This window comes from Acidimicrobiales bacterium (genome assembly GCA_035316325.1).
GTDB lineage: Bacteria > Actinomycetota > Acidimicrobiia > Acidimicrobiales > VFJN01 > DASXTK01.
In genome coordinates this window covers 1-44602 of record DATHJB010000111.1, presented here as the reverse complement: position 1 = coordinate 44602, position 44602 = coordinate 1, and the positions used below count along the sequence as shown (strand labels likewise).

At 72.7% G+C, this 44602-nt stretch carries 54 protein-coding genes, 1 tRNA gene and 1 other RNA gene; 28 read left to right on the top strand and 28 right to left on the bottom strand.

What is annotated here, in order from left to right:
• On the top strand, positions 1 to 826 hold an 826-nt coding region (locus tag VK611_15155), incomplete at its 5' end, for a SigB/SigF/SigG family RNA polymerase sigma factor (protein ID HMG42671.1).
• 32 nt (positions 827 to 858) lie between these two features.
• Here VK611_15155 and VK611_15150 read toward each other — a convergent pair.
• Positions 859 to 1242, bottom strand: coding sequence for an ATP-binding protein (locus VK611_15150; GenBank protein ID HMG42670.1), 384 nt, complete (start codon positions 1240 to 1242; stop codon positions 859 to 861).
• Between the two features lie 155 nt (positions 1243 to 1397).
• Here VK611_15150 and VK611_15145 point away from each other — a divergent pair, with 155 nt between their 5' ends.
• From VK611_15145 to VK611_15120, 6 genes are all read left to right on the top strand, one after another.
• The gene (locus VK611_15145; GenBank protein HMG42669.1) at positions 1398 to 2312 is read left to right on the top strand and encodes an STAS domain-containing protein; all 915 of its coding nucleotides are present in this window, start codon (positions 1398 to 1400) and stop codon (positions 2310 to 2312) included.
• A gap of 22 nt (positions 2313 to 2334) precedes the next feature.
• Complete coding sequence (locus tag VK611_15140; GenBank protein ID HMG42668.1) at positions 2335 to 2694, top strand: STAS domain-containing protein; 360 nt, start codon at positions 2335 to 2337, stop codon at positions 2692 to 2694.
• Between the two features lie 4 nt (positions 2695 to 2698).
• Positions 2699 to 3118 carry an anti-sigma regulatory factor gene (locus VK611_15135; protein HMG42667.1) on the top strand — a complete coding sequence of 140 codons (420 nt, stop codon included), beginning with the start codon at positions 2699 to 2701 and terminating at the stop codon, positions 3116 to 3118.
• A gap of 25 nt (positions 3119 to 3143) precedes the next feature.
• Positions 3144 to 3761 (top strand): SpoIIE family protein phosphatase, encoded by a 618-nt coding sequence (locus tag VK611_15130; protein ID HMG42666.1) that lies wholly within the window; start codon positions 3144 to 3146, stop codon positions 3759 to 3761.
• Between the two features lie 7 nt (positions 3762 to 3768).
• Positions 3769 to 4785 carry a SpoIIE family protein phosphatase gene (locus VK611_15125; GenBank protein HMG42665.1) on the top strand — a complete coding sequence of 339 codons (1017 nt, stop codon included), beginning with the start codon at positions 3769 to 3771 and terminating at the stop codon, positions 4783 to 4785.
• Positions 4786 to 4857: 72 nt separating this feature from the next.
• Complete coding sequence (locus VK611_15120; protein ID HMG42664.1) at positions 4858 to 5160, top strand: hypothetical protein; 303 nt, start codon at positions 4858 to 4860, stop codon at positions 5158 to 5160.
• A gap of 25 nt (positions 5161 to 5185) precedes the next feature.
• Here VK611_15120 and VK611_15115 read toward each other — a convergent pair whose 3' ends face one another.
• Positions 5186 to 5401 (bottom strand): hypothetical protein, encoded by a 216-nt coding sequence (locus tag VK611_15115; protein HMG42663.1) that lies wholly within the window; start codon positions 5399 to 5401, stop codon positions 5186 to 5188.
• A gap of 101 nt (positions 5402 to 5502) precedes the next feature.
• On the opposite strand from VK611_15115, the gene VK611_15110 reads away from it, so the two are divergent.
• Both VK611_15110 and VK611_15105 read left to right on the top strand, forming a co-directional pair.
• Complete coding sequence (locus VK611_15110) at positions 5503 to 6219, top strand: MgtC/SapB family protein (protein HMG42662.1); 717 nt, start codon at positions 5503 to 5505, stop codon at positions 6217 to 6219.
• 47 nt (positions 6220 to 6266) lie between these two features.
• Positions 6267 to 6617 carry an STAS domain-containing protein gene (locus VK611_15105; protein HMG42661.1) on the top strand — a complete coding sequence of 117 codons (351 nt, stop codon included), beginning with the start codon at positions 6267 to 6269 and terminating at the stop codon, positions 6615 to 6617.
• 26 nt (positions 6618 to 6643) lie between these two features.
• Here VK611_15105 and VK611_15100 read toward each other — a convergent pair whose 3' ends face one another.
• Both VK611_15100 and VK611_15095 read right to left on the bottom strand, forming a co-directional pair.
• Positions 6644 to 7039, bottom strand: a complete 396-nt coding sequence (locus VK611_15100) for an ATP-binding protein (protein HMG42660.1) — start codon at positions 7037 to 7039, stop codon at positions 6644 to 6646.
• Between the two features lie 70 nt (positions 7040 to 7109).
• A complete protein-coding gene (locus VK611_15095; protein ID HMG42659.1) occupies positions 7110 to 7472 on the bottom strand; it encodes a hypothetical protein in 363 nt (120 codons plus the stop codon).
• A 48-nt stretch (positions 7473 to 7520) separates the two neighbouring features.
• On the opposite strand from VK611_15095, the gene VK611_15090 reads away from it, so the two are divergent.
• A complete protein-coding gene (locus tag VK611_15090) occupies positions 7521 to 8399 on the top strand; it encodes a sigma-70 family RNA polymerase sigma factor (GenBank protein HMG42658.1) in 879 nt (292 codons plus the stop codon).
• A gap of 63 nt (positions 8400 to 8462) precedes the next feature.
• Entirely contained in the window at positions 8463 to 8858 is a 396-nt protein-coding gene (locus VK611_15085; protein HMG42657.1) for a CBS domain-containing protein, read from the top strand.
• A gap of 8 nt (positions 8859 to 8866) precedes the next feature.
• Here the strand turns inward: VK611_15085 and VK611_15080 are convergent, their stop codons facing one another.
• The gene (locus VK611_15080) at positions 8867 to 9601 is read right to left on the bottom strand and encodes a VTT domain-containing protein (protein ID HMG42656.1); all 735 of its coding nucleotides are present in this window, start codon (positions 9599 to 9601) and stop codon (positions 8867 to 8869) included.
• A gap of 55 nt (positions 9602 to 9656) precedes the next feature.
• On the opposite strand from VK611_15080, the gene rpe reads away from it, so the two are divergent.
• On the top strand, positions 9657 to 10379 hold the full coding sequence (gene rpe / locus VK611_15075; GenBank protein ID HMG42655.1) for a ribulose-phosphate 3-epimerase: 723 nt from the start codon (positions 9657 to 9659) through the stop codon (positions 10377 to 10379).
• A complete protein-coding gene (locus VK611_15070) occupies positions 10376 to 10708 on the top strand; it encodes an antitoxin (protein ID HMG42654.1) in 333 nt (110 codons plus the stop codon). Before rpe ends, VK611_15070 begins: the two co-directional genes overlap by 4 nt.
• A 28-nt stretch (positions 10709 to 10736) precedes the next feature.
• On the opposite strand, the gene VK611_15065 is transcribed toward VK611_15070, so the two are convergent.
• The 4 genes from VK611_15065 to VK611_15050 are packed head-to-tail and all read right to left on the bottom strand — an operon-like array spanning position 10737 to position 13740.
• Positions 10737 to 11330, bottom strand: a complete 594-nt coding sequence (locus VK611_15065) for an ATP-dependent Clp protease proteolytic subunit (GenBank protein ID HMG42653.1) — start codon at positions 11328 to 11330, stop codon at positions 10737 to 10739.
• A gap of 38 nt (positions 11331 to 11368) precedes the next feature.
• Positions 11369 to 12655 carry a sigma-70 family RNA polymerase sigma factor gene (locus tag VK611_15060; GenBank protein HMG42652.1) on the bottom strand — a complete coding sequence of 429 codons (1287 nt, stop codon included), beginning with the start codon at positions 12653 to 12655 and terminating at the stop codon, positions 11369 to 11371.
• Positions 12652 to 13014 (bottom strand): YciI family protein, encoded by a 363-nt coding sequence (locus VK611_15055; GenBank protein ID HMG42651.1) that lies wholly within the window; start codon positions 13012 to 13014, stop codon positions 12652 to 12654. The genes VK611_15060 and VK611_15055 overlap by 4 nt, the downstream gene beginning before the upstream one ends.
• Positions 13015 to 13023: 9 nt before the next feature.
• Complete coding sequence (locus tag VK611_15050) at positions 13024 to 13740, bottom strand: dihydrofolate reductase family protein (protein ID HMG42650.1); 717 nt, start codon at positions 13738 to 13740, stop codon at positions 13024 to 13026.
• 144 nt (positions 13741 to 13884) lie between these two features.
• Between VK611_15050 and VK611_15045 the strand changes: the two genes are divergently transcribed.
• Both VK611_15045 and VK611_15040 read left to right on the top strand, forming a co-directional pair.
• Positions 13885 to 13958, top strand: a tRNA-Leu gene (locus tag VK611_15045).
• Between the two features lie 30 nt (positions 13959 to 13988).
• Positions 13989 to 15026, top strand: coding sequence for an alanine racemase (locus tag VK611_15040; GenBank protein ID HMG42649.1), 1038 nt, complete (start codon positions 13989 to 13991; stop codon positions 15024 to 15026).
• A gap of 12 nt (positions 15027 to 15038) precedes the next feature.
• On the opposite strand, the gene rdgB is transcribed toward VK611_15040, so the two are convergent.
• The 6 genes from rdgB to VK611_15010 all read right to left on the bottom strand — a co-directional run bounded on the left by rdgB (position 15039) and on the right by VK611_15010 (position 19023).
• Entirely contained in the window at positions 15039 to 15608 is a 570-nt protein-coding gene (gene rdgB / locus VK611_15035) for an RdgB/HAM1 family non-canonical purine NTP pyrophosphatase (GenBank protein ID HMG42648.1), read from the bottom strand.
• 19 nt (positions 15609 to 15627) lie between these two features.
• Positions 15628 to 16380, bottom strand: a complete 753-nt coding sequence (rph, locus tag VK611_15030) for a ribonuclease PH (protein HMG42647.1) — start codon at positions 16378 to 16380, stop codon at positions 15628 to 15630.
• 33 nt (positions 16381 to 16413) lie between these two features.
• On the bottom strand, positions 16414 to 16590 hold the full coding sequence (locus VK611_15025; protein HMG42646.1) for a hypothetical protein: 177 nt from the start codon (positions 16588 to 16590) through the stop codon (positions 16414 to 16416).
• A 177-nt stretch (positions 16591 to 16767) separates the two neighbouring features.
• Complete coding sequence (gene murI / locus VK611_15020) at positions 16768 to 17586, bottom strand: glutamate racemase (protein HMG42645.1); 819 nt, start codon at positions 17584 to 17586, stop codon at positions 16768 to 16770.
• Positions 17587 to 17601: 15 nt separating this feature from the next.
• On the bottom strand, positions 17602 to 18549 hold the full coding sequence (locus tag VK611_15015; protein ID HMG42644.1) for a pyridoxal-phosphate dependent enzyme: 948 nt from the start codon (positions 18547 to 18549) through the stop codon (positions 17602 to 17604).
• 66 nt (positions 18550 to 18615) lie between these two features.
• Positions 18616 to 19023 (bottom strand): M67 family metallopeptidase, encoded by a 408-nt coding sequence (locus tag VK611_15010; protein ID HMG42643.1) that lies wholly within the window; start codon positions 19021 to 19023, stop codon positions 18616 to 18618.
• 46 nt (positions 19024 to 19069) lie between these two features.
• Between VK611_15010 and smpB the strand changes: the two genes are divergently transcribed.
• The gene (gene smpB, locus VK611_15005) at positions 19070 to 19549 is read left to right on the top strand and encodes an SsrA-binding protein SmpB (GenBank protein ID HMG42642.1); all 480 of its coding nucleotides are present in this window, start codon (positions 19070 to 19072) and stop codon (positions 19547 to 19549) included.
• 9 nt (positions 19550 to 19558) lie between these two features.
• Here smpB and VK611_15000 read toward each other — a convergent pair whose 3' ends face one another.
• Genes VK611_15000 through bioA form a run of 3 tightly spaced genes read right to left on the bottom strand, consistent with a single transcriptional unit; the run spans position 19559 to position 22613 of the window.
• A complete protein-coding gene (locus tag VK611_15000) occupies positions 19559 to 20206 on the bottom strand; it encodes an AAA family ATPase (GenBank protein HMG42641.1) in 648 nt (215 codons plus the stop codon).
• Positions 20203 to 21321 carry an 8-amino-7-oxononanoate synthase gene (locus VK611_14995; protein HMG42640.1) on the bottom strand — a complete coding sequence of 373 codons (1119 nt, stop codon included), beginning with the start codon at positions 21319 to 21321 and terminating at the stop codon, positions 20203 to 20205. The genes VK611_15000 and VK611_14995 overlap by 4 nt, the downstream gene beginning before the upstream one ends.
• Positions 21318 to 22613: an adenosylmethionine--8-amino-7-oxononanoate transaminase gene (bioA, locus tag VK611_14990; protein HMG42639.1), complete on the bottom strand. Its 1296-nt coding sequence runs from the start codon at positions 22611 to 22613 to the stop codon at positions 21318 to 21320. The genes VK611_14995 and bioA overlap by 4 nt, the downstream gene beginning before the upstream one ends.
• 84 nt (positions 22614 to 22697) lie before the next feature.
• Between bioA and ssrA the strand changes: the two genes are divergently transcribed.
• Positions 22698 to 23087, top strand: a transfer-messenger RNA (tmRNA) gene (gene ssrA, locus VK611_14985).
• A 96-nt stretch (positions 23088 to 23183) separates the two neighbouring features.
• Here ssrA and VK611_14980 read toward each other — a convergent pair.
• Positions 23184 to 23624: a helix-turn-helix domain-containing protein gene (locus tag VK611_14980; GenBank protein ID HMG42638.1), complete on the bottom strand. Its 441-nt coding sequence runs from the start codon at positions 23622 to 23624 to the stop codon at positions 23184 to 23186.
• Positions 23625 to 23739: 115 nt separating this feature from the next.
• Here VK611_14980 and VK611_14975 point away from each other — a divergent pair, with 115 nt between their 5' ends.
• Positions 23740 to 24657: an NADP-dependent oxidoreductase gene (locus VK611_14975; protein ID HMG42637.1), complete on the top strand. Its 918-nt coding sequence runs from the start codon at positions 23740 to 23742 to the stop codon at positions 24655 to 24657.
• A 121-nt stretch (positions 24658 to 24778) separates the two neighbouring features.
• Here VK611_14975 and VK611_14970 read toward each other — a convergent pair whose 3' ends face one another.
• Positions 24779 to 25285 carry a hypothetical protein gene (locus tag VK611_14970; protein ID HMG42636.1) on the bottom strand — a complete coding sequence of 169 codons (507 nt, stop codon included), beginning with the start codon at positions 25283 to 25285 and terminating at the stop codon, positions 24779 to 24781.
• 57 nt (positions 25286 to 25342) lie between these two features.
• On the bottom strand, positions 25343 to 25921 hold the full coding sequence (locus VK611_14965; protein HMG42635.1) for a dihydrofolate reductase family protein: 579 nt from the start codon (positions 25919 to 25921) through the stop codon (positions 25343 to 25345).
• A 109-nt stretch (positions 25922 to 26030) separates the two neighbouring features.
• Between VK611_14965 and VK611_14960 the strand changes: the two genes are divergently transcribed.
• Both VK611_14960 and VK611_14955 read left to right on the top strand, forming a co-directional pair.
• Positions 26031 to 26933 carry a LysR family transcriptional regulator gene (locus VK611_14960; GenBank protein ID HMG42634.1) on the top strand — a complete coding sequence of 301 codons (903 nt, stop codon included), beginning with the start codon at positions 26031 to 26033 and terminating at the stop codon, positions 26931 to 26933.
• 135 nt (positions 26934 to 27068) lie between these two features.
• Positions 27069 to 27911, top strand: coding sequence for a hypothetical protein (locus VK611_14955; GenBank protein HMG42633.1), 843 nt, complete (start codon positions 27069 to 27071; stop codon positions 27909 to 27911).
• A gap of 120 nt (positions 27912 to 28031) precedes the next feature.
• Here VK611_14955 and VK611_14950 read toward each other — a convergent pair whose 3' ends face one another.
• Positions 28032 to 28655, bottom strand: a complete 624-nt coding sequence (locus tag VK611_14950; GenBank protein ID HMG42632.1) for a hypothetical protein — start codon at positions 28653 to 28655, stop codon at positions 28032 to 28034.
• A 233-nt stretch (positions 28656 to 28888) separates the two neighbouring features.
• Between VK611_14950 and VK611_14945 the strand changes: the two genes are divergently transcribed.
• On the top strand, positions 28889 to 29134 hold the full coding sequence (locus tag VK611_14945; protein HMG42631.1) for a TfoX/Sxy family protein: 246 nt from the start codon (positions 28889 to 28891) through the stop codon (positions 29132 to 29134).
• Between the two features lie 38 nt (positions 29135 to 29172).
• Here the strand turns inward: VK611_14945 and VK611_14940 are convergent, their stop codons facing one another.
• The 5 genes from VK611_14940 to VK611_14920 all read right to left on the bottom strand — a co-directional run bounded on the left by VK611_14940 (position 29173) and on the right by VK611_14920 (position 35175).
• Positions 29173 to 30195: an RNA polymerase subunit sigma-70 gene (locus tag VK611_14940; protein HMG42630.1), complete on the bottom strand. Its 1023-nt coding sequence runs from the start codon at positions 30193 to 30195 to the stop codon at positions 29173 to 29175.
• Between the two features lie 3 nt (positions 30196 to 30198).
• Positions 30199 to 30501 (bottom strand): hypothetical protein, encoded by a 303-nt coding sequence (locus VK611_14935; GenBank protein ID HMG42629.1) that lies wholly within the window; start codon positions 30499 to 30501, stop codon positions 30199 to 30201.
• A 102-nt stretch (positions 30502 to 30603) separates the two neighbouring features.
• The gene (locus VK611_14930) at positions 30604 to 31047 is read right to left on the bottom strand and encodes a hypothetical protein (GenBank protein HMG42628.1); all 444 of its coding nucleotides are present in this window, start codon (positions 31045 to 31047) and stop codon (positions 30604 to 30606) included.
• Positions 31044 to 34169 carry a hypothetical protein gene (locus tag VK611_14925; protein ID HMG42627.1) on the bottom strand — a complete coding sequence of 1042 codons (3126 nt, stop codon included), beginning with the start codon at positions 34167 to 34169 and terminating at the stop codon, positions 31044 to 31046. Before VK611_14925 ends, VK611_14930 begins: the two co-directional genes overlap by 4 nt.
• A gap of 403 nt (positions 34170 to 34572) precedes the next feature.
• On the bottom strand, positions 34573 to 35175 hold the full coding sequence (locus VK611_14920; GenBank protein ID HMG42626.1) for a TetR/AcrR family transcriptional regulator: 603 nt from the start codon (positions 35173 to 35175) through the stop codon (positions 34573 to 34575).
• Between the two features lie 146 nt (positions 35176 to 35321).
• Here VK611_14920 and VK611_14915 point away from each other — a divergent pair, with 146 nt between their 5' ends.
• Positions 35322 to 36959 carry a DHA2 family efflux MFS transporter permease subunit gene (locus VK611_14915; GenBank protein HMG42625.1) on the top strand — a complete coding sequence of 546 codons (1638 nt, stop codon included), beginning with the start codon at positions 35322 to 35324 and terminating at the stop codon, positions 36957 to 36959.
• Between the two features lie 72 nt (positions 36960 to 37031).
• On the opposite strand, the gene VK611_14910 is transcribed toward VK611_14915, so the two are convergent.
• Positions 37032 to 37844, bottom strand: coding sequence for an alpha/beta hydrolase (locus tag VK611_14910; protein ID HMG42624.1), 813 nt, complete (start codon positions 37842 to 37844; stop codon positions 37032 to 37034).
• Between the two features lie 90 nt (positions 37845 to 37934).
• Between VK611_14910 and VK611_14905 the strand changes: the two genes are divergently transcribed.
• From VK611_14905 to VK611_14880, 6 genes are all read left to right on the top strand, one after another.
• On the top strand, positions 37935 to 38909 hold the full coding sequence (locus tag VK611_14905) for an ABC transporter substrate-binding protein (GenBank protein HMG42623.1): 975 nt from the start codon (positions 37935 to 37937) through the stop codon (positions 38907 to 38909).
• 14 nt (positions 38910 to 38923) lie between these two features.
• Complete coding sequence (locus tag VK611_14900) at positions 38924 to 40078, top strand: SIP domain-containing protein (protein ID HMG42622.1); 1155 nt, start codon at positions 38924 to 38926, stop codon at positions 40076 to 40078.
• 42 nt (positions 40079 to 40120) lie between these two features.
• Positions 40121 to 40750 (top strand): helix-turn-helix domain-containing protein, encoded by a 630-nt coding sequence (locus VK611_14895; GenBank protein HMG42621.1) that lies wholly within the window; start codon positions 40121 to 40123, stop codon positions 40748 to 40750.
• A 16-nt stretch (positions 40751 to 40766) separates the two neighbouring features.
• Positions 40767 to 43376, top strand: a complete 2610-nt coding sequence (locus VK611_14890) for an AAA family ATPase (protein HMG42620.1) — start codon at positions 40767 to 40769, stop codon at positions 43374 to 43376.
• A 111-nt stretch (positions 43377 to 43487) separates the two neighbouring features.
• Entirely contained in the window at positions 43488 to 43769 is a 282-nt protein-coding gene (locus tag VK611_14885; GenBank protein ID HMG42619.1) for a DUF4242 domain-containing protein, read from the top strand.
• A complete protein-coding gene (locus VK611_14880; protein HMG42618.1) occupies positions 43769 to 44431 on the top strand; it encodes a hypothetical protein in 663 nt (220 codons plus the stop codon). Before VK611_14885 ends, VK611_14880 begins: the two co-directional genes overlap by 1 nt.
• Positions 44432 to 44602 lie beyond the last annotated feature (171 nt).

Sequence of the window (44602 nt, the reverse complement as noted above, 5' to 3'; positions counted from 1 at the left end):
TGACGTTAGCGGTAGACCGATCGGAGCAAAGGTGATTGACGTAACCGCACATCCCACTAGTACCGGCAGCACCACGCCGCGCACAGACCGCGACGAGCGCCGGACGCTGGACCCACGTTTCGCCGAGTACCGGAAGACCGGCGACCGCAAGCTGCGCAACGAGCTCATCGAAGACCACCGTTGGTTGGCCGTCCACTGCGCCCGGCGCTTCGCCCACAAGGGCGAGCCGCTCGACGATCTGGTGCAGGTGGCGATGCTCGGCGTGCTGAAGGCGATCGACCGGTTCGACCCGACGTACGGGGTGATGTTCACCACGTTCGGCGTGCCCACCATCCTCGGTGAGCTGCGCCGCCACTTCCGCGACAAGACGTGGACGCTCCACGTCCCCCGTCGCGCCAAGGAGCTGTACCAGGTGGTCAGCGGTGTCGTCGACGAGATGCACCAGACCCTGGGCCGCTCCCCCACCATCCCCGAGATCGCCGAGCGGGCCGGGGTCACCGTCGAGGACGCCCTCAACGCCCTCGAGGTGAGCGGCTGCTACCGCGGCGTGCCGCTGGCCCCGCCCAGCGACGACGACACCGCCGACGCCATCACGCTCGGCGGCAGCGACCCCGGCTACGCCGCGGCCGAGGCCAAGCTGACGGTCCGCACGCTGCTCGACGCCCTGCCCACCGAGCGGGAGCGCCTGATCATCAAGATGCGCTTCGTCGACGGTCTCACCCAGTCGCAGATCGCCGAGAAGATCGGCGTCAGCCAGGTGCAGATCTCGCGCCTGCTGCGGGCCTCGCTCGACAAGATGCGCCACAAGCTCGAATCCGAGCGCTAGTCCCGCACCCGAGCGAACCCCGAGCGAGACCCCTACACCTGGTGACGAGGGATCTCGGCCCAGACGCGTGTGCCGCCGTGGGAGGCGCGGGCGCTGCCCCACGCGGTGGCCACCGTCTGGACGATGGCGAGGCCGCGGCCGGAGAACAGCGCGCCCGTGACCGGCTCCAGCGGCATGGGAGCGTCGGGCGCGCCCTCGTCGACCACCTCGAGGCGCACGCAGCCCGGCAGGAGCTCCAGCCGCAGCTCCACCTGGCCGTCGCCGTGCAGCACGGCGTTGGTGAACAGCTCGCTGACCACCAGGAGCAGGTCGTCCATGGTGGCGCTGAGACCCCAGGAGCGCAGCGAGGAGCGCACGAGCGCCCTGGCGCGCGGGATCTGGTCGGAGCGTCCCGGGAACTGCTCGGCTACTTGCATCACTCCTCCGGCCCGCTATCCAACCACGTGCTCCGCGCCCGCCACTTGTCTTCCCGCTGTCGGTGCCCTGAACCAACCCGATCTGAACCGACGTGGCGCGCCGCCACCCGGAGAGAACGTAGAGTTCGCCGCTGGGTTCACCAGGAGGTGCACTGTTGACTGACCCATCCGAGTCGGCACGGGGCCGGAAAGCCACTGCGGCATCGGCGCCGGACGCGAGCCATCTGCTCCCAGAGCTGGTGGCCCACCTGCGCGAGAACCGCACCCAGCTGCGCGAGGAGTGGGCCCGGCGCATCACCGACGCCCGCCTCCTCACGGCGATGACCCCGGAGGAGCTGTTCTCCGAGGCCACCTCCGTGTACGACAACTACGTCGAGGTGCTGGAGACCGGCAGCGTGGAGGCCCTGCAGGACTACGCCCGCAGCCTGTCGGAGCGGATCATCCCCCGGGGCGTCGAGACCGAAGAGGTCCTCGGCATCGTGCTGCTGCTGCGCGACGTGCTCGCCCGGTCGCTGTTCAAGAAGTACCAGGGCGACTTCGACCTGCTGAACCGGGTGCTCGACGCCTACGAGCCGGCGGCCAACCGCATCGCCAACACGGTGGGCGTGTCGTTCGTGCAGGAGCGCGAGCGCATCATCCGCCAGCAGCAGGAGGCCATCCGCGAGCTGTCGACACCGGTGCTGCAGGTGCGCGAGCGCCTGGTGATCCTCCCGATCATCGGCATCCTCGACAACCAGCGGGCCCGCCAGCTCACCGAGCAGCTCCTCAAGGGCATCCGCACGCACCGCGCCAAGGTGGTCGTGATCGACATCACCGGCGTCCCGGAGATCGACTCCACGGTGGCGAACCACCTGGTGCAGACCGTCGAGGCGTCCCGCCTCATGGGCGCCAGCGTGATCATCACCGGCCTGTCGTCGGAGATCGCCCTCACGCTGGTGACGATCGGCGTCGACCTGTCGAAGATGAACGCCGTCGGCGACCTGCAGGGCGGCATCGAGCAGGCCGAGCGCCTGCTGGGTTACGAGGTCACGCAGACCGCTACGGGTGAGCGCGTCGGCGAGATCCGCTGAACGCCGGTCCCGAGGCAACGACATGTCACACGTCCCGGTCCTGCGCCAACGGGGATATCTGATCGCGACCATCCAGGCCACGATGTCCGACAGCGAGGCCGAGGACCTGCAGCACGACCTGATGGAGCAGGTCTCCCGCTACCGGGCCCGCGGGATCGTGGTCGACACCACCGCGCTCGACGTCCTCGACTCGTTCGCGGCCCGGACGCTGCGCACGATCGCCCACATGACCCGCCTCCGGGGTGCCCGGACGGTGCTGGTGGGGATCCAGCCCGAGGTCGCGTTCGCCATGGTGCAGCTGGGGATCACCCTCGAGGACGTCGACACCGCGCTCGACCTCGAAGAAGGTCTCATGCTGCTCGACGAGCTCATCACGGAGTAGCGACGTGGACGGCCGGCGCCCGACCGACGTGGCCCACATCTCGATCACCACCGACGCCGACATCGTGAAGGCGCGCCAGGTGGGACGCGAGATGGCAGCCACAGGGGGCTGCGGCGCCACGGACCTCACGATGGTCGCCACGGCCATCTCCGAGATCGCCCGCAACATGCTCACCCACGCCGGCCGCGGCGAGCTGCAGCTCGAGCTGGTCGACGACACCGGGCGGCGCTCGCTGCTCATCACCGCCCACGACGAGGGGCCCGGCATCGCCGACGTCAAACGGGCCCTGGAGGACGGGTTCACCACCGGCGACGGCCTCGGCCTGGGCCTGCCCGGCGCACGCCGCCTGATGGACGAGTTCACCATCATCACGAAGCCCCGACGTGGTACGACGGTGATCATGCGCAAGTGGTGCGGCGAGTGACGGGTCACGAGTAGCCGAGTCGTCGATGGCCGACAACCCGTTCCTCGACTGGGCCGTCGCCAGCCGGCCGATGGTCGGCCAGGCGCTGTCCGGCGACATCGCCACCGTCCTCGCCACCAGCACGCGGGCCGTGCTGGCCGTGATCGACGGCCTGGGCCACGGCCCCGAGGCGGCCGAGGCGGCCGAGCTCGCGATCAGGGTGATCGAGCAGAACCGGGCGGAGCCGGTCGAGGCGCTGCTGCTGCTGGCCCACGAGCGCCTCGCCGAGAGCCGGGGTGTCGCCGCCACCCTGGCGATCGTCGACGGCGAGACGGGCCGGATGGACTGGCTCGGGGTCGGCAACGTCAACGGCACCCTGCTGCGGGCCGACGAGATGGCCCGGCCCCGCAACCACGGCGTGTTCCTGTGCCGCGGCGTGCTGGGCTACCTCCTGCCCAACCTGCACGTGAGCGACCCGTTGCAGCTCGCACCGGGCGATGCGCTCGTGATCGCCACCGACGGCGTGCGGGGCGACCTCACCAGCCCGATCCGGCCCGAGGTCGCGGTCGACCGGCTGGCCGAGACGATCCTGGCCGACCAGGCCACCTACGAGGACGACGCGCTCGTGCTCGTCGCCCGCTACCGCGGCCGGAACGTGAGCTGACCCACCCATGCCCTACAGCCCCGCCAACCTCGCCGCCACGTACCGCGCCACCCTGGCCCGCTACGTCGAGGCCGGGGAGGAGAGCCAGCTCGCCGAGGCCTACCGGCTGGGCCGGGCCGCCTGCGCCAACGGCGCCACCATCCTCGAGCTGGTCGACGTCCACCGCGAGGCCGTGGCCGACCTGTTCGACACGGCGCCGGACGGGCCGGCGCAGAAGGCGATCGACGCCAGCTTCGGCTTCCTCGCCGAGGCGCTGTCGACCTTCGAGATGACCCAGCGCGGCTACTGGGAGGCCCACGAGGCCGTGCAGCGGGAGCGGGCGATCGCCCGGATGCTGCAGCGCGACCTGATGCCGACCGCGGCCCCGATCCCCGCCGGGCTCGACGTGGCCGTCCGCTACCTCCCGGGTGGCACCGACACCCACGCCGGCGGCGACTGGTACGACGTGCTCGACCTGCCCGACGACCGGGTGGGGCTGGTGGTGGGCGACGTGACCGGCCACGGGGTTGCCGCCGCGGCCACGATGGGCCAGCTGCGCATCGCCGTGCTGGCCTACGCCCTCGGCGGTCGCGAGCCCGCCGGCGTGATCGAGGACCTCGACGTGCTGGTGGAGCGGCTCGGTGCGGGCGACATCGCCACCATGGTCTACGTCACCGTCGACCCGGCGCGGCACGAGCTGGTGGTCACCAGCGCCGGGCATCCGCCGCCGGTGGTGATCGGCCCCGACGGCGCGTCGCACCTGGTCAACGGGGGTCACGGGCGGCTGCTGGGCGTCAGCCCGCCGCCCGAGGAGCGTCACCAGGTGGCGCTGCCGCTGCCGGTCGGGGGCCACGTGCTGATGTACACCGACGGCCTGGTGGAGCCGGCCGAGCGCTCGGGTGAGGACGGCCTGGCCCTGCTGGCCCGGGCCACCGAGGGCTTCACCGGCAGCGCCGAGGAGCTGTGCGACCACGTGCTCGCCGAGCTCGCCCCCGACGGCGCCCGTGACGACATCTGCATCCTCGCCGCCACCCTTCTCGGCTGACGTATCGCGCCGGCCGACGGTGGGGACGCTTCCATGGTGAGAGATCCCTTCGGTGTCTGGACGTCAGGCCGCTTGCAGGTGGTCTGTCAGATCATCCACGTGGAGCACCTGCGCAAGGGCACGGTGGTCGACCTCGTGACGCTCGAGCCGTGCGACCGCGGCCTGGAGCGGGTGCCGGCCGGCACGCCGCTGTCGCTGGGCTTCGGCGCCGAGCCGTCGACCGACGCCCAGCTGGAGCTCGAGGCGATCATGAGCCACTGGGAGGCGGGCGGCGCGCTGCTCGACCTGCAGGTCGAGGACGCCGACGACGGCCTGCGCTACCAGTTCTCGTGTGGTGACGAGCAGCTGATCCTGCTGGTCGACACGAACGCCTGACCAGCAGGACCAGACCACTGCGTTGCTAGCTGACGGCGGCCTTGCGGTTGGCGGCGGCCTTGCGGTTGTTCGTCTCGACCGCCTCGGCGTCGTCGGCCTCCTCGGTGACGTCCGGGCGACCGGCCCGGATCACCTTCACGTACACCCAGCCGGCCGCACCGGCGACCAGTGCCAGGAACAGGGGCTTGCGGCGACGCTTGCGGGGCTGCCCGTCGTCGTCGGCGTTCTTGCGGAATCCCATGGGGAACCTCCTTCGTCACGAGATGTCTTCCCGGTGACGGGACGGCGAACCCCCTTCGCAGGACACGCCCGAGGTTGCGACCTGCGACGACGGGGAAACCCATGTCCGTGACAACGCTTGCTGGGGCCGATCTCACCACGCTGAGCCTCGACGGCGACGCCCTCGTGCGCCTGCTGGCGGCGACGGTGCTGGGCGCGGCCGTCGGCATCGAGCGCGAGGCGGGCGACCAGCCGGCCGGCTTGCGCACCCACATCGCCGTGGCGTTGGGCGCGGCACTGTTCGGCGTCATCTCCACGCTCGGGTTCCTGGAGCTCGAAGGCCGGCGCTCCGGCACGAACGTCAACATCGACGTCACCCGCGTCGCGTCCAACGTCGCCGTGGGCATCGGCTTCCTCGGGGCGGGCGTGATCTTCCGCAGCGGCAACTCCATCCGCAACCTCACCACCGCCGCCAGCCTCTGGACCGTCGCCGCCATCGGCCTGGCCTGCGGCGTCGGCGACATCGGCACCGCCGCGGTCGCCACCGTCGTGCTGCTGGGGAGCCTGGTGCTGCTGCGGCCCCTGCGCGACACGATCCGCCGCCGCTGGTCCCGCACGTCGCTGACGGTGCGCGTCCACCTCGCCACCGGCGCCGACGCCACGGCGTTCCTGGCGCGGCTCGACGAGCTCTCCGAGGTGGAGCTCGACAAGGTGTTCCTGGAGAAGGAGGACGGGCACGTGGTGGTGGCGGCCACGCTCAGCGCCCGGCCCGACCAGGTGCGCCTCTGGATGACCCACGTGTCGACCTCGTCCGACGTCGACTCCCTGGTGCAGGTCTGAACGCCGGCCGCGCACCCTCCGAGGCCGGAAGTGCCAGACTGTCGGAGATGTCCCCGGGGAACGAGCCGACGACCGACCAGGTGCTGTTCGTGTCGAGCAGCCGCGACGGCAACCGCACCGTCGTGAAGCTGGTGGGCGAGCTCGACCTCCACGGCACCGACCGGCTCACCGCCGAGGTGCAGCAGGCGCTGTCGGATTCGGCGGAGATCGTCGAGATCGACGCCGAGAGCCTCACGTTCGCCGACTCGGCGGGCCTGCGGGCCGTGCTGCTCGCCCGGGCAGAGGCGATGCGCACCGGCGCCAAGTTCCGCCTGGTCAGCGTGTCGCCGTCGGTCGGGCGGGTCATCGAGATCGCCGGCCTGGCCGAAGAGCTGCTCCCGGCCCCCAGCGGCCAGTAGCCCGGTCGCTCGGGCGGCCTCGCCACCTAGCCGACGCCGCTGCCCCGCAGGCGGGTGGCGGCGGTGAACACCACCTCGCCGTCGTCGCGGGCGAACTCGTGCGACTCGGTGACCACGTCGAGGATCTGGTAGCTGAGCGCCAGCCGGTCGGCGTCGGGGCCGCCGATGCCCCGGTCGCGGGTGGTGCCCTCCACGCACAGCAGGGTGCCCCGGATCGTGAACGAGACCCGGATGGGGTTGCCGCCCCCGGCCTCGATCAGCGTGGCGCACACCTCGTCGACCACCACCCGGAAGTCCTCGACCTCCTCGAGCGGGAGGCCACAGGCCGTGGCCACCCCGCTGGCCAGGAGGCGGGCCAGGCGCATGAAGCGGCTGTCGCCCGGCAGCTCCAGCACGATGGGGCTCGGCAGTAGATCGTCCACACTCAGCTCCCTCGACGCGGGTTGGCTACCCGGCGATCCCGCGCCACACACGTCGCACTGCACGTCGGCCTCACGGGGAGAGCACCACCAGGGTCGCCGCTCCGGGCAATGACACCGTCGTCACGTCGTCGCCCAGCGGGTCGGGCAGCACCGACGACGCCGGCTTGCCGAGCGCCCCCTTGGCACCGGGCAGGTCGGCCTCGGCGCCCCGGCTCACCGCCAGGATGCACCCGTCGGCGTCGACCACCAGCGCCGGCGCGTCCACGAGCTCCAGCAACTCGTCCACCAACGTCTCCAGCCACTCCACCCGCTCGATGCGCTCGTCGAGCAGCCGCACCACCCGCTCGAGGTCGCCCGCCGCCCGATCCATCTCCTGCCGCGCCGCGTCGAGCAGCCCGGCATCGCTCGGGTCTTCCGTCCAGTCGTCAGCCATCGGCGCAAGAGGTATACCCGACATGACCTACGGGGAGATACATCGGAAATGGGAAGAAAGGCGTCGCGTCACCAGACGCAGTGCCGGCAAACGCTGGCTCGGCTGCGTGCTGCCAGCGACGCCGCGCTCGCGGCCGCCACCCTGCCGCGCGACCCCGTGCCCCACCGGCACCTCGCCGGCGCCGACGTCCGCCCCGCGGTCGAGCCGGAGCTGTGGACCGACCACGTCCGCTACGACCGGCGCCGCGACGAGGCGGCGCTGGCGACGCTCGTCGACCACTACCGGCCGCACGCCGAGTCGCAGGCCCGCCGCCACTACCGCCGGGGCGAGCCGCTGGAGGACCTCACCCAGATCGCCCTCGAGGCCATGCTGCTGGCGCTCAAGCGCTTCGACCCGGAGCGTCGGCTCCCGTTCCTGGCGTTCGCCCGCCCGACGATGACCGGCATGATCCGCCGGCACTTCCGCGACACCGGCTGGTCGATCCGGGTGCCGCGGCGGGTCCACGAGATGGCCAGCCCCATGCGCGAGGCCCGCGAGCTGCTCACCCACGACTTCGGGCGCGAGCCGTCGCACGCCGAGGTGGCCGACTTCATCGGCGCGGAGGAGAGCGAGGTGCTCGAGGTGCTCACCGCCGAGGGAGCCCGCTCGCCCAGCTCGCTCGACGCCGTCGACCCCGTCAGCCAGCTCCAGACCGAGCAGGTGGTGGGCAAGCCCGACGCCGGCTTCTCGTGGATAGAGAACCGCACCGCCCTCAGCCAGACCCTGGGCCTGCTCTCCGAGGACGACCGCGAACTGCTGCGCCTCTACTTCGTCGAGGAGCACACGCAGACCGAGATCGCCGAGCAGCTCGGTTGCAGCCAGATGCAGGTGTCGCGGCTGCTGGCCCGGGCCATCCGGCGGCTGCGCAAGCACATCGTCGGCGTCTGACCGGCGTTTGGGCGGCGGCTCCGGGGGAAGCCACCGAGCATGGCAGACACAGTGCGAGACGTGATGATGCCGAGCCCTCTGACGGTCGACGCCCGGACCACCATCGAGGCGGCGGCGCAGGTGATGCGCGAGCACGACATCGGCGACGTCCTGGTGACCGAGGACGGCGTGCTGCGGGGGATCCTGACCGACCGTGACATCGTCGTGCGGGCCGTCGCCGCCGGTCGTCACCCCGCGGCGACGTCCACCGGCGAGGTGTGCAGCGCCGCCATCCAGACAGTCGGCGCCGACGACCCCACCACCCAGGCGGCCGAGATCATGCGCCAGCACGCCCTGCGGCGGCTGCCGGTGATCGAGGACAGCCGGCTGGTCGGCATCGTGTCGATCGGCGACCTGGCGGTGGCCGACGACCCCAAGTCGCCGCTGGCCGACATCTCGGCGGCACCCCCGAACATCTGACCTGGACTTCAGTCGACGTGGCCGTCGGGGCGCACGGCCTCGCGGGCCATGTCGTCGAGGTCCGGGTCGAGCAGGTCGTGGGCGATGTCGAGCCCTACGTGCTTGCGCTCCTTGCGGGCCTTCCACAGCTCCAGCGCGATCGGCAGCACCGAGATGGCCACCACGGCGAGGATGGCGATCTCGAGGTTGGCCTCCACGAAGTCGATCTGGCCGAGGAAGAAGCCGAGCAGCGTCACGCCGACCGCCCACAGCAGGCCGCCGATCACGTTGAACGTGACGAACGTGCGGTACTTCATCTTCGACACGCCGGCGATCACCGGCGTGAACGTGCGGACGATCGGCACGAAGCGGGCCAGCACGATGGTCTTGGCGCCGTGCTTGTCGAAGAACGCCTGGGCCTTCGCCACGTTCTCCTGCTTGAAGAACCGGGAGTCGGGCCGCTTGAACAGCGCGGGGCCCACCCGGTTGCCGAACACGTAGCCCACCTGGTCGCCGGCCACCGCAGCCAGGAAGCAGCCGAGCAGCAGCCACCCCAGCGGGAGGTGCAGCGCCTCGTCGACGCTCGACGGCCCGGAGGCGAAGAACCCGGCGGTGAACAGCAGCGAGTCGCCGGGCAGGAAGAAGCCGATCAGCAACCCCGACTCGGCGAAGATGATCGCGAAGATCAGCACCAGGCCGCCCTTGTCGACCAGGTTTTCGGGGTCGAGAAAGCCACCCCCGACGGCGAGCAGTGCACTGAGCATCCGTGCGACAGTAGTGGCCCCGATCGGTGGGTGCTGCGCCCGTAGGATGAAAGCCGTGGTCCCCTCTGCCCGCCCCGGTACGAACCGTCCGATCGAGATCGTCCCCTCGGTCCTGCCCGCCGACTTCGCCCGACTCGGCGACGAGGTGACGGCCCTGGAGAAGGCGGGTGTCGACCGCATCCAGTGGGACGTGATGGACGGGCGCTTCGTCCCCAACCTCACCTTCGGCCCCGACGTGATCGCGGCGTGCCGGCCCCATGCATCGGTCCCGTTCGAGGCGCACCTCATGGTCGAAGACCCCGACCTGCTGCTGCCCCGCTACGTCGAGGCCGGCTGCTCGCTGCTGATCGTCCACGCCGAGTCGACCCGCCACCTGCACCGCACGCTGGGGCGGGTGGGCGAGCTCGGCGCCGCGGCCGCGGTCGCCATCAACCCGGCCACTCCCCCCTCGGCCGTGGCCCACGTGCTGGACCTCTGCGCGATGGTGCTGGTGATGACGGTTAACCCTGGCTTCGGCGGGCAGGCCTACATCGCGACGATGGAACCAAAGATCAGCGCCGTACGCCGGCTCGTGCTCGACGGCGGCTTCGACTGCGACGTCGAGGTCGACGGCGGCATCGGACCCAAGACGGTGTCCGGCGCGGCCGCCGCCGGAGCGAACGTGCTGGTGGCCGGCTCGTCGCTGTTCCGCGACACCGCCGGCCTCGAGCACGCCGTCGGCGAGCTGCGCTCGCTGGGCACCTCGGCGGCGCGACCCCCAGAAGGAGAACCTGCATGACCACCGAAGACGACAAGCCGACGATCATCGACAAGGCGAAGGACCTCGCGATCGACATCAAGGACAAGGTCGCGGGTTTCGTCGGCGACAACGAGGAGAAGATCCACGGCGCCGTCGACAAGACCGGCGAGTTCATCGACGAGAAGGTCACCAAGGGCCGCTTCACCGAGAAGATCGACAAGGCCCAGGAAGCCACCAAGAGCGCGGTCCACAAGATCGCCGACAGCGGCGGCTCCGACGCCGATGGCGATGCGGACGCCCCGACCGCCGAGGCAGCGCCGGCCGACGAGGCCGAGGCCGCTCCTCCGCCCGCCGAGCCCGCGCCGTGACCTGAGGGAGGTGCGGTAGGCGCTCGGCCTACCGCATCTCTCCACGCTTCACGATGACGTGGTCGATGATGCCGTAGTCCTTCGCCTGCTCGGCGGTGAACCAGCGGTCACGCTCGGAGTCCTCGGACACCTGGTCGACCGTCTGGCCCGTGTGGAAGGCGATGCGCTCGGCCATCAGCTGCTTGACGTACATGAGCTGCTCGGCCTGGATGGCGATGTCGGCCGCCTGGCCCCGGATGCCGCCGGAGGGCTGGTGCATCATGATGCGGGCGTGCGGCAGGGCGTAGCGCTTGTCGGGTGCGCCGGCGCACAGCAGGAACTGGCCCATCGAGGCGCCGAGGCCCATGCACACGGTGGCCACGTCGGGCTCGATGAACTGCATGGTGTCGTAGATGGCCATGCCGGCGGTCACCGAGCCGCCAGGGCTGTTGATGTAGAGCCACAGGTCCTGGTCCGGATCCTCGCCGGCGAGGTGGAGCAGCTGGGCGCAGATGACGTTGGCGATGTCGTCGTCGACCTCGGTACCCAGGAAGATGATCCGCTCCCGCAACAGGCGGTTGAAGATCTCGTGCGTCGGGCTGACGATCGAGGTGGACTGTGCCGTCGGGAGGATCGGATGCATCGAGGTCACGGCGGAAGGGTACCTGCGCCCGGCGGCCCTCAGGTCCACTTCCGACCATCCACCACACACGAACACATGCACCCCTCCTCACCTTTCTGTGGGCCCGATCGATCGCCGAGGCCGAGGTGTGTGGCGCGGGACACGAGGTGGCGGTGTTCCGGGATGCTGGTGGTGAGGCGGGCGGCGTGGCGGTACGCGGCGCGGGCGGCGTCGAGGTCGCCTTGCATCTCCAGGAGGTGGGCACGGACCGAGGCCACGTGGTGGGAGTCGACGTCGACGGTGGCGACGAGGTCGAGACCTGCCTCGGGGCCTTGCACCATGGCGATCGCCACGGCCCGGTTGAGCGTGACCATCGGGCTGGGCGCCACGCGCTCCAGCAGACCGTAGAGCGCCAGGATCTGGGGCCAGTCGGTGTCCTCGGCCCGGGGCGCCTCGTCGTGCACCGCGGCGATCGCCGCCTGCAGTTGGTAGGGCCCGACCGGCTTGCTGGCCAGCGACCCGGTGACCAGCGCGACGCCCTCGGCGACGGCGTCGTGATCCCACGATCCCCGGTCCTGCTCGGCCAGCGGCACGAGGGCGCCGTCGGCGTCGGTGCGGGCCGGCCGGCGGGCGTCGGTCAGGAGCATGAGTGCCAGGAGGCCGGCCACTTCGCCGTCGTCGGGCACCAGGCGGAGCAGGGCCCGGGCCAGGCGGATCGCCTCGGCGGTCAGGTCGGGGCGCAGCAGGTCGGGCCCGGAGGTCGCGGTGTAGCCCTCGTTGAACAGGAGGTAGAGCACCTGGAGGACGACCTGCAGGCGCTCGGTCCGGTCGGGCTCGGGCGGCAGGCGGAACGTGGCGCCGGCCGCCTTGATGCGCTGCTTGGCGCGGCTGATCCGCTGGGCCATCGTTGCCTCCGGCACCAGGAACGCCCGGGCGATCTCGGCGGTCGTGAGCCCCGCCACCGCCCGCAACGTCAGCGCCAGCTGCGACGGCGCCGACAGCGACGGGTGACAGCACAGGAACAGCAGCGTGAGTGTGTCGTCGCCCGATGGCCCAGCCGGCGTGGCGGGCTCGACCGCGCCCTGCTCCTCACGGCGGCGGCGGGACTCCTCGGAGCGGAGGTGGTCGGTGAGGCGGCGGCGGGCGACCGTGAGGAGCCAGGCCTTGGGGCTGCGGGGGCGACCCTCGACGGGCCACTGGGTGGACGCGGCCAGGAGTGCCTCCTGGACCGCATCCTCGCAGGCGTCGAAGTGGCCGTAACGGCGGACCAGGGAACCCAGCACCTCCGGGACCAGCCGCCGGACCTCCGACCAGCCGTCGGCGGTGGAGTGGGGGGCTGGGCTCACATGTCCGGGTTCGCTTCGTGCATGAGGGGGCGGACCTCGATGCCCCAGTAGCGGGACGACGGGTTCTGGGCCGCGATCTCCAGGGCCCGGTCGAGGCTCTCGCAGTCGACGATCGTGAAGCTGCCCAGGTACTCCTTGGCCTCGGCGTACGGCCCGTCGGTCACGGCCACGACACCCTCGTCGACCCGCACCATCTTGGCGGTGAGCTGGTCGCCGACCCCGTAGGCGCCGACCAGCTCACCCGACTCGAACAGCTCCTGGTTGAGGGCATCGGTCCGGCGGACGATCTCGGCGAACTCCTCGGGCGGCACCGCCTCCCAGTTCTCCTCGTTGCCGTAGATCAGCAGCATGTACTTCATCGGGAAACCCTACGCACCCTGGCCGGAGCCGGTGAAGCGGTCGTCGTCCAGCACCAGCCGGGTGCGGGCGCCCACGCTGTAGCGGATGTGGGTGACCTCGGGGTCAGACACCACCCGCGTCGGGGTCAGCTCGATGCCCTGGTCGTCGGCCAGATCGACGCTGGGGTCGAACAGGCGCTGGCCGTCGCCGAGCACCACCGGCGCGATGTGCAGCTCCAGCTGCTCCAGCAGCCCCAACCGCAGCACCTGGCGCACCAGGGTGCCGCCGCCGGCGACGGCCACATCCTTGCCGACCGCCGCCGCGGCCTTCCGGGCCAACCCCACGGCCTCCTCGACGCCGCCGGTCACGAACGTGAACGACGTCCCGCCCTCCCGCTGCAGCACCTCACGGGGCCGGTGGGTCACGACGAAGACCGGCGCCCGGAACGGCGGGTTGGGGCCCCACGGGACCTCGCCGGCGTCGAACATGCGCCGGCCCATCACGTAGGCCCCGGCGGCGGCGAACGTCTCCTCGATGATCTCGGAGTTGACCGAGCGCTCGCCCCCGGCGTAGCCCTGCCGCTCCCGCCAACCCATGGCGTTGACGGCCCAGCGGGTCACCCGGAAGAACCCGGGCGCCTCGGGCCCCTGCGTCCAGCCGGTCATGTCCTTGGGATCCCGGTTGTCGACGGGCCCGGTGTAGTACCCGTCGAGGGAGATCGACATCTGTGCGGTCACCTGTGTCATGCCCGGTAGTCGGAACCGGCGCCGGGTTCTCGACGCCCTGGATCACATCAACGGTGAGCACATGGGTGACCGCCTCGACAACCTACGTATCCTGTGCCCCAATTGCCATGCGCTGACCCCGACTTGGTGCAGGCGAAACGTGAAGCCGGCGTGTCCCAATCGGTAGAGGAAACAGACTTAGAATCTGTTCAGTGCGGGTTCGAATCCCGCCGCCGGCACCGCGGTCTGGGCCGTTAAGGTCGCTGGGCGTGAAGCTTGCCGACATCCAGACGCCGGCGTTGGTGGTCGACCAAGGGGCGTTCGCGCACAACGTCGCCACCATGGCGGCCGCCCATCCCCGGCGGCAGTTGCGGCCCCACGTGAAGGCGTTCAAGTCGACGGCGCTGGCCCGGGAGCTCCACGAGGCCGGGCACGACACGTTCTGCTGCGCCACCGTCCGGGAGATCGAGGGCATGGCCGCCGCCGGGCTGGGGGCCGACCTGCTGCTGGCCAACGAGGTGCTCGACTGCACCCGCCTGGGGGCGCTGGTCGCCGCCGAGGCCGCCCGGGTGACGGTGGCGGTCGACTCGCCCGAGACCGTCGACGCCGCCGTGAGGGGCGGGGTCCGGGAGGTGCTGGTCGACGTGTCGGTCGGCATGCCCCGCTGCGGCTGCAACCCGGACGAGGCCGGTGCGCTGGCCGACCTGGCCCGGTCCCGCGGGCTCGAGGTCCGGGGCGTCATGGGCTACGAGGGGCACCTGATGCGGGAGCCCGGGGAGACCAAGGCCACGCAGGTCGAGGCGGCCATGAAGCTGCTGCTGGCGGCGGCCGAGGCGGTCGGCGGCGACGTGGTCTCCGGCGGCGGCACCGGCACGTACGACTGCAACCCCTGGGTCACCGAGGTCCAGGCCGGCTCCTACTGCCTGATGGACACGGAGTACATCCCGCACGCGCCCGCCTTCCGCCACGCCCTCTACCTGTGGGCCACGGTCATCTCCGTGAACCAGAACGGCTGGGCGGTGCTCGACGCCGGGCTCAAGTCGCACTCCATGGACCACGGCGACCCCACGGTGGTCGACGCCGGCGACGTCTGGTTCGTGTCCGACGAGCACATCACGTTCGGCATGCGGCGCGAGCACCCGGTGCGGGTCGGCGACCGGGTGGCGGTCCTGCCCGCCCACGTCGACCCGACCGTCGCCCTCCACGAGCGCATCTACGTCGCCGACCTGGCCGACACGGGCGCCCCGACCCCCACGCCCGACGCGCCCATCACCGCGGTGTGGCCCGTCGACCTCCGCAACTGGTAGCCCGGCGGGCGCTCAGGAGAGGTACGGCAGGAGGGCTCGGACGGCCCGGGCCCGGTGGCTCAACGAGTGCTTCTCGGCCGCCGTCATCTCGGCGAACGTGCGGCCGTCGCCCTCGACGGGCTGGACGATCGGGTCGTAGCCGAAGCCGCCCGTGCCCCGGGGCACCTGGGTGATCACGCCCTCGACCGTGCCCCGCACCACCACCTCACGCCCGTCCGGCCACACGGCCGCGGCGGCGCACACGTAGCGGCAGCCCCGCTCCCGGGCCGGCACCAGCTTCAGCTCCCGCAGCACCCGGGGGATCCAGTCGCTCTCGTAGGTCCAGCGGGCCGAGTGGATGCCCGGCCCCCCACCCAGGGCGTCGATCTCGATGCCCGAGTCGTCGCCCACCGCCAGGTCGCCGGTGGCCACGGCGACCGCCCGGGCCTTCAGGAGGGCGTTCTCCTCGAACGTCGTGCCGGTCTCCTCGACCTCGGGGTCGTGGGGCTCCACCACCCAGCCGTCGAGGATGGCCGCGACCTCCTCCACCTTGTGGGCGTTGCCCGTCGCCAGGACGAGCACCCGCTTCCCACCCCCACGCACGGCCCGGCGCCCGACCCGCTCAGCGCGTCGGCACCGGGGGGCGGAACGGGGGCGGTACCGACACCATGTCGCGCTGCAGCTCGATCAGCTCGGTGATGCCCTTCTCCGCCAGCGCCAGCATCTGGTCGAGCTCGTCGCGGCTGAACGCCATGCGCTCGGCGGTGCCCTGCAGCTCGACGAAGCGGCCCTCGGAGGTCATCACCACGTTCATGTCGACGTCGGCCGCGCTGTCCTCCACGTAGGCGAGGTCGAGCAGGGGCAGGCCGTCGACGATGCCCACGGAGATGGCGCCGCAGAAGGCCGCCGCCAGCGGGTGGGCACCGATGGCCCCGTGGTCGACCAGCCGGGCCAGGGCGTCGTGCAACGCCAGGTAGCCGCCACAGATCGACGCCGTGCGGGTGCCGCCGTCGGCCTGGAGCACGTCGCAGTCGACGGTCACCTGCCGCTCGCCCAGCACGGACATGTCGCACACCGAGCGCAGCGCCCGGCCGATCAGCCGCTGGATCTCCTGGGAGCGACCCGACGGCCGCCCGTCCTTGATCTCCCGGCGCACCCGCTCGGACGACGATCCCGGCAGCATCGAGTACTCGGCGGTCACCCAGCCGTTGCCCCGGCCCTTCATCCAGCGGGGGACGTCGGGGTCGATCGAGGCGGTGCACAGCACCTTGGTCTGACCGAAGCTGACCAGGCATGACCCGGCCGCCATCTCGGTGAAGTCTCGTTCGAAGGTGACGGGCCGCAGCTCGTCGGGCGCTCGTCCGTCGGCTCGCATCGTCCTGCGACGCTAACAGGCCTACCCGACCGGCTAGATCGAGTAAGTGGTGTTGGTGGTAGCGATGTCGATCGGGCCCGGGAACTCGGCCGCGGCGTCGGCCTTCTGGGCCGCCGGGTCGAGGCCGGGCGTGATGTGGGTCAGCAGGAGTCGTCGCACCCGGGCGCCCTCGGCCAGCGTCCCCGCCTGGCGGCCCGACAGGTGCTGCACGCGGCCCTCGTGCGACCACGGCGTCGACGTCGGCGATGGCGACGTGGCGCTGGAGGTTGGCCAGCGTCCCCGACCCGAGATCGACGACCACCGTCGCCTCGTCGCTGCGCACCAGGTACCCGCTGCAGGCATCCCCCGGCCCGGGATAGCTCCCGGCACACCCGAGGACGGTGACGCTCAGGCCCACGGCACGGGCTCGGCCTGGGCCAGCTCCGGACCGAGGAGGCGTCGGCCCAGCTCGTCGAACCAGTCGACGTCGCCCGACGAGAGCCAGCGGTGGCGGGGCGGACGGTCGCCGCCGGCTGCCGCGCCGACCACCTCGGAGTCCAGCAGCCGGCGCACCTCGAAGGCGGTCTCGTCGGCCGACGACACCAGCACCACGTCACGGCCCATCACGTCGCCGATCGTGCGGGCCAGGAACGGGTAGTGCGTGCAGCCCAGCAGCAGGGTGTCGACCTTGGCCTCCTGCAGCGGGGCCAGCAGCCGCTCCGCCAGCACGTGCACCTGGTCGCTGGCCAGCTCGCCCTTCTCCACGAACTCGACGAAGCCGGGGCAGGCCGCGCACGTCAGCTCCACCGGGACCTCCAGCGCCTCGACGGCCCGCTGGTAGGCGCCCGACGACATCGTCCCCACGGTGCCGATCACCCCCACCCGTCCGCTGCGGGTGGCGGCGACCAGCGAGCGGGCGCCGGGCTCGATCACACCGACCACCGGCACGGGCGTGGCCGCCTGCAGGTCCTCCAGGGCGGCGGCGCTGGCCGTGTTGCACGCCACGACCACCAGCTTCACGTCGTGGTCGGCGACGAGGTGGTCGGTGATCTGGTGGGCGAAGTGCCGCACCTCCTCGAGCGGGCGGGGGCCGTAGGGGTAGCGGCCGGTGTCGCCCACGTAGACCAGCCGCTCGTCGGGCAGCAGGTCGATCACCGCCCGGGCCACCGTCAGCCCCCCGAACCCGGAATCGAACATGCCGATCGGCCGTTCGTCGGTCGTCGGCAAGACCTCCATCCCCGGCTAGAAGACGATGAGGCGTTCGGCGAGGGCGGTGACCTCGTCGATGTCGGCGGTCCAGGCGCCGGTGGAGAGGTACTTCCAGCCGCCGTCGGCGAGCACCACCACGACCACGCCCGCGTCGATCTCCGACGCCACCTTGGCCGCACCGGCCAGCGCCGCACCGCCCGAGATGCCCGAGAACACGCCCACCTCGGTGAGACGGCGGGTCCACTCGATCGACTCGCGGGGCCGCACGATGCGCTTGCGGTCGAGCAGGTCGGGGCCGCCCCACTTCTCGTAGACGGGCGGGATGTAGCCCTCGTCGAGGTTGCGCAGGCCCTCCACCCGCTCCCCCAGCGGCGGCTCGATGGCCACCACCTTGATGTCGGGGTTCTGCTCCTTGAGGAACCGCCCGACGCCCATCAGCGTGCCGCTGGTGCCCAGGCCGGCGACGAAGTGGGTGACCTCGGGGCAGTCATTCCAGATCTCGGGGCCGGTGCCCTCGTAGTGGGCCCGGGGGTTGGCCTCGTTGGCGTACTGGTAGAGGAACGTCCACTCGGGGTGCTCGTCGGCCAGCGCCTGGGCCCGGCGGACGGCACCGTTCGACCCCTCGGCCCCGGGCGTCACCAGGATCTCGGCGCCCCACACCTCGAGGGCCTGCCGGCGCTCGATCGACACGTTCTCGGGCATCACGATCTTGATCGGGTAGCCCCGCATCCCGGCGATCATCGCCAGGGCGATGCCGGTGTTGCCCGACGACGGCTCGATGATCGTCTTGCCCGGCCGCAGCGCGCCGTCGGCCTCGGCCGCCTGGATCATCGCCCAGGCGATGCGGTCCTTGATCGACCCGGCGGGGTTCTGGCCCTCCAGCTTGGCGACGATGCGCACGGCCGGGTTGGGGCTGAGCGCGCTGACGTCGACCATGGGCGTGTTGCCGATGAGGTCGAGTATCGAGGGCAGGACAGGCATGTGACGGCCGGGGTCGGAGACCGGGCAATTCCCGATCGATCCTGTCAGGAATCCTAACAGCCGCCGCTACCCCGCTCCGAGCGCCACCGGCTCCTCGGAGATCGACTCGTCCACGATGCGGTACGACCGGAGGACCGGCGCCTCCCGCTTCAGCGACACGATCACGTAGTGCCACGCCGGGTCGGGGGCCTGGGCGACGTCGGTGGACGACGGGTAGGCCTCGGTGTGCGTGTGGCTGTGCATCACGCCGAGGAGCTCGAGGCCTCGGGCCTCCGCATCCCGGTCCGCCGCCAGGTGGTCCTTGGGGTCGACGGTGTAGACCCGGCTCGACGCTGCGGCGTTGCGGCACGGGTAGAACACCCGCACCAACCCCGACCCCGGGTCGCCGGCGAACAGCCCGCATGCCTCGTCGGGCAGCCCGTCGTAGGCGTGGCCCACCATCTGCAGCCACACCTCGTTCGACAACGTCAGCACCGGCCGGAGACTAGCGGCGGCCGCCTGTAGGCTCGTCGGTTCCGCTATGCCACGACCCGACGGGACGAAGTTGGTGGCCTCCAACCGGAGGGCTCGCCGGAACTACGAGGTGCTCGAGACCGTCGAGGCCGGCATGGTGCTGCGCGGGAGCGAGGTGAAGTCGCTGCGGCTCGGCCACGTCCAGATCAGCGACGCCTTCGCCCGCTTCGACGGCGGCGAGGTGTGGCTCGAGTCGCTGCACATCGCCCCCTACGAGAACTCCCAGATGCACAGCGGCCACGAGGCCGAGCGGGCCCGCAAGCTGCTGCTGCATCGCGACGAGATCGCCCGGCTGCGCTCCAAGGTCGACGAGCAGCGCCTGTCGCTGGTGCCGCTGTCGATCTACTTCAAGGACGGCAAGGTGAAGATCGACCTGGCGCTCGCCCGGGGCCGGAAGACCTACGACAAGCGCCACGTCATCGCCGAGCGCGACGCCGCCCGCGATGCCGACCGGGCCGTCGCCCACGCCCGCCGCGGCGGTCGCTGATCACCCGAGTCAGCCCCAGCCGAGGAGCGTGGGGAGGATCTGTTCGGCGGAGATGACGACGTCGAACTGGTCGCGGTCGACGAGCCACGCCCGGTTGCGGCGGTGGACGTCGTCGAGGGGGTCGTAGCGGTTGAGCACGACCGTCACCGGCCAGCCGTCGAGGACACCGGCCGCCAGGCGCACGGCGCTGATGGTGCCGAGCCCGGCGTCGGCCACCAGCACCACCAGGTCGGGTTCGAGGTGGTCGGCGAGCGTGACGGCGTCCCCGTCGTCGGCGAGCGGCGACAGCACCCCGCCGGCCGCCTCCACCAGGCCCACGGCCGCATCCGACGGCCACACGGTCTCACCCACCAGGTCCGCCACCGTGAACCGCGGCCGCCCCAGCGCCTCGGCCGCCATGGGCGGGGCCATCGCCACCGGGTACCAGCGGTGGGGGGCGCACACCGCCTCGGGGGTCTCGTCGGTGGCCCGGGCGAGCAGCACGGCGTCGCTGGTGGTCGGGTCGTCGTCGGGGTCGTACGACATCACGGGCTTGCGGGCCGCCACCACCAGGTCCCGGTCCCGCAGCGCCACCGCCAGCCGGCACGCCACCCAGGTCTTGCCCACCTCGGTGCCGGTCCCGGTGACGAGCACCACCCGTTCGGGCCGGGAGCTCATGCCGGGGCCAGGGCCGCGAGGGCCGCGGCGAGGCGGTCGACCTGGTCGGCGGTGTGGGCGGCGGACAGGGCGACCCGCAGGCGGGACGTCCCCGGCGGCACGGTCGGCGGGCGGATCGCCGGCACCAGCAGGCCCTGGCGCTCCAGCTGGGCCGACGCGGCCACCGCCGTCGCCTCGTCACCCAGCACCACGGGCACGATCGGCGACGGGTGCCCGGGCCGCAGCCGGTCGACGTGGCCCCGCAGTCGGGCCCGCAGCGCATCCCCCTCCGCCGAGCGGACGACCCCGACGGCGGCCAGCGCCGCAGCCATGTCGGCGGGTGACGACGCCGTGGTGAAGATGAACGACCGGGCGACGTTGCGGAGCAGGTCGACGTAGTCCCTCGGCCCGGCGACGAAGCCGCCCAGCGAACCGAGCGTCTTCGACAGCGTCCCCACCCGGAGGACCCGGCCGTCGGCCTGGGCCGACGTGGGCAGCTCGGGGCCGAGGACGGCGTGGGCCTCGTCGAGCACCAGCAGGGCGTCGTGGGCGGCGGCGAGGTCGACCAGCGTGGCGAGGTCGACGACGTCGCCGTCCATCGAGAAGACGGTGTCGGTCGCCACCAGGGCGGGGCCGGCGCAGTCGGCGAGCAGCTTGGCGAGGTGGTCGACGTCGGCGTGGCGGTAGACCTCGACGGTCGCCCGGGCCAGCCGGCTGCCGTCGATGATCGACGCGTGGTTCAGCTCGTCGGACAGCACGGTCACGTCGGCGCCGCCGAAGGCCGTGAGCACGCCGAGGTTGGCGGCGAACCCGGTCGGGAACAGCACGGCGTCCTCGGTGCCCTTCCAGTCGGCGAGCGCCGCCTCCAGCTCGTCGTGCACCGGACGGGAGCCGACCACCAGCCGGGCCGCCCCGGTGCCCGCGCCCCAGCGGTCGAGCGCGGCGTGGGCCGCGGCGATCACGGCCGGGTGGTGCGACAACCCGAGGTAGTCGTTGCTGGCGAAGGCGACGACGGGCGTCCCGTCCACCTGCCCGGACACCGCGTCGGTCGCGTCGAGCGTGCGGGGCCGGCGCCACCGCCCGGCGTCACGGATGCCGTCGAGCCGGTCCCCCACCCGGCGGTCCCAGTCGCTCACGGCTCGCACACCTCGTGGATCGCCTCCACCAGGGTCGACACGATCCGCTCCAGCTCGGCGTCGGTGATCGTCAGAGGGGGCATCAGCACGACGACGTCGCCCAGCGGCCGCAGCAGGACCCCCCGCCCCACGGCCGCGGCGCACACCCGGCGCCCCCAGCGCAGACCGTCGGACGGGGGCGCCAGCTCGACGCCCACCATGAGGCCCCGCTGCCGCACCTCGCGCACGGCCGGCAGTCCCGCGACCTCGGCGCCCAGCAGCCGGTCCAGGGTGGCCGACCGGCTGACGACGTTCGCCAGCACGTCCTTCTCGTCGATCAGCTGCAGGTGCCGCAGGGCGACCGCCGCCGCCAGGGCGTTCCCGCTGAACGAGTGCCCGTGGTAGAAGGTGCGCTCCGACAGGTCGGGGCCGAGGAACGCCTGGTAGACCCGCTCGCTGGCCACGGTCACCGACATCGGCAGGTAGCCGCCGGTGAGGCCCTTGCCGAGGACCAGCAGGTCGGGTCGTAGGTCGCACTGGTCGCTCGCGAACAGGGTGCCGGTGCGACCGAACCCCACCGCCACCTCGTCAGCCACGAGCAGCACGTCGTGCCGGCGGCAGGCGTCGACCAGCGGGCGGTAGGCCTCGGGGTCGGTCACCAGCATCCCGGCGGCCCCCTGCACCAACGGCTCCAGCACCACCGCCGCGAGCGACGGACCGTGCTCGTCGACCAGGGCGGCGGCCGCCGTCGCCCAGCCCGGGTCGTCGTAGCCGGGAGCCCGCACGACCGGGAAGCGCAGCGGATCGAACAGGTCGGTGCCGAAGCCGCCGGCGCCGACCGACAGCGACCCGACCGTGTCGCCGTGGTAGGCGTTGCCCAGGGTGAGGTAGCGGGTCCGGCCCTCGACGCCGAGGTTGGCCCAGTACTGGAAGGCGATCTTGAGGGCCTGCTCCACGGCCGCGGCTCCGTCGGAGGCGAACAGGAAGTGGGGCCCGTCGACCGGCACGACCGCGGCCAGCGCCTCCGCCAGCTCGATCGTGGCGCGGTTGCCGTTGCCGAGCAGCGTCGAGTGGGCGACCCGGTCGAGCTGGGCGCGGAGGGCGTCGTCCAGCTCGGGGACGTTGTGGCCCAGCGTCGTGACCCACAGCGACGAGATGGCGTCGAGGTAGCGGCGACCGTCGACGTCGATCAGCTCGTGGCCGTCGGCGGCCTCGACCACGATCGGCTGGTTGTCGAGGTAGCACGACATCTGGGTGAACCCGTGCCACACGACCGCGGCATCACGCTCGGCCCAACTCGTGTGGTCGGCCATGGCGCCGCAGCCTAAAGGAGCCGGGGGCGGGGGACGGGTGCCGGTAGAGTGGTCGACGCTCATTGACATCGTCAGACACAACACGGGGCTGATCGGTTTCGACGTCGAGACCGGAAGTCGGATCGTGCGACCGGAGTTGCGCAGACTCCCAAAACGGCGCAAAAAACACATCTGCCAACGCAGATTACGCTGTCGCTGCCTAGTTCCTAGGTAGTACGAGAGCACCAGCGACCAGTGATGGCACGCGGGGCCTGATCACCGCAGCCCGGCAACAGAAGCGGTGGTTGACGGCGGGAAAGACCGCTGACGGCGTGAAAGACCGCTGACCTCAGGCAAAGACCTGGCGGCGGCCTCCTAGCGAGGCCTACTGACCCGGCGGTGCGGCAGCCGTAGAGCCGCAAAACCTCGGGAATGGTCGTATCGCGGACGCCAACCGCTCGACGGACGGGGGTTCGATTCCCCCCAGCTCCACTCTTGTGATCTCTCGAGAGATCCTGGACAGACCGAACCCTCAGGGTTCGGTCTGTTGTGGTTTTTGGGGTTGGTACTGACGAATCGTTGGGCTGCCGCTCAGGCGATGTGGGTGTCGTACGTATCGCGGTTGGCGAGGACCTGGTCCATGTGTGCTTCGGCCCACTGCTTGATGTCGCGCATCACGTGGTGGAGCGACAGACCGAGGTCGGTCAGCTCGTAGGTGACCGTGACCGGCACCGTCGGTGTCACGGTGCGGGTGAGCAGGCCGTCTCGTTCGAGGGAGCGCAGTGTCTGGGTGAGCATCTTCTGGCTGACTCCGGCCAGTCGGCGTGACAGCTCGGAGTAGCGCATCGACCGTGGCTCGTCGACGGCATCGCCGTTTGGGTGTGGGCCGTCGCTGCCGAGCGCGGCCAGGATCAGCGCGACCCACTTGTCGGAGATCCTGTCGAGCAGTTGGCGGCTGGGGCAGCCCGCCAGGAACGCGTCGTAGTTCACCTTCGCCTGAGCCCGCTGCTCGGCCGCCGACGTCGTTGGCATCGAACGCTCCTCCCTACCTCATGGTGGCTTACGCACTCTGAGGTGCCTTCTTCCCCTCAGAGAGTAACAGATCCATAGTGGAGTCGTACACAACGCACCCACGAAGGAGCGAACCATGAGCACCATCACTTTCCGTACCGCCGTCGTCCACAACCCGGATGGCCCCGACTCGATCGAGATCATCGACGTTCCCGTCGTCGAGCCGGGGCCGGGCGAGGTCCGCGTGGAGATCGCCGCCGCGGCCGTGAACCCCGTCGACCTCGGCGTCGTGAGCGGCCGCTTCCACGAGATGGGGTTGGTCGACCAGCCCCATCACACCGGCCTGGGTTGGGACTTCGCCGGCACCGTCGCCGCCGCTGGCCCGGGTGTGGCCCTGGCGGTCGGCACCCGGGTCGCCGGCGTGGTGGACGGCTTCGACCGCGACTTCGGCACCTACGCCGAGCAGCTCGTCGTGCCGGTCGCCAACCTGGCTGTCGTGCCCGACGGGCTGGACCTGGTCGCGGCCTCGACGGTGCCGCTCAACGCCCTGGCCGCGGCCCAGATCGTCGACCTGCTCGGCGACGCACCCCCCGACGCCGACCGGCTGCTCGTGACGGGGGCCGCCGGCGCGGTCGGCGGCTACGTCGCCGCACTTGCCCAGGATCGCGGCTGGCAGGTGACCGGTCTGGCTCGAGCCGACGACGAGGAGTTCGTCCGCGGCCTCGGCGTCGACTTCACCATCCACGCCGAACCGGGTTGGGATGCCGTCGCGGATGGCGGAGTGCTGCAGGAGCGGGGCCTCGCCCTGGTCCGCGACGGCGGCGACTTCGTCGGTGTCCAGCCGGCCGCCAAGCCGGCTCCCGAGCGCGGGATCACCGTCGACGTCGTCGTCGCGATCCCCGACGGGGCTCGACTGGGCGACCTGCTCGAGCGCGTCGCGTCCGGCGAGCTGCCGGCCAGAGTGCACGCGGTCGTGCCGCTGGACCAGGTCGCCGACGCCCACCGAGCAGTGGCCAAGGGCGGGGTGCGCGGTCGCTACGTACTCACGCCCTGACCATCGAGGTGGTCGAGGACGTCCACCGCGGTGTGGGGCCACCGGTGTGACTCTTTCGGTGTGTGCCGCCAAGCTCGCACTGAAGGACGAGCACCGATGGCCTTTCCCCCGGCCTGACCGGTCAGCTGAGGGGCGTGAAGGCGCTGCTCGCCGGGTCGAACCACGCGGGACCCGCCCACGGGGTGAGGGCCCCGTCGGACGGGGCGAGGTGCAGGCCGAAGTGGGGCGCGGGATGGCTGTCGTCGCCGTGCACCTGCGTGACCGTGCACGCGTACGTGCCGGGGGTCACGTCGAGCTCGAGGTCGGCCAGGTGCGGCTCGGGCAGCGTCACGTCGGCGAACTGCGCGGCCATCGTCAGCGTCTCGTAGTTGACGAGGCAGAGCCGCCCCTGCCGGGAGGTGATCGGCCCGGTGGCGGACCGGGCACCGGCGAGGGTGCCGTCCAGCGCCACCGTCCACGAGCCGCCGTCCGCCGACGTCGCCCACAGCAGCAGCGCTCGTCGAGCCGTCTGAGCGGCGAAGCGCGCGAAGAGCGACTCGTAGGTCCAGTCCTCGGCGACGAAGCCCTCGTACGCATCCGGGTCGACGATCCCCAGGAACCCGGAGTCGTCGTCCACTGTGAACTCCATCCCGCCGACGCTAGCCAGACCGCCTGCCGCGCCCCCGGACGCGGCGGGAGGACGCCGTTATCGGAGGGTGGGGCGGTAGACGAGCTCCTGGGTGTGGCCGTCGAGCGTCCGGCTCTCGAGCAGCTCGAGGTCGAAGTCGGCCGCGCCCCCGAGGATCGGGCTGGTCCCGGTCCGTCCGGAGATGACGGGGAAGACCGTCACCTGCAGGCGGTCGACCAGGCCGGCGGCCATCAGTGCCCAGTTCAGCGTCAGGCTGGCTTGCGAGCGCAGCGGCACGTCCGACTCCTTCTTGAGCCGGGCGACGATGTCCACGGCGTCACCGCTCACGATGGTTGCGTCCGGCCAGCCAAGGGTGTCCTGCAACGTGGAGGACACCACCGTCGCCGGCATGCGCATCGTCCGGATGTTCCATTCGTCGAGCGTGTTGGGATCGATGCCCGAGGACATGATCTGCGCGTTCTCCCGGAAGGTGGTGGCGCCGAAGACCATCCGCTGCTCGGTGTCGAACAGGGCGGCACGGTGCTCGAGCAGCTCGGGGCCCTGCTTGCCCCAGTAGCCGCCCCAGTCACCGCCCTCGGCGTAGGAGCCGTATCCGTCGAGGGTGGAGAAGACGTCCCAGGTGTAAACAGCGCTCATGTCAGGTCCTTCTCACTTGGCAGTCATGGCCGGGTCTTGGCAGCCGGTGGAGGCTCGTACGCCGACCAGCCTGCGGCATCGACAGCGATGATTCCAATGCACTGTTGTCATGAGACTGATCGTGATTCACGATTGCCGGATGGACCTCCAGCAGCTGAAGTACGTCGTCGCCGTGGCCGAGCTCGGCAACTTCACCCGCGCGGCGGAACGGTGCTTCGTCGTGCAGTCGGCGTTGAGCCACCAGATCGCGAAGCTCGAGCAGGAGTTGGGTGCCCGGCTGTTCCACCGCACGAGTAGGTCGGTGGCGTTGACGCCGGCGGGCGCGGCGCTGCTTCCGGCCGCCCGCGAGTGCCTGAGGGCTGCGGAGCGGGCGCGGGCGGAGGTCTACGCGGCGACCGGAGAGATCCGTGGTCGACTCGCCGTCGGGATGATTCCGACGGCAGCGGCCGTCGACGTACCCGCAGCGTTGCGAACGTTTCATCAGGAACACTCGCAGGTTCGGATCAGTCTCCTGACAGGTGGGAGCGACGCCCTCGCCGACCAGGTCCGCGACGGGGCCCTTGACGTCGCGTTCCTGGGTCTTGCCGAGGGCGTCGAGATCCCCAACCTCAACAGCCGGCCGCTCGCCCGCGATCCACTGGCCGCACTGCTGGCACCCGACCACCGGCTCTCCGCCCGCAAGCGCATCCGGTTGGAGACGATCGCCGACGAGGAGTTCGTCGATTTCCCCGCCGGGACAACCGGTCGGATACAGGCCGACCGCGCGTTCCTCGCCGCCGGTCTGGAGCGCAAGGTCGCCTTCGAGATCACGGACCCCCTCGTCATGGCGCGGCTCGTGACCGAGGGTCTCTGCGTCGCCCTCCTCGCCTCCACCTATGCGGTGCAGCTACCAGGAGTGACCGTCATGCCAGTGGTGAACACCTCGCACCGAATCGAGCACCTGATCTGGAGCCGACTGGGGCCGACGCCAGCAGCAGAGGCCTTCATGGACCGCTTGAGGCCGTGCTCATAGGTGCCTGAGTGCTCAGGCTGCGTGCCTACGCCCGACGGCCGACCACGCCAGGGCCTCCTCTACCCCCGGAGGCGTACGCGACGTCGGTCCTGGTGGCGGACGACCCGCGGGCGACTCGTCCGTACCGTCGACGTCATGAGCACCTCACCCCCTGTCACCGGCCCAACCCCACTGGCATCGGCATCCGCAACCCCGACGACGGCGCGGCACCTGGCCGTGGCCCCGGGGGCGGGTACGGCGGTCCACGCCGAGGGTCCCCCGACCCTCGCACCGGCCCAACTTCGGGTCGAGCAGCAACGCACGCTGGCGGCGCCGCAGACCCGCCAGCGACTGATGCTGCGCATGATGTTCGCCTCGATCGACGTCCTCTACGGGCGCCGCCTGTCGATCGAGAAGTTCCTCGTGCTCGAGCACCTGGCACAGGTGCCCTACCGGTCGTGGGAGCGTGTGGCCCAACGCCGCATCGCCCGCACCCGGGGCCGCTCGGTGCTGGCCCGCCGCATCCGGCAGCGGGTCGCCGAGGCCCGGGCCCAGCACGACAACGAGCAGTGGCACATGCTGGTGATGGAGGAGCTGATCGCCCGGGAGGGCCGCCCGCTCCGGCGGGTGCGTCACCGCCTGCTGCCCCGGCTCATGGCCCTGCCCTGGCAGGCCACGACCTGGGCCCTCCACCTGGTCCGCCCTCTGTGGAGCTACCAGCTCAACGCCGCCTTCGAGGCCCATGCCGAGCGCTCCTACATGCGCTTCGTCGCCGAGCACCCGGAGACCGAGCACCAGGCCTTCGCCGGCCCCCTGGCCGACCGGTGGAGCGTGCCGGTGACCGTGGCCGACGTGCTCCGCCAGATCGGTCACGACGAGCGCATCCACCGGCTCGACAGCAAGGAGGCGGCCGCCGAGGAAGGCGTGGCCTCGGAGCCCGAGTCGGGCGAGGTGGGCGAGGTGGGCCAGGTCACCGAAAGGATGCAGACCGCTGCCTAGCCCCTCCCGCTCCCCTCCCCTTCAGCCGGCTGGCCACTCCCCGGGCCAGCCGGCCGGGTCGCGCCTCGGCACCGGCACCTCACGGAAGGCCAGCTACCCGAGGCGGTCACCGTCATCGACTCAGCGCTCGTCGCCACCGGTGAGCGCGGTGGCGCCGGCGACATCGGTCTCGAAGCACGCCCAGGAGCCGTCGGCCAGGCGCACCTTCACCCACCTGGGCCCGTGACGGAAGGTTGGCATCATCCGAGGCTTCCAGGACTCGATCGCCTGCAGCAGGTGGCGTGGGGCCTCGAAGGGCCACTCCAGCACGGCGTCCTGCGGGCGGTCCGGCAGAGGCGGTCGCCGCACGCTCCTGGCGAGCTCCTTCGCCCCTGAGCTCACGATCTTCCCGAATCCGCGCACGGCACCGCGCACCGAGCGGTCCTGCTTGGCCCGTGCCAGCTCCTGATCGAACACGGATTCCGCTTCGTTCTGCACGTCCCGCAGACGGAGCACGGCGACCCGATGCGGTGTGAAGGTGAGCCAGGTGTGGTCGTGCCGAGCAGCCTGGTAGAGGCCTACGGCGGCGCACTCAGGGTGATCACCGCGCACGGCCGCGAAGATGCCCCCATCGTTGAACTCGCTGGTGAAGGCATCGACGACCCCTTCGGTGGCGCGCACGGCGAACGAGTCCAGCGGATGACCGTCGGCGTCGAGCCCACGCACGCGATAGCGCCCCGCATCGACCTGCTTCACCGCCGCCATGGCCTGGACGACGTCGCCCCGCAGCCACTCGGCCTCGGCCCGTCGACAGAGCAACTCTCGCACGGCATCGTCGTCAGCGGCACCGTTCACCTCGGGCTCACCCACCCGGTGAGCCCGAGGTGCCGAGGTCCCAGGCGGGAGTCAGCCGATGAAGGCGGTGCGGAGATCCTGGCCAGTGCATCGGCTGCGACCTTAGGACGGGAGCTGCGAGCGGCGGGCAGATCAGCGGGCACATGGCGGTGGCAGCGAGCGGTCAAGGCGGGCTCCTGGTCCGGGCCGACCCGGCGCAGTCCGAGGAGCTGGTGGCGACGACCGACGCCCGGCCGATGGAGATGCGGGGCCGCGAGATGCGTGGATGGCTGCGGGTCGACGCCGACCACGTCCGCACCGACGACCAGCTCGGCAGCTGGGTGGACACGGGAGCGACCTACGCCCGCTCGCTCCCGGCGAAGCCCACGAAGAGGCGCACGGAGCACTAGTCGAGACTCAGGCCTGGCCGATCGTTGCGTTGCTAGCGTCATCGGGTTGCGAGTGCGGGAGGGAGGCGGAAGCGGGCCAGTAGGTCGGCGTCGAGGAAGGCTGTGATCGCGGTGATCCGGTCGCCGGCCACGTCGATCACGTCGATCGAGTGGCCGACGTAGCGGCCGTGGCTCGGGTTCCAGCGGTAGCTGCCGAAGGCGAGCTGGCCGCTGGCGGCGGCCGGGACGAGGCGCCAGTCCTCGGTGAGCGGCCCGATCTGCAGGAAGGCGGCGATGTCGGCGTGCCCCTGGTACCAGTTGGCGCCCGGCGGCATCGAGAACGTGGCGTCGTCGGCCAGCAGCGCCAGGATGGCGGCGGGATCGCCGCGCTCCCAGGCGTCGACGTAGGCGTCCACGAGCCGGCGCACACCGGCGTCGCCCAGCTGCCGCAGGCTGACCTGCTGGCTCCGGGCGGGTCGTCGAGCCTCGATCGAGGTGCGGGCCCGCTGGAGGGCGCTGGTGACCGAGGCCACCGTGGTCGCCGACGCCGCCGCGGTCTCCGGTGCCGAGAAGCCCAGCACGTCCCGCATGATCAGCGCGGCCCGCTGGTTGGGTGGCAGGAGCAGCACCGCGGCGGTGAAGGCCAGCTCGACGCTCTCGCGCCGCTCGTAGCGGGCCGCGGGCGCCTCCCGGCCGGCGCCGAGCTCGTCCGGGTAGGGCTCGACCCACACCGACTCGACCGGGCCATGGTGGACGGGCAGGGCCAGCCGGGGCTGCCGCTCGATGACGGCCAGGCAGGCGTTGTGGGCGATCGTGTGAAGCCAGGTCCGCAGCGAGCTGCGGCCGGCGAACCGGGGCAGGCCCCGCCAGGCCCGCAGCAGCGTCTCCAGCAGCGCGTCGTCGGCGTCGTGGACCGAACCGAGCATCCGGTAGCAGTGGGCGTGGAGCTCCCGGCGGCGGGGCTCGATCAAGCGGGTGTAGGCGCGCTCGTCGCCGTCCTGGGCGGCGAGGAGCAGCGCCTGCTCGGTGGTGGGGGCGGTAGCGGCGGCGGTGACGCTGGTGGCGGTGGCGACGGTCATCATCAGTTAGGACGTTTCCGGGCCGCGGGACTCATCGGTGGTCGCCGGGCGCGTGGCGCGGCAACGCCAGAGCCGCAGCCAGGTCATGTTGTTGGCGCCGGCGGCCTTGCCCACATCGTCGCCGCCCACCGAGCCGACGATCGCCGTCTGCGACACGGGCAGCGCCGCCGAGCACCCGATGCCGGACACGACCAGCGGGACCACCATCACGACATACGACAGGTCAGGTGCGGCGATCACCGCCAGCCAGACCAGCCAGACCAGCCCGACGGCCTGCAGCCCCAGGCCGGACTGCAGGTACTGGGCCATGAAGAACACCGTGCTGTAGAGCGATGCCGACAGCAGGAAGCCGGCGCCGGCCCCGGCCGTCCAACGCCACCATGAACGACCCGACCGACGCCAGCCCCGGCGTCAGCGGGCGACCGGCGCCAAGCGGCGGGCGACGGCGGGCGAGGCTGCGGCGGCGGTGAGCAGAGCGCCTGCGAGTGCCAGCCAGGGGGCCGGGCCGGCGGCGCCGGAGCGGGCGTCGGCGGCGACGGACGCGGCGACCAGCAGGGCTCCGAGCAGCACGGCCACGGCCACCGGAGTCGGGGCGATCGCGGGACGGGCCAGCCCGACGGCGACACCGCTCGTCGTCACGACCAGCCCCACCCACAGCAGCGCCGGCGGGGTGGTGACGGCGAGCGGGCCGACGGGTCCCGGGGCGAGCATCCAGTACAGGAGCGTCGACGTGGCGATGGCGACGGCACCCAGGCCCGCGAGCCAGGTCCACGCCGGGGCGGCCGACCGGTCGCGCTCCCGCTCGGCGAGCGCCGCCTCCAGCGCCACCAGCGACGACGGGTTCCGACCGGTCATGTCCCCACCTCCACGAGGAACGGTCGGCCGTCGGCGTCGGTGGCCACGACCCGGCCGTCGAGCACGGCCAGGTCGACGTCGTCCAGGCGCGGATCCTGCGCCACCGGGGCGAACGTGCCGTCGAGGCCGATGCGGACGAGCAGCCCGTCCTGGGCGACGAGAACGCCGCCCCCGGCCGGGTCGGCCACCATGTCGCCGACGACGGGGATCTCGTCGGGCGGTGTCGCCGCCGCCAGGTGCACCGGCAGGGGCCTCGCCGACTCGGCGGCGACCTCGTCCGGGTCGCTGCCGGCGACGGGCTCGAACCCGTCGCCGACCAGCCGGCGGACCTCGCCGCCGTCCACGCTCACGACCTCGCCGGTGGCGGTGACGGCCAGCGACTGCTCGGGGCCCGTGTCGGCGAGCACCGGCGCGTCCGCCGCGGCGTCGTACACCACCTCCACCCGCCCGCCGACGATCCGGCGGAGCCGGTGGTCGCCCACCGTGCCGATGCCGCGGTCGGTCTGCCGGGGCCGGGTGTCGTGCGCGTCGACGACGTACGGCACGTCGCCGGCGCCGTAGGTGGCGATGTGGATCGGGAACGCACCCGTCCCCACGGGGAGCGACGGGCCCCGGTCGATCCCGCCGTCCACCCGCAGGTGCACGGCCACGGCGTCGACCTCGTCGTCCTCGTCCTCGTCGGCGTCGCCGGCGCCGTCCTGGCTCTCCAGCCACCACGCGCCGCCCGCGCCGTCGGGACCGAGGGCGAGCACCTCACCCGGAACCTCGGCCACCACCTGCTCGCCACCGCCGACCGGCAGCCGGACGATCTCGGTGGCGGCGCCCGACGACCGGGCCAGCAGCCGGGTGCCGGCGGTGTCGACCAGCACGGCATCCGGTTCGGGAGAGGGTGATCCGCCGACGGCTGTCAGGCGGGCGGGCGGCGCCACGGTGGGCACCTCCGGGTAGCAGTCGTCGGGCGGCGGGGGCAGCGGAGTGGTCGCCACGTCCGGGTCGTCGAGCTGCAGCAGGCGGCCGCCGTGGTCGACCACCAGCACATCACCGTCGGCGGGGTCCACGGCGATGAAGCGGATGCCGGGCACAGGGTGGTCGACCACCCGCACCTCGCCGTCCGCCGTGATCCGGGCCAGCCGGTGCGCGCCGCCGACGGGGTCGGCCGGCACCGGCAGCGCCACCCACAGGCCACCGCCGGCCGCGGGCTCCGCGGTCCACAGCGGCACGACGGACGAGTCGGGCAGGACGCCGTCGGTGGCGACGTAGCCCCGCCGCCCCACCTCGACGCCGCCGTCGTAGCGACCCTCGTTCTCGGCCGCGAGCGCCAGGCGACCCGAGCCCACGAAGTTCGCCGGGGCGTCCCCGTTGAAGCCGCAGGCCCCGTCGACGGCGCCACCGAACACCGACCGGGTCGAGCCGTCGGCGGCCAACGCCAGGATCCGGTCCTCGAGCACGGCGAAGGCCTCCCCCTCGCCCTGACCCGGCACCACCTCGAGCGTGCCGGCCGGCAGCTCGGGCCCGTCGGCGAGGGCGTCGACCGGCTGACCCGACCGGTCGCCCCGCCGGCGGAGGACCTCGTCCACGTCGGTCACGTGGACCGGGCCGGGAGCGGTCGGCTCCTCCCCCAGCTGCGGCCGGTAGGGCAGGGTGACGATCCACGTGGCGCCGTCGGAGCCGAGGACCGGGAGGTCGCCGGGCCCGGCCGGCAGCGGCACGGCGGTCGCCGGGGAGCCCACCGGCCAGAGGTGGGCCAGGTCGCCGCGCGCCCGGAACAGGACGGTGCCGTCGGCGAACCCCACGGGGACGCTGTCCTCCGGCACCGACCCGGGGCCCACGGCGCGGACCTCCATCCGGCCGTCGTCCACGGTCCACAACACCGGCCGCCGGTCGCCGTCGGCGCCGGCGCCGGCCCAGGCGACCACCCCGGGCTGCCCGTCGACCCACACCGGGTAGCCGTCCTGCGCCCCGAAGCCGGACATGGACATGTCCGACTCGGCGCCGGCCAGCACCTGGTACGGCCCGTCGGTCACCGCAGCAGGGACCTCACGCTCGTCGACCGGCCAGACGGCGAGCAGGCCCGGCGCCGCGACCAGCAGCGAGCCGGCCCGGGCGGGGCCCGTCGAGCCCGACCACCACACCGCGACCGCCAGCGCGGCCGCGGCCGCTCCGAGGGCCACGACGGCGGCGGCGACGCTCGTCGATCCCGCCGCCTCGTCGCTCGCCCACGCCGCCGCACCGCTCGCCGCGACCACCACGCCGGCCAGGGCCACCACCGGAGCCGCCCGGCGGCCGCCCGGCCACACCACCGCACCGACCGCGGTGAGAACGACGGCGCCCACGACCCACGACCGGGCGGCACCGAGTATGTCGACCCCCGAGCGCACGGTCACGGCGACCTCCCCTTCGTCCAGCAGGTCCCGGTAGGGCCCGGTCACGTCGAACGCCGAGCGCCACCACGGGCCGGTGAGCGCCAGCGCGCCCGCGCCGGCGCACAGGAGCGCGCCGACCACCCACGCACCCCGGCGGTCGGGGGCCCCGACCACCGCCAGCACCTCCGCCGCGACGCGCTCGACCACCTCGTCCTCGACGCTCTCGCCCGTGTCGTCGGCCAACCGCTTGCGGGCCGCGCGCAGCACCCTGTCGGTGCGCGCCCGGGCCGCCCGGGCCGTCTCGTCGAGCGACAGGGCCGCCGACACCAGGGCCACGCACCCCACCACGGCGGCGACCCGCCCCGGCACCAGCAGCGCCAGGGCCCGGCCGTCGGCCTCCCGCACCAGCAACGACCCGACGGCCGTCACCCCCGCCGCGATCCCGACGACCGGCGGGGTGGCCGGCGAAGCCCGGCCCACCCCCAACTGCACGACCACCGCCACCAGCGCGACCGCCGCCCCGACCACGAACAGGCCCGGCCGCCCGGCCTGGGCCAGCACCACCGGCTGGTCACCGAAGCCCGAGCCCCACGGCAACGCCACCGCCGCCAGCAACAGGCCCACCCCGGCCACCGCCAGCCGCTCGGGCCACCCCCACGGCGGCGCGAGCGCCTCGACCCGGTCCAACGCGGCCCGCAGGCGCTCCTCGGCCTCCGGCGCCTGCGCCGTCCGATCTCCTCCACCCGGCGGTGAGCTCACGACGAGAGCGTCTAGCACACTCCGTGGCAATCCGGTCGCGCCCACGCCAGACCGTCGAGGTCCCCCGGGGTGGGGTCCCCCGACAGGTGGTTGCGACGCGGGGGTTGGACCCGATGTGCCCACCCGGCCCCTCGTGGTTCCGTCAGTGGTGGAGCGGACGACCGGGGAGCTGACGATGATGAGCCGAGCCCTTGCCCTTGCCAACACCCTGCGGGCCAGGCGGACCGATCGGCTGTGCGTCGCCTCGGGGTGGGAGCTGCGACACGGGTGCACGGACGGCCGGGGCCATGGGGTCTGCCCGGCGTGTGCCCGGCTGGTGCGGATGCGCTCCGGCGGCCGGGACGGACGTCGGGGGCCCGGCCGGGGAGCCTGGGTCGTCGACGCTCACCGAGCCGCCTGAACCTCAGCCCGAACTGCTCGACCCGGGTCGGTGGCTGGCGAGGAAGAGGTCGACGATGCGGTCCGCGACGTCGTCGCCGAAGTCGCGGAAGTCACACGTGATGAGGACCAGGGGCGCGACGAGCTGGAGCAGGGCGTCCTCCAGCGTGACGTCGGGAGCGAGCCGGCCCTCGGCGACGCCCCGCTGCAGCAGGTCCTCCAGCTGGACCGCCTGCTCCTCGTCGCTCCTCGACCGGAGCTGGTCGAGCGCGGGCTGCCCCTGGGCCTTGGCGAGCAGGAGGGCAGGGAAGGCGCGACGGAGGCGGTCCTCGCGGGCCTGCGTGCAGTTGGCGCGCATCAGCACGCGCAGCGCGGGCTCGAACGCCATGTCGGTCGGCGGCACGGGCCTACTGCCCACGACCTCGCCGATCACGTCGACCACGAGGTCGTCCCGTGAGCTCCAGTGCCGGTAGATGGTGGTCTTGGCGACGCCGGAGCGATGGACGACGGCTTCGACCGTGACCGCGTTCGGGCCGCCCTCCACGAGCAGCTCCACCCCGGCCTCGAGCACGGCAGCGCGCGATCGGGCGACGCGTTGGTCGCCTGCCTGCGGCGCGGTTTGTGACATGGATCACCACCCTTCCTGGTTGACCATTATCGATACGCTACTGTAGCGTACTGGTCGGTTGAGGGACCGTCTGGTGTCGGTAATCCCACCGCTGACACCTCGCCGTCGACTCCCATCTTCCCCTCGTCCCCCGAACGGAGCCGATCATGTCCACTGTCACCGCGGCGCGCCACGCCGACGCGTCGACCATCACCGATCCGAGGCGCCGCCGGCTGGTGATGGCCGCCGTCTGCGCCGCCCTGGTGGCGGTGGTGGCCGGGGTCTCGGGCCTCAACGTCGCCCAGCAGGCGATCGCCCTCGACCTCGGGGCGTCGCAGAGCCAGATCCTGTGGGCCATCAACGGCTACACCGTGGCGCTCGCCGCGCTGCTGATGCCGGTGGGTGCCATCGGCGACCGCTGGGGCCGCAAGCCGGTGCTGCTCGGTGGCCTCGGCGTGTTCGCCCTCGGCAACGTGGTGGCGGCCCTGGCCAACAACCCCGAGCTGCTGATCTCCGGCCGGGTCATCGCCGGTGCCGGAGCGGCCATGGTGATGCCGGTCACGCTCTCGGTCATCACCGCCTCGTTCCCCGAGGAGGCCCGTGGCAGCGCCGTCGGCGTCTGGGCCGGCTTCGCCGGGGTCGGCGGCATCATCGGCCTGCTGACGTCCGCGGTCATCATCGACGACCTGACCTGGCCCTGGCTGTTCGTCCTCCCCGTGGCCATGGCGGTCGTCGCCGGCCTCCTCACCTTCGCCGTCGTGCCCAACAGCCAGGAGCGCGGGCCGGGGCGCTTCGACGTGGCCGGCTCCGTCCTGTCGGTGCTGGCCGTCGGTGGCATCGTGCTCGGCATCCACGAGGGACCCGAGCGCGGCTGGACCGACCCTCTCGCCGCCGCCGGGCTGGCGATCGGGATCGTCGGGCTCGTCGGCTTCATCGCCTGGGAGCTGCGCACCGCGCACCCGCTGCTCGACGTCCGCGTGTTCGCCAACCGCGCGCTGTCCGCGGGCATCCTCGCCCTGGCCACGGTGTTCGGCATCATGTTCGGGATCTTCCTGACGCTGATGCAGTTCATGCAGGCGGTGCTGGGCTACTCGGCGATCCGGGGCGCCGTCGGCCTGCTCCCCATGGCGCTGGTGATGATGTCGCTGTCGCCGCTGGCCCCGAAGGTGTCGCGGCGGGTGGGCCTGCGCAACATGCTCGTCGCCGGCGCCCTGCTCGTCGGCCTGGGCCTGGTGGTCATGGCCGAGTTGGTCGACACCTCGAACTACTGGTCGATCGTCCCCGGCCTGATGCTCACCGCCGTGGGCCTCGCCGCCACGATGACACCGGCCACCACCGCCATCACCGAGTCGCTGTCCCGGGGGCAGCAGGGCGTCGCCTCCGCCCTCAACGACACCTCCCGCGAGATCGGCGGGGCGCTCGGCATCGCCCTGATGGGATCCCTCTTCAACTCCCAGTACCGGGCCCAGATCGGCGACGTGGCGTCCAGCCTCGACCCGACGCAGGGCCGGCTCGTCGAGGAGGGGATCGCCGGGGCCACGAAGGTCGCCCAGGGCATGGGCCAGGACGGGCTGCCGATCCTCACCGCGGCCCGCGAGGCCCTGGTCGACGCCTGGGCGAGCTCGATGTGGATCGGCGCCGGCATCGCCGTGGTCGCCGCCGGGCTCGTCATCGCCCTGTCGCTCGGCAAGAAGGGCAAGCAGGACATGGCCGGCCACGGCGTCCTCGACACCGACGAGGCCGCCGACACCACCGCCACCGAAGCCGACGCCGACACCCGGGAGCCCGCCCTCGTCGGGGGCTGACCCCTCACCTCACCCGACCGAAATGTGCACGGAAACGCACGGAAATCGAGCGCTTCCGTGCACATTTCGCCGTCAGACGATGCGCAGCACCTCGGCGGCCACCACGTCGGGCTCGGTGAAGGGCACGTAGTGACCGGACCGCTCGGCGACCACGTGCCGACCCTGCGGCAGAGCCTCGGCCCGGGCCCGGTGGGCGTCGATCAGCGCCCGGCGGCGACCACCGCCGAGGCGGCCCGACCGGCCGCCGGAGATGAGCGTCACGGGCACGTCGGGCAACGTCTCCGGGGCGTCCCGGAGGCGCCGCAGGTCGGCGACGGAGCCCGCCACCTCGGCCTGGTGGGCGCGCGTCGCGGCGACGGTGCCGTCCTCCCGGCGCATCTCGCTCGCGGCCGGCTCGGGCAGTCGGGCGGCCAGGCCCCGCACCGCCACGCGGACCAACCCGAGGCGGGCCAGCACCGGCACGACGGGCCGCACGAACCGTTCGGCGCGCTCGTTGGAGCGGGAGAGCATCAGGTCGCAGCCCTCGTCGCTCTGGTCGACGAGGACGAGGCCGGCCACGCGGTCCGGTCGCCGGGCGGCGGCGCCCCGCACGATCGGGCCGCCCCAGCTGTGGCCCACCAACACGAACGGCCCGGCGCCGAGGCGGTCGAGGACGTCGACCAGATCGTCGACCAGCCGGGCCAGGTCCCGCGGCGCGGGATCCCGGGGGCTGCGTCCCAGACCGCTGCGGTCGTAGGTCACGACCTCGGTCCGCTCGGCCACCAGCGGCACGACGGCGCCCCAGGCGCTGCGGGACGAACCCATCCCGGCCTCGAACACGACGGTCGGCGCGCCCTGCCCGTGGCGTTCCACGTACAGCTCGCGTCCGTCACGGGTGTGCACCATCGGCCCAGCTCCTCAATGTTTGCGGGTCTAGATCGGAAACATGATAAGCATGCCGAACATCCAATGGTAAGCCTTGAGGAGCTGGGAAAGATGACGCGAGCCGTGCCCGGGCTGGTCCTGGCCCTGTCGCTCGTCGCCTGCGGCAGCAACGGCGACGTCAGCAGCGACGGCGACACCGGCGACGCGGCCTCGGCGCCCATCGCCGACGCCGACGCCGTCACCGTCGGGCACCACTACGGGACCACGACCGTCGACGGGCCGCCCGAGCGGATCGTGTCGCTCGACACCCAGTGGACCGACGTGCTGGTCGCCCTCGACGCACCCCTGGCCGCCGCCGCGCTCGACCCACTCGTCGAGGGCGGCCGCTACCCGTGGCAGGCCGACATGCCGGCGAGCGTCGAGGACATCCCGGTCACCGACACCATCCCCTACGAGGCGGTGGCCGCCGCCCAGCCCGACCTCATCGTCGTCACCTGGGCCGTCACCCAGGAGTCCGACTACGAGCGCCTGAGCGAGATCGCCCCCACCATCCCCCTCCTCGGCGACGGGGAGGTCGACACCTGGCAGGACATCGCCCGCACCGCCGGCGACGTGCTCGGCATCCCCGACGAGGCCGAGGCCCTGGTCGTCGAGGCCGACCAGCGCAGCGCCGACCTCGCCGCCGAGCTCCCCGGCCTCGACGGCAAGACCTACGTCCTGGCCAACTACACCCCCGGCGACGTCATCACCGTCGTCGCCGACCCGAACGACGGCGCCGCCACCGTCTTCGCCCAACTCGGGCTGCAGATCGATCCCGACATCCTCGCCCTCGCCGAAGGCGCCGTCGGCCGGGTCGACCTCAGCCTCGAGCGGATCGACGAGCTCGACGCCGACCTGCTCGTCCTCCTCACCAACGGCGCCGACCCCGCCGACATCGCCGGCTACGGCAACCTCCCGGCCGTGCGGGACGGCGCCGTGTCCCTCCTCGACCTCGCCGCCGTCGTCGGGCTCAACACGCCCACCCCGCTGTCGATCCCCTACTCCCTCGAACGCATCCACCCCGCGCTCGAGGCGGCCGCCACCTGACCGGAGGTCCCCGCATGTCGTCGATCGAAGCAGACATCGCCGAAGCCGCCCCCGAGATCATCCAGAGCATGAACACCGACTTCGAGGATGCGACGCTCTTCGTGGCCCAGGTGCTGGGCGAGCGCCCGTCCGCCACCGCGGCCCGGGTCACCGCGCTCAGCCCGGCCGGTGTGCGCCTGGCGGTGACCGACGCGGCGGGCGACGTCGAGGTGGAGCTGCCCTTCGACGCGGCGGTCACCGAGCTGTCGGAGCTCACCGTGGCCCTGTTCGGGCTGGTCGGGAAAGCCCGGGAGGCCTCGGGCGAGGAGGGGCTCACCAGCGCCGAGCGCCAGGTGGCGGAGCTGAGCACCTACCGCACGCTGCTGACCGAGGTGGTCGCCGTCGAGGACGTGCACCCTCACCTGCGCGGCATCACCTTCGGTGGCGACGACCTGGCCGGGCTGCAGCTGCCCGGTCCCGACGCGTTCCTCTACGTCCTGCTGCCCCCGCCGGGCCGCACCGAGCTGACCATCGACCAGTCGTTCACCTGGGGCGCCTACAACCACATGCCCGCCGACGAGCGGCCCGTGGGCGCCTACTACACGGTCCGACGCTGGTACCCCGAGGCCCGCCAGGTCGAGATGCTGTTCGTCCTCCACGGCCACGAGGACGGGAACGGGGACGGCAGCGGCGACGGGCCGGCCTCGTCGTGGGCGGCGAAGGCCACCGTCGGCGACCCCGTCGCCCTCTGGGGCCCGCGCACCTCGTTCGACCCGCCGGCGGGCACCGACCGCTACCTGCTCCTCGCCGACGAGAGCGGCCTCCCGGCCGTCGCCGCGATCCTCGACTGGCTCCCGCCCGGGATCCAGGTCGACGTGGTGGCCGAGGTCGCCGACGCCGCCTCCCGCCAGGAGCTCCCCGAACGGCCGTCGGTCACCGTCACCTGGTGCCACCGCGACGGCGCCCCCGCCGGCACGACGACGCTCCTGCTCGACGCCGTCACCGCCCGACCCGCTCCGACCCCCACCACCTACGTGTGGGGCGGCGGGGAGAGCCGCACGTTCGCCGCCGTCCGCCGCCACCTCCGCCACCACCAGGGCCTCCCCCGGGAGGCGGTCGCCCTCATCACCTACTGGCGCCGCTCCGGTGGCGCCACCGACCCGACCGCCGACCTCGACGAGGACGGCTGACCGGTCCGGCGGCCCAGAGGCGCGCTCTCCTACGGTGCGACCATGCCCGCCCAGGACAGGACCACCACGGTCGACCCGACGGCCGGTCGTCGGCCACCACGCCGGCCCGGCCGCCCCGCCCGCACGTCGATGGCCTCGCTGCTCGACGCCGCCGTCGCCGTCGGCCTCGACACCTTCACGCTGGCCGACGTCGCGGCCCACGTCGGGGTGGGCGAATCCACGATCTACAACTACGTGCCGGGGCGTGATGACCTCTACGCCAAGGCCGCGGCCGCGGTCTTCGACCGCCTCGACATCGACGCCGACGCCGACACCTGGACCGACTACGTCGACGTGGTCGCGCAACGGGCCGTCGACCTCGCCGCCCGCCACCCCGGCCTGCGCGAGTACGTGTTCAGCGGCCCCTACGAACCGACGACCGTCGCCACGTTCGAGGCGCTCATAGCCCGCGTGCGCCGCTGGCTGCCGGACCTCACCGAGCACGCCGCCTTCGTCGTCACCTCACGGCCGATCCTGCTCGGCCTGACCTACCTCGGCGACCCCGTCCTCGAACCCGTGACCCCCTGGCTCCGCCGCGCCCTCCTCGACGGCCTCGCCACCGCGCTCACCAACGGCGACCTCCCCCCGACCCCGCCGACCTCCTGGCGCTCCAAGCTCCGCTCCACGGACTGACGGGTACGGTCGCCGGGTGCTGCTGGAGCGGGAGGACCACCTCGAGGCGCTGGTGGCGGCGTTCGCGCGGGTGCGGGACGGGGGGCGGGGCACGTTGGCGGTCGTGGTGGGCGAGGCCGGCGCCGGGAAGACGTCGTTGGTGCGCTGCCTGGCCGCCGAGCACGTACCGGCCGGCGACGTGCTGTGGGGGGCCTGCGACAGCCTCCGCACGCCACGGCCCCTGGGCCCTATCGCCGACATCGCCGCCGGCGTCGGGGGACCGGTCGCCGCCGCCCTGGACGACGACGCCGGCCGCGACCGGGTCTTCACCGCGCTCCTCGACCACCTGCGCACGCTCCCCCGCCCGCAGCTGGTGGTCGTCGAGGATGCCCACTGGGCCGACGAGGCCACGCTCGACGTCCTGACCCTGCTGGGCCGGCGGATCGGGCAGACCCGGGCGCTGGTGGTGCTGACCTACCGCGACGACGAGCTCGACGCCGGCCACCCCCTCCGCGTGCTGCTCGGCGACGTCGGCGGCCAGATCGGCTGCCGGGTGCCGGTGCGCCCGCTGTCGCTGGAGGCCGTGACCGTGCTGGCCGGCGACCACGCGGCCGACCCCGCCGAGCTGTACGCGGTGACCGCCGGCAACCCGTTCTACGTGACCGAGTGCCTGGCGGCCGGCGCAACCACGGTCCCGGCGACCGTGCGGGATGCGGTGCTGGCACGCGCCGCCCGCCTGACGCCCGGCGCCCGGCAGGTGCTCGACGGCGTGGCGGTGGTGCCGGGTGGCGTCGACCTCGAACTGCTCGACGCGCTGGTCGACGAGGCCGGTGAGGCGCTCGACGCCTGTGTCGAGGCCGGCGTGCTGACCGCCGGTGCCGGCGTCGTGACGTTCCGGCACGAGCTCGCCCGCCTGGCGATCGAGGACACCGTCGCCCCGGCCCGCCGCCGGGCGCTGCACCGGGCGGCGCTGCAGGCGCTCCGGAAGCGGGGCGGGGTGCCCGACGCACGCCTGGCGTTCCACGCCGCCGAGGCCGGCGACGTCGACGCCGTCCTGGTCCACGCCCCGGCGGCAGCGGACCACGCCGCCGCGCTGGGGGCACACCGGGAGGCAGTGACCCACCTGGCACAGGCGCTGCGTCACGCGGAGCGCGTCACCCTCGAGCAGCGTGCCGACCTCTGGGCCCGGCAGGCAGCCGAGCTCTACCTCGTCGGACGACCCGACGACGCGGTCGACGCCTACGCCCGAGCCGTGGAGGGCTACCGGGAGCTGGGCGACCCGGCCCGCGAGGGGGAGCTGCTGGTCGCGTCGGCCGGCCCCCGCGCCGAACTGGGTGACCAGCGGGAGGCCGCCGAGGCGATCGGGGCCGCGATCGACCTCCTCGAAGGACTCGGCCCGTCACCGGAGCTGGCGGTCGCGTACGCCGGGCGCTGTGCGCAGCACATGCTGGCCCGCAAGCTCGACGAGGCCGAGCGCTGGGCGCAGCGGTCGATCGAGCTGTGCGAGCGCCTCGGCCGGCGTGACCACCTGTGCTTCGTGCTGATCCAGAGCGGCGTCGGCGTGCTGATGGCGGGCGACGAAGCGGGGCACCTCCGGATCCTCCGCGGCATGGCCATCGCCCGGGCCGAGGGCTGGGATCACCGCGTCGGCCTGGGCCTGCTGCAGATCGGCTCGGGTGCCGGAGAGGTCCGCCGCTACGACCTGGCGGTGCCGGCGCTGCGGGAGGCGATCGCCTTCTGCGACGACCGGGACCTGCTGGCCCAGATGCGCTACTGCCAGGCGTGGCTGGCCCGCTGCGAGCTGGAGCAGGGCCACTGGGACGAGGCGGCGGCACTGGCCGGCGAGCTGGTCGCCAAGCCGAGCACCACGGGCGTCACCCGGTTGACGGCGCTGACCGTGCTCGGCAAGCTGCGCGCCCGGCGTGGCGACCCCGGTGCCTGGCCCGCCCTCGACGAAGCGTTGGCCCTGGCCCGGGCCAACGGGCACCTCCAGCGCCTCTGGCCCGCGGCGGCGGCCCGCGCCGAAGCCGCCTGGCTCGACGGGCACGCCCTGGGCGACGAGGTGACGGTAGTCGAGGAGGCCCACCGGCTGGCGACGGGCCTGGCCTACCCGTGGGCGGTCGACGAGCTGTCGTTCTGGCTGTGGCGGGCCGGCCAGGCGATCCCCGACCCCGACCCCGTCCCGGGTGCCGAGGCGACGACGCCGTTCGCCCTCCACCGCCGGGGCGACGCTGCCGGTGCCGCGGCGGCCTGGTCGGCGTTGGGCTGTCCCTACGAGGCGGCGCTGGCCGGCGCCGACAGCGACGACGTCGACGCCGTGGAGGCAGCGCACGCCGAGCTCACCCGGCTGGGCGCCCGCCCGGCCGCCGGGTACACCGCGGCACGGCTGCGGGCCCTCGGTGGGCGGGCGGTGCGCGGCCCGAACGCCGCGACCCGGGCCAACCCCTTCGGCCTCACGCCGCGGGAGGTCGACGTGGCCGGCCTGCTGGCCCGGCAGCTGACCAACGCCGAGATCGCTGCCCGCCTGTTCATCTCGGCGAAGACCGTCGACCACCACGTGTCGAGCATCCTCACGAAGCTGGGCGTGGGGACCCGGCGCGAGGCCGCCCGCCTGGTCGACCCCGCCGCCGACGACCCTCCGGCCTAGGGACCCCCGCCCCACATATGGGTACCGGCTCCCGATGCCCCCGGGCGCCCCGCTCCGGACAATGCGGGCTGCCACCGGAAAGACCGGTGCGTGTCCCCCGAGGAGCAACAGATGCCTCGTTACCTGGTGGAGCGCCGTTTCCGTGACGGCCTGCACATCCCCCTCGACGCCAGCGGTGCGAAGGTCTGCGACGCGGTCGTCGACCGGAACCTCGTCGAGGGCGTGACGTGGGTGCACTCCTACGTGACCCCCGACAACTCGACCACCTTCTGCATCTACGACGGGCCCGACCCCGAGTCGATCCGGCGGGCCGCGGCGAGCAACGAACTGCCGGTCGAGCAGATCACCGAGGTCCGCGTGCTGGACCCCTACTTCTACGGCGGTACGGCGTGATGCTCGGCCGCACGACCCGCACGGCCTGCGCCGTCCTCGCCCTGTCCCTCACCGCGGTCGCCTGCGGTGACGACGACGACGAGGCCACCCCACCGCCCGACGAGACCGAAACCGAAGCCGCCGCCGCCGACCCCGCGGAGCACGAGACGTCACCCGACCCCTCGCTGCTGGCCGACCCGGTCGCCGAGATGCGGCGGGTCACGGTGAAGTACCTCACCGACATCGAGGCCGCGAAGGCGGACGGCTACGCGGTGATCACCCCGATGATGGCGGACATGGGCTTCCACTACCTGAACGCCGAGGTCACCGGCTTCGACCCGGCGACACCGGCGATCCTGGTCTACGTGCCCACCGAGGAGGGCTGGCAGCTCGGAGCCGTCGAGTGGGTGTTCCCCGAGGAGCCCGACGACCCGCCGCTGCCGGGCGCCGAGTACGGCGAGTTCCCCGCCGCCTGCCACTACGTCGACGGCACGTTCGTCCCCGAGGACGACGAGGCGGCCTGCGCCGAGCAGAGCCCGGACACGGACGCCGCGTTCACCTTCTGGCACCCCGACCTGGTCACCCTGCACGTCTGGGCCTGGTACCCGAACCCCGACGGCATCTTCGCCGGCACGAACCCCCTCGTCACCCCCTACAACGAGGTCGCCGCACCCACCGTGTAGCGACGACACACCGAGCGACGCCCAGGGGCCCGGTCACCGACCGGGCCCCGGCGCGCGCCCGGTCGGTCACTCACCTGGGAGGTGGGCAGACCTTCGGGGCGGCAGGTGATCAGCCGGCGGGTGGGGGCGGGGGTTCGCTGGTCGTGGTCGGGGGCTCGGTGGTCGGTGGGG

Excerpts from the sequence above, each read along its gene's own strand:
- VK611_15150 (HMG42670.1), bottom strand. The coding sequence starts at position 1,242 with ATGCAAGTAGCCGAGCAGTTCCCGGGACGCTCCGACCAGATCCCGCGC.
- VK611_15140 (HMG42668.1), top strand. The coding sequence starts at position 2,335 with ATGTCACACGTCCCGGTCCTGCGCCAACGGGGATATCTGATCGCGACC.
- VK611_15130 (HMG42666.1), top strand. The coding sequence starts at position 3,144 with ATGGCCGACAACCCGTTCCTCGACTGGGCCGTCGCCAGCCGGCCGATG.
- VK611_15125 (HMG42665.1), top strand. The coding sequence starts at position 3,769 with ATGCCCTACAGCCCCGCCAACCTCGCCGCCACGTACCGCGCCACCCTG.
- VK611_15115 (HMG42663.1), bottom strand. The coding sequence starts at position 5,401 with ATGGGATTCCGCAAGAACGCCGACGACGACGGGCAGCCCCGCAAGCGT.
- VK611_15110 (HMG42662.1), top strand. The coding sequence starts at position 5,503 with ATGTCCGTGACAACGCTTGCTGGGGCCGATCTCACCACGCTGAGCCTC.
- VK611_15105 (HMG42661.1), top strand. The coding sequence starts at position 6,267 with ATGTCCCCGGGGAACGAGCCGACGACCGACCAGGTGCTGTTCGTGTCG.
- VK611_15095 (HMG42659.1), bottom strand. The coding sequence starts at position 7,472 with ATGGCTGACGACTGGACGGAAGACCCGAGCGATGCCGGGCTGCTCGAC.
- VK611_15090 (HMG42658.1), top strand. The coding sequence starts at position 7,521 with ATGGGAAGAAAGGCGTCGCGTCACCAGACGCAGTGCCGGCAAACGCTG.
- VK611_15085 (HMG42657.1), top strand. The coding sequence starts at position 8,463 with ATGATGCCGAGCCCTCTGACGGTCGACGCCCGGACCACCATCGAGGCG.
- VK611_15080 (HMG42656.1), bottom strand. The coding sequence starts at position 9,601 with ATGCTCAGTGCACTGCTCGCCGTCGGGGGTGGCTTTCTCGACCCCGAA.
- VK611_15070 (HMG42654.1), top strand. The coding sequence starts at position 10,376 with ATGACCACCGAAGACGACAAGCCGACGATCATCGACAAGGCGAAGGAC.
- VK611_15065 (HMG42653.1), bottom strand. The coding sequence starts at position 11,330 with ATGCATCCGATCCTCCCGACGGCACAGTCCACCTCGATCGTCAGCCCG.
- VK611_15055 (HMG42651.1), bottom strand. The coding sequence starts at position 13,014 with ATGAAGTACATGCTGCTGATCTACGGCAACGAGGAGAACTGGGAGGCG.
- VK611_15050 (HMG42650.1), bottom strand. The coding sequence starts at position 13,740 with ATGACACAGGTGACCGCACAGATGTCGATCTCCCTCGACGGGTACTAC.
- rph (HMG42647.1), bottom strand. The coding sequence starts at position 16,380 with ATGCGAGCCGACGGACGAGCGCCCGACGAGCTGCGGCCCGTCACCTTC.
- VK611_15015 (HMG42644.1), bottom strand. The coding sequence starts at position 18,549 with ATGCCTGTCCTGCCCTCGATACTCGACCTCATCGGCAACACGCCCATG.
- smpB (HMG42642.1), top strand. The coding sequence starts at position 19,070 with ATGCCACGACCCGACGGGACGAAGTTGGTGGCCTCCAACCGGAGGGCT.
- VK611_15000 (HMG42641.1), bottom strand. The coding sequence starts at position 20,206 with ATGAGCTCCCGGCCCGAACGGGTGGTGCTCGTCACCGGGACCGGCACC.
- bioA (HMG42639.1), bottom strand. The coding sequence starts at position 22,613 with ATGGCCGACCACACGAGTTGGGCCGAGCGTGATGCCGCGGTCGTGTGG.
- VK611_14980 (HMG42638.1), bottom strand. The coding sequence starts at position 23,624 with ATGCCAACGACGTCGGCGGCCGAGCAGCGGGCTCAGGCGAAGGTGAAC.
- VK611_14975 (HMG42637.1), top strand. The coding sequence starts at position 23,740 with ATGAGCACCATCACTTTCCGTACCGCCGTCGTCCACAACCCGGATGGC.
- VK611_14970 (HMG42636.1), bottom strand. The coding sequence starts at position 25,285 with ATGGAGTTCACAGTGGACGACGACTCCGGGTTCCTGGGGATCGTCGAC.
- VK611_14965 (HMG42635.1), bottom strand. The coding sequence starts at position 25,921 with ATGAGCGCTGTTTACACCTGGGACGTCTTCTCCACCCTCGACGGATAC.
- VK611_14960 (HMG42634.1), top strand. The coding sequence starts at position 26,031 with ATGAGACTGATCGTGATTCACGATTGCCGGATGGACCTCCAGCAGCTG.
- VK611_14955 (HMG42633.1), top strand. The coding sequence starts at position 27,069 with ATGAGCACCTCACCCCCTGTCACCGGCCCAACCCCACTGGCATCGGCA.
- VK611_14950 (HMG42632.1), bottom strand. The coding sequence starts at position 28,655 with ATGGCGGCGGTGAAGCAGGTCGATGCGGGGCGCTATCGCGTGCGTGGG.
- VK611_14945 (HMG42631.1), top strand. The coding sequence starts at position 28,889 with ATGGCGGTGGCAGCGAGCGGTCAAGGCGGGCTCCTGGTCCGGGCCGAC.
- VK611_14940 (HMG42630.1), bottom strand. The coding sequence starts at position 30,195 with ATGATGACCGTCGCCACCGCCACCAGCGTCACCGCCGCCGCTACCGCC.
- VK611_14935 (HMG42629.1), bottom strand. The coding sequence starts at position 30,501 with ATGGCCCAGTACCTGCAGTCCGGCCTGGGGCTGCAGGCCGTCGGGCTG.
- VK611_14930 (HMG42628.1), bottom strand. The coding sequence starts at position 31,047 with ATGACCGGTCGGAACCCGTCGTCGCTGGTGGCGCTGGAGGCGGCGCTC.
- VK611_14920 (HMG42626.1), bottom strand. The coding sequence starts at position 35,175 with ATGTCACAAACCGCGCCGCAGGCAGGCGACCAACGCGTCGCCCGATCG.
- VK611_14915 (HMG42625.1), top strand. The coding sequence starts at position 35,322 with ATGTCCACTGTCACCGCGGCGCGCCACGCCGACGCGTCGACCATCACC.
- VK611_14910 (HMG42624.1), bottom strand. The coding sequence starts at position 37,844 with ATGGTGCACACCCGTGACGGACGCGAGCTGTACGTGGAACGCCACGGG.
- VK611_14905 (HMG42623.1), top strand. The coding sequence starts at position 37,935 with ATGACGCGAGCCGTGCCCGGGCTGGTCCTGGCCCTGTCGCTCGTCGCC.
- VK611_14900 (HMG42622.1), top strand. The coding sequence starts at position 38,924 with ATGTCGTCGATCGAAGCAGACATCGCCGAAGCCGCCCCCGAGATCATC.
- VK611_14895 (HMG42621.1), top strand. The coding sequence starts at position 40,121 with ATGCCCGCCCAGGACAGGACCACCACGGTCGACCCGACGGCCGGTCGT.
- VK611_14885 (HMG42619.1), top strand. The coding sequence starts at position 43,488 with ATGCCTCGTTACCTGGTGGAGCGCCGTTTCCGTGACGGCCTGCACATC.
- VK611_14880 (HMG42618.1), top strand. The coding sequence starts at position 43,769 with ATGCTCGGCCGCACGACCCGCACGGCCTGCGCCGTCCTCGCCCTGTCC.